Source organism: Pseudomonas sp. Hp2, from assembly GCF_006386585.1.
Lineage (GTDB): Bacteria > Pseudomonadota > Gammaproteobacteria > Xanthomonadales > Xanthomonadaceae > Pseudomonas_S > Pseudomonas_S boreopolis.
Window position 1 is genome coordinate 115,344 of the sequence record NZ_VAHJ01000008.1, and the last position, 56,744, is coordinate 172,087.

The 56,744-nt window shown below is 71.1% G+C and carries 48 protein-coding genes and 1 riboswitch (2 of these 49 cut by a window edge); of the genes, 27 read left to right on the plus strand and 21 right to left on the minus strand.

Annotation, left to right across the window (positions count from 1 at the left end; all coding sequences use genetic code 11):
• The 7 genes from polA to FD678_RS18825 all read left to right on the plus strand — a co-directional run.
• Positions 1-1,276, plus strand: the final stretch of a protein-coding gene (polA, locus tag FD678_RS18795; RefSeq protein ID WP_140727562.1) for a DNA polymerase I. 1,505 nt of this gene lie to the left of the window's left edge; only the last 1,276 of its 2,781 coding nucleotides appear in the window; its start codon lies off the left edge, out of view; the stop codon is at positions 1,274-1,276.
• 703 nt (positions 1,277-1,979) lie between these two features.
• Positions 1,980-2,669: a response regulator gene (locus FD678_RS18800; RefSeq protein ID WP_140727564.1), complete on the plus strand. Its 690-nt coding sequence runs from the start codon at positions 1,980-1,982 to the stop codon at positions 2,667-2,669.
• Positions 2,659-4,077 (plus strand): sensor histidine kinase, encoded by a 1,419-nt coding sequence (locus FD678_RS18805; protein ID WP_140727566.1) that lies wholly within the window; start codon positions 2,659-2,661, stop codon positions 4,075-4,077. Before FD678_RS18800 ends, FD678_RS18805 begins: the two co-directional genes overlap by 11 nt.
• An 81-nt stretch (positions 4,078-4,158) precedes the next feature.
• Positions 4,159-5,022, plus strand: coding sequence for an alpha/beta hydrolase (locus FD678_RS18810; protein ID WP_140727730.1), 864 nt, complete (start codon positions 4,159-4,161; stop codon positions 5,020-5,022).
• Complete coding sequence (locus tag FD678_RS18815; protein ID WP_140727568.1) at positions 5,019-5,384, plus strand: hypothetical protein; 366 nt, start codon at positions 5,019-5,021, stop codon at positions 5,382-5,384. Before FD678_RS18810 ends, FD678_RS18815 begins: the two co-directional genes overlap by 4 nt.
• Positions 5,381-5,782 carry a DMT family transporter gene (locus tag FD678_RS18820; RefSeq protein ID WP_140727570.1) on the plus strand — a complete coding sequence of 134 codons (402 nt, stop codon included), beginning with the start codon at positions 5,381-5,383 and terminating at the stop codon, positions 5,780-5,782. Before FD678_RS18815 ends, FD678_RS18820 begins: the two co-directional genes overlap by 4 nt.
• Complete coding sequence (locus tag FD678_RS18825) at positions 5,769-6,962, plus strand: DegT/DnrJ/EryC1/StrS family aminotransferase (RefSeq protein WP_140727572.1); 1,194 nt, start codon at positions 5,769-5,771, stop codon at positions 6,960-6,962. The genes FD678_RS18820 and FD678_RS18825 overlap by 14 nt, the downstream gene beginning before the upstream one ends.
• A gap of 739 nt (positions 6,963-7,701) precedes the next feature.
• Here the strand turns inward: FD678_RS18825 and FD678_RS18830 are convergent.
• The 9 genes from FD678_RS18830 to FD678_RS18870 form a co-directional block, all read right to left on the minus strand.
• Entirely contained in the window at positions 7,702-8,568 is an 867-nt protein-coding gene (locus FD678_RS18830) for an arginase family protein (RefSeq protein WP_140727574.1), read from the minus strand.
• Positions 8,565-9,629: a peptidogalycan biosysnthesis protein gene (locus FD678_RS18835; protein WP_140727576.1), complete on the minus strand. Its 1,065-nt coding sequence runs from the start codon at positions 9,627-9,629 to the stop codon at positions 8,565-8,567. The genes FD678_RS18830 and FD678_RS18835 overlap by 4 nt, the downstream gene beginning before the upstream one ends.
• 20 nt (positions 9,630-9,649) lie before the next feature.
• Complete coding sequence (locus FD678_RS18840; RefSeq protein WP_140727578.1) at positions 9,650-11,053, minus strand: aspartate aminotransferase family protein; 1,404 nt, start codon at positions 11,051-11,053, stop codon at positions 9,650-9,652.
• 33 nt (positions 11,054-11,086) lie between these two features.
• Positions 11,087-11,809: an HAD-IB family phosphatase gene (locus tag FD678_RS18845; protein ID WP_218569851.1), complete on the minus strand. Its 723-nt coding sequence runs from the start codon at positions 11,807-11,809 to the stop codon at positions 11,087-11,089.
• Positions 11,810-12,164: 355 nt separating this feature from the next.
• Positions 12,165-13,064 (minus strand): oxygen-dependent coproporphyrinogen oxidase, encoded by a 900-nt coding sequence (gene hemF, locus FD678_RS18850; protein ID WP_140727580.1) that lies wholly within the window; start codon positions 13,062-13,064, stop codon positions 12,165-12,167.
• Positions 13,065-13,236: 172 nt separating this feature from the next.
• Positions 13,237-13,791 carry a hypothetical protein gene (locus FD678_RS18855; RefSeq protein ID WP_140727582.1) on the minus strand — a complete coding sequence of 185 codons (555 nt, stop codon included), beginning with the start codon at positions 13,789-13,791 and terminating at the stop codon, positions 13,237-13,239.
• Between the two features lie 17 nt (positions 13,792-13,808).
• Positions 13,809-14,501: a hypothetical protein gene (locus tag FD678_RS18860; RefSeq protein WP_218569853.1), complete on the minus strand. Its 693-nt coding sequence runs from the start codon at positions 14,499-14,501 to the stop codon at positions 13,809-13,811.
• A 44-nt stretch (positions 14,502-14,545) separates the two neighbouring features.
• On the minus strand, positions 14,546-14,962 hold the full coding sequence (locus FD678_RS18865; RefSeq protein ID WP_218569854.1) for an NUDIX hydrolase: 417 nt from the start codon (positions 14,960-14,962) through the stop codon (positions 14,546-14,548).
• On the minus strand, positions 14,959-17,340 hold the full coding sequence (locus tag FD678_RS18870; protein WP_140727586.1) for a S9 family peptidase: 2,382 nt from the start codon (positions 17,338-17,340) through the stop codon (positions 14,959-14,961). Before FD678_RS18870 ends, FD678_RS18865 begins: the two co-directional genes overlap by 4 nt.
• Before the next feature lie 331 nt (positions 17,341-17,671).
• Here FD678_RS18870 and FD678_RS18875 point away from each other — a divergent pair, with 331 nt between their 5' ends.
• Entirely contained in the window at positions 17,672-19,045 is a 1,374-nt protein-coding gene (locus FD678_RS18875) for a class I adenylate-forming enzyme family protein (RefSeq protein WP_140727588.1), read from the plus strand.
• A 27-nt stretch (positions 19,046-19,072) separates the two neighbouring features.
• Here FD678_RS18875 and FD678_RS18880 read toward each other — a convergent pair whose 3' ends face one another.
• Positions 19,073-20,065 (minus strand): chorismate transformation enzyme, FkbO/Hyg5 family, encoded by a 993-nt coding sequence (locus tag FD678_RS18880; RefSeq protein WP_218569855.1) that lies wholly within the window; start codon positions 20,063-20,065, stop codon positions 19,073-19,075.
• A 154-nt stretch (positions 20,066-20,219) separates the two neighbouring features.
• Between FD678_RS18880 and FD678_RS18885 the strand changes: the two genes are divergently transcribed.
• The 8 genes from FD678_RS18885 to fabG all read left to right on the plus strand — a co-directional run bounded on the left by FD678_RS18885 (position 20,220) and on the right by fabG (position 27,671).
• Positions 20,220-20,489 (plus strand): phosphopantetheine-binding protein, encoded by a 270-nt coding sequence (locus FD678_RS18885; RefSeq protein WP_140727590.1) that lies wholly within the window; start codon positions 20,220-20,222, stop codon positions 20,487-20,489.
• Positions 20,464-21,201 carry a hypothetical protein gene (locus FD678_RS18890; RefSeq protein WP_218569856.1) on the plus strand — a complete coding sequence of 246 codons (738 nt, stop codon included), beginning with the start codon at positions 20,464-20,466 and terminating at the stop codon, positions 21,199-21,201. The genes FD678_RS18885 and FD678_RS18890 overlap by 26 nt, the downstream gene beginning before the upstream one ends.
• Positions 21,202-21,222: 21 nt before the next feature.
• Positions 21,223-21,501 (plus strand): hypothetical protein, encoded by a 279-nt coding sequence (locus FD678_RS18895; RefSeq protein WP_218569857.1) that lies wholly within the window; start codon positions 21,223-21,225, stop codon positions 21,499-21,501.
• Entirely contained in the window at positions 21,498-22,469 is a 972-nt protein-coding gene (locus tag FD678_RS18900; protein ID WP_140727594.1) for an LpxL/LpxP family acyltransferase, read from the plus strand. The genes FD678_RS18895 and FD678_RS18900 overlap by 4 nt, the downstream gene beginning before the upstream one ends.
• Complete coding sequence (locus FD678_RS18905) at positions 22,405-23,037, plus strand: LolA-related protein (protein ID WP_218569858.1); 633 nt, start codon at positions 22,405-22,407, stop codon at positions 23,035-23,037. The genes FD678_RS18900 and FD678_RS18905 overlap by 65 nt, the downstream gene beginning before the upstream one ends.
• 1,130 nt (positions 23,038-24,167) lie before the next feature.
• Positions 24,168-26,516, plus strand: a complete 2,349-nt coding sequence (locus FD678_RS18910; RefSeq protein WP_140727598.1) for an MMPL family transporter — start codon at positions 24,168-24,170, stop codon at positions 26,514-26,516.
• Positions 26,503-26,943, plus strand: coding sequence for a phosphotransferase (locus tag FD678_RS18915; RefSeq protein ID WP_140727600.1), 441 nt, complete (start codon positions 26,503-26,505; stop codon positions 26,941-26,943). Before FD678_RS18910 ends, FD678_RS18915 begins: the two co-directional genes overlap by 14 nt.
• Positions 26,940-27,671 (plus strand): 3-oxoacyl-ACP reductase FabG, encoded by a 732-nt coding sequence (fabG, locus tag FD678_RS18920; RefSeq protein ID WP_140727602.1) that lies wholly within the window; start codon positions 26,940-26,942, stop codon positions 27,669-27,671. The genes FD678_RS18915 and fabG overlap by 4 nt, the downstream gene beginning before the upstream one ends.
• A gap of 94 nt (positions 27,672-27,765) precedes the next feature.
• Here the strand turns inward: fabG and FD678_RS18925 are convergent, their stop codons facing one another.
• Genes FD678_RS18925 through FD678_RS18935 form a run of 3 tightly spaced genes read right to left on the minus strand, consistent with a single transcriptional unit; the run spans position 27,766 to position 30,555 of the window.
• Positions 27,766-28,587: a glycosyltransferase family 2 protein gene (locus FD678_RS18925; protein WP_140727604.1), complete on the minus strand. Its 822-nt coding sequence runs from the start codon at positions 28,585-28,587 to the stop codon at positions 27,766-27,768.
• Positions 28,580-29,371 (minus strand): beta-ketoacyl synthase chain length factor, encoded by a 792-nt coding sequence (locus FD678_RS18930; protein WP_218569859.1) that lies wholly within the window; start codon positions 29,369-29,371, stop codon positions 28,580-28,582. Before FD678_RS18930 ends, FD678_RS18925 begins: the two co-directional genes overlap by 8 nt.
• Complete coding sequence (locus FD678_RS18935; protein ID WP_140727606.1) at positions 29,368-30,555, minus strand: beta-ketoacyl-[acyl-carrier-protein] synthase family protein; 1,188 nt, start codon at positions 30,553-30,555, stop codon at positions 29,368-29,370. Before FD678_RS18935 ends, FD678_RS18930 begins: the two co-directional genes overlap by 4 nt.
• Before the next feature lie 217 nt (positions 30,556-30,772).
• Here FD678_RS18935 and FD678_RS18940 point away from each other — a divergent pair, with 217 nt between their 5' ends.
• From FD678_RS18940 to zwf, 3 genes are all read left to right on the plus strand, one after another.
• On the plus strand, positions 30,773-31,033 hold the full coding sequence (locus FD678_RS18940; RefSeq protein ID WP_140727608.1) for a YcgL domain-containing protein: 261 nt from the start codon (positions 30,773-30,775) through the stop codon (positions 31,031-31,033).
• Positions 31,026-34,349, plus strand: coding sequence for an ankyrin repeat domain-containing protein (locus tag FD678_RS18945; RefSeq protein ID WP_140727610.1), 3,324 nt, complete (start codon positions 31,026-31,028; stop codon positions 34,347-34,349). The genes FD678_RS18940 and FD678_RS18945 overlap by 8 nt, the downstream gene beginning before the upstream one ends.
• Positions 34,350-34,600: 251 nt before the next feature.
• Positions 34,601-36,259, plus strand: coding sequence for a glucose-6-phosphate dehydrogenase (zwf, locus tag FD678_RS18950; protein ID WP_140727612.1), 1,659 nt, complete (start codon positions 34,601-34,603; stop codon positions 36,257-36,259).
• Between the two features lie 142 nt (positions 36,260-36,401).
• On the opposite strand, the gene FD678_RS18955 is transcribed toward zwf, so the two are convergent.
• Positions 36,402-38,237: a monovalent cation:proton antiporter-2 (CPA2) family protein gene (locus tag FD678_RS18955; RefSeq protein ID WP_140727615.1), complete on the minus strand. Its 1,836-nt coding sequence runs from the start codon at positions 38,235-38,237 to the stop codon at positions 36,402-36,404.
• 394 nt (positions 38,238-38,631) lie between these two features.
• Here FD678_RS18955 and mgtE point away from each other — a divergent pair, with 394 nt between their 5' ends.
• A complete protein-coding gene (gene mgtE / locus FD678_RS18960) occupies positions 38,632-40,005 on the plus strand; it encodes a magnesium transporter (protein WP_140727617.1) in 1,374 nt (457 codons plus the stop codon).
• A 149-nt stretch (positions 40,006-40,154) separates the two neighbouring features.
• Here mgtE and FD678_RS18965 read toward each other — a convergent pair whose 3' ends face one another.
• The 3 genes from FD678_RS18965 to FD678_RS18975 all read right to left on the minus strand — a co-directional run bounded on the left by FD678_RS18965 (position 40,155) and on the right by FD678_RS18975 (position 44,385).
• The gene (locus FD678_RS18965) at positions 40,155-42,494 is read right to left on the minus strand and encodes a TonB-dependent hemoglobin/transferrin/lactoferrin family receptor (RefSeq protein ID WP_140727620.1); all 2,340 of its coding nucleotides are present in this window, start codon (positions 42,492-42,494) and stop codon (positions 40,155-40,157) included.
• Positions 42,495-42,671: 177 nt separating this feature from the next.
• Positions 42,672-43,556, minus strand: coding sequence for an EF-hand domain-containing protein (locus FD678_RS18970; protein WP_140727622.1), 885 nt, complete (start codon positions 43,554-43,556; stop codon positions 42,672-42,674).
• Positions 43,557-43,584: 28 nt separating this feature from the next.
• On the minus strand, positions 43,585-44,385 hold the full coding sequence (locus tag FD678_RS18975; protein WP_140727625.1) for a DUF4198 domain-containing protein: 801 nt from the start codon (positions 44,383-44,385) through the stop codon (positions 43,585-43,587).
• Between the two features lie 186 nt (positions 44,386-44,571).
• On the opposite strand from FD678_RS18975, the gene FD678_RS18980 reads away from it, so the two are divergent.
• From FD678_RS18980 to FD678_RS19010, 7 genes are all read left to right on the plus strand, one after another.
• Positions 44,572-47,280, plus strand: a complete 2,709-nt coding sequence (locus tag FD678_RS18980) for a bifunctional acetate--CoA ligase family protein/GNAT family N-acetyltransferase (protein ID WP_140727627.1) — start codon at positions 44,572-44,574, stop codon at positions 47,278-47,280.
• Positions 47,281-47,459: 179 nt separating this feature from the next.
• Complete coding sequence (locus FD678_RS18985; protein WP_140727629.1) at positions 47,460-48,095, plus strand: hypothetical protein; 636 nt, start codon at positions 47,460-47,462, stop codon at positions 48,093-48,095.
• Positions 48,096-48,338: 243 nt separating this feature from the next.
• A riboswitch (cobalamin riboswitch) is annotated at positions 48,339-48,559 on the plus strand.
• Positions 48,560-48,878: 319 nt separating this feature from the next.
• Positions 48,879-51,206: a ribonucleoside-diphosphate reductase subunit alpha gene (locus FD678_RS18990; protein WP_218569860.1), complete on the plus strand. Its 2,328-nt coding sequence runs from the start codon at positions 48,879-48,881 to the stop codon at positions 51,204-51,206.
• Between the two features lie 157 nt (positions 51,207-51,363).
• Positions 51,364-52,407 (plus strand): ribonucleotide-diphosphate reductase subunit beta, encoded by a 1,044-nt coding sequence (locus tag FD678_RS18995; RefSeq protein ID WP_140727634.1) that lies wholly within the window; start codon positions 51,364-51,366, stop codon positions 52,405-52,407.
• Positions 52,408-52,520: 113 nt separating this feature from the next.
• Complete coding sequence (locus FD678_RS19000; RefSeq protein WP_140727637.1) at positions 52,521-53,015, plus strand: flavodoxin; 495 nt, start codon at positions 52,521-52,523, stop codon at positions 53,013-53,015.
• Positions 52,987-53,313, plus strand: coding sequence for a thioredoxin family protein (locus FD678_RS19005; protein ID WP_140727639.1), 327 nt, complete (start codon positions 52,987-52,989; stop codon positions 53,311-53,313). The genes FD678_RS19000 and FD678_RS19005 overlap by 29 nt, the downstream gene beginning before the upstream one ends.
• 32 nt (positions 53,314-53,345) lie before the next feature.
• Entirely contained in the window at positions 53,346-53,750 is a 405-nt protein-coding gene (locus FD678_RS19010; RefSeq protein ID WP_140727641.1) for an acyl-CoA thioesterase, read from the plus strand.
• A gap of 27 nt (positions 53,751-53,777) precedes the next feature.
• On the opposite strand, the gene FD678_RS19015 is transcribed toward FD678_RS19010, so the two are convergent.
• The 4 genes from FD678_RS19015 to FD678_RS19030 form a co-directional block, all read right to left on the minus strand.
• Positions 53,778-54,293, minus strand: a complete 516-nt coding sequence (locus tag FD678_RS19015) for a hypothetical protein (RefSeq protein WP_140727644.1) — start codon at positions 54,291-54,293, stop codon at positions 53,778-53,780.
• A 106-nt stretch (positions 54,294-54,399) separates the two neighbouring features.
• Positions 54,400-55,338, minus strand: coding sequence for a 2-dehydropantoate 2-reductase (panE, locus tag FD678_RS19020; protein WP_140727646.1), 939 nt, complete (start codon positions 55,336-55,338; stop codon positions 54,400-54,402).
• A gap of 28 nt (positions 55,339-55,366) precedes the next feature.
• Positions 55,367-56,173 carry an ABC transporter permease gene (locus FD678_RS19025; RefSeq protein WP_140727649.1) on the minus strand — a complete coding sequence of 269 codons (807 nt, stop codon included), beginning with the start codon at positions 56,171-56,173 and terminating at the stop codon, positions 55,367-55,369.
• Between the two features lie 61 nt (positions 56,174-56,234).
• On the minus strand, positions 56,235-56,744 hold the 3' portion of the coding sequence (locus FD678_RS19030) for an ABC transporter ATP-binding protein (RefSeq protein ID WP_140727651.1). Its footprint extends 438 nt past the window's final position; 510 of the gene's 948 nt are visible here — the last part of the coding sequence; the start codon falls outside the window, past its right edge; the stop codon is at positions 56,235-56,237.

Sequence of the window (56,744 nt, forward strand, 5' to 3'; positions counted from 1 at the left end):
CCGCGTGCTGGCGCCCAAGCTGGCGGCCGAGCCGGGCCTGGAGTCGGTCTACCGCGGGATCGAGATGCCGCTGGTGGCGGTGCTGGAGCGGATCGAGGCCAACGGCGTGCAGGTCGACGCCGAGGAGCTGCGCCGGCAGAGCGCGGACCTGTCGCGGCGGATGCTGGCCGCACAGCAGAAGGCCACCGAGCTGGCCGGGCGCGCGTTCAACCTGGATTCGCCCAAGCAGTTGCAGGCGCTGCTGTTCGACGAACTGAAGCTGCCGGCGGTGGTGAAGACGCCCAAGGGCCAGCCGTCCACCAACGAGGAGGCGCTGGAGGCGATCGCCGACCAGCACGAGCTGCCGCGGGTGATCCTGGAATACCGTGGCCTGGCCAAGCTGCGCAGCACCTACACCGACAAGCTGCCGGAGATGATCCATCCGCAGACCGGGCGCGTGCACACCAGCTACCACCAGGCCGGCGCGGCCACCGGGCGGCTGTCCTCGTCCGACCCCAACCTGCAGAACATCCCGATCCGCACCGACGACGGCCGCCGCATCCGCCGCGCCTTCGTCGCCCCGCCGGGACGCAAGCTGGTCGCCTGCGACTACTCGCAGATCGAGCTGCGGATCATGGCGCACCTGTCCGGCGACCCGGGCCTGGTCGCCGCGTTCGAGTCCGGCGCCGACGTGCACCGCGCCACCGCGGCGGAGGTGTTCGGGCGCAGGATCGACGAGGTCACCGCGAACGAGCGCCGCGCCGCCAAGGCGATCAACTTCGGCCTGATGTACGGGATGAGCGCGTTCGGCCTGGCGCGCCAGCTCGGCATCGGCCGCGGCGAGGCGCAGGACTACATCGCGCTGTACTTCAGCCGTTTCTCGGGCGTGCGCGACTTCATGGAGAACACCCGCCAGCAGGCGCGCGAGAAGGGCTACGTGGAGACCGTGTTCGGGCGCCGCCTGTACCTGGACTACATCGCCAGCGGCAACCAGGCGCAACGGGCCGGCGCCGAGCGCGCCGCGATCAACGCGCCGATGCAGGGCACGGCGGCGGACATCATCAAGCGCGCGATGGTGGCGGTGGACGGCTGGCTGGCCGGGCAGCGCAACGAGTCCGGTGAAAGCCCCGCGCTGATGATCCTGCAGGTGCACGACGAACTGGTGTTCGAGGTCGAGGAGGCCTTCGTCGAGGAGTTGCGCCGCAACGTGGTCGAGCGGATGGCCGGCGCGGCGCGGTTGCGGGTGCCGCTGGTGGTCGATGCGGGCGTGGGCGACAACTGGGACGAGGCGCATTAAGGCGCGGCGAGCCCTGTCCCCGGCGGCGGGGACGGGCGCTTCGCTCGTTGTGGGCGGGATTCCGGTACAGGTCGGTCTTGCCGGGCGGTGAGTTGGCTTTTGTTTCCGTTTTCAGAAACAAAAGTTTCCGGAGAAATGGCTTTCGCCCTTATTGGCGAACCACTTTTTCCTTGCCCGTGCAAAAGCGCCGAAGCGAGATGCCAGCAAGCAGTGGGCCGGCGCCATGCAAGCGATCGGCGCAGCGGCGTCGGAATGAATCCGTCCTTAATCCGACGATTTCTTAACCGGAATCTTCACGATCCATCAATGTGCGGAGTGGTGTTATAGCCCTCGACAGGCGCAATGCCTGTCTGTAGATCTCCTCCCATCCCCTGGAGCAGATCTCGGAACGGAACTCCTCCCCAAGTTCCCGTTCCCTGGCCCCGCCGACCTCCCCCTGGTCCGCGGGGCTTTTTATTGTCCGCGCGAAATGTTTCACCAAGGTAAATACGTGCCGGCGGCGTCGCCTGTCGAATGCCACGCATGCGGCGCCGGGATAAACCGGTGCCGAATGGGGGATCGCCGCGCGGCATGTGCAGGCATCCGCTTTCGCCCAGACTGTGCCGCACCCGTTACATCGCCCGATTCCCATGCGCCCATCGGTCCCGCCCCGTTCTCCCGCACGGCCGTATTGCGGCCGCTCGCCGCATCCGGAGCCCTTGCCATGCGCGTACTGATCGCCGAGGACGAGCCGTCGATCGCCGACGCGGTGGTGACCGCGCTGCGCCAGCAGGGGCATGCGGTGGACCATGTCGACGACGGCGGCCACGCCGATGCCGCGTTGCGCAGCACGGACTACCAGTTGCTGGTGCTGGACCTGGGCCTGCTCGGCGAGATGGACGGCGTGCGCGTGCTGGAACGGCTGCGCCGGCGCGGGAACCACACCCCGGTGCTGGTGATCACCGCGCGCGAAGGACTGGACGAGCGCGTGCAGGTGCTCGATCTCGGTGCCGACGACTACCTGGTCAAGCCGTTCGCATTGAAGGAATTCGAGGCGCGGGTGCGCTCGGTGCTGCGCCGTGCGATCAGCCAGGGCGCGCCTGAGCTGCGGCTGGGCCGGCTGCGCCTGGACCTGACCGGCCACCGCGCCTGGGTGGGCGAGGACGCGCTGGAGCTGACCGCGCGCGAGTTCGGGCTGCTCGATGCGCTGGCGGTGCGCGCCGGGCGGGTCACCAGCCGGGCGCAGCTGGTGGAGACGCTGTGCGGATGGGACGAGGAGATCAGCGACAACGGCCTGGACATCGCCATGCACCGCCTGCGCCGCAAGCTGCACGGCAGCGGCGTGGGCATCCGGACCATCCGCGGGCTCGGCTATCTGCTGCAGGAGTGCCAGGATGGCGGCGATGAGCCTTGAGCGCGCGGTGGCGCGGCCGAGCCTGCGCCGGCGCCTGCTGCTGTTCCTGGCGGTGCCGATGCTGATCCTGCTGGCATTGGACGCGGCGGTGACCTACCGGATGGCGCTCGGCTACGCCAATCGCGCGCACGACAAGAACCTGACCGACGACCTCAGCGCGCTGGCCGCGATGCTGCGCAACAGCCCGGGCGAGCGGGTGCTGTCGGCGCAGGCGCAGTTCCTGCTCCGCTACGATCCCGACGGCCCCAACTACTTTTCCGTGTCCAGCCGCCGGCATGGCCTGATCTACGGCGATACCGGGTTGCACCGGGTCCACCAGCCGGCGCCCGGGACCGGGCCGCTGCTGTACGACATCGACGACGGCGTGCGGCGGTTGCGCGCCGCCTCGATCGGCGTGCCCTCGCCCTACGAGGCCGGCGACGTGCTGACCGTGACCGTGGCCGAGACCCTGATCGACCGCCAGCGCAGCGCCCGCGACATCCTGCAGCTGACCCTGCCGGTGCAGGCGGTGCTGATCGCGGCGGTGATGTGGCTGGTGTGGTTCGGGGTCAGGCACGGCCTGGGCGTGCTCGATCCGCTGACCCGGCGCCTGGCCGAGCGCGAGCAGGCGCTGGCGCCGGTCACCGGCCCGGACGTACCGCTGGAGATCCTGCCGCTGACCCAGACCCTGGATGCGCTGTTCGCGCGCGTGCGCGGCACGCTGGCGCTGCACGAGCGCTTCATCACCGACGCCGCGCACCAGCTGCGCACGCCGCTGGCCGGCCTGCAGTTGCATGCCGAGCGCGCGATGGGCGCCGACCCGGAGCAGCTGCGGGATTCGCTGGCGCATATCCGCCGGCTGACCGGGCGCACGGCGCGCGCCGCCAGCCAGTTGCTGGCGCTGAGCCGGGTGCAGTCGCCGCACCGCGACGCCGACGCCCAGTCGCCGGTCGCGCTGCACCGGCTGGTGCCGCAGGCGGTGGCGGCGCGGGTGCCGGAAGCGCTGGCGGCGGACGTCGACCTGGGCTACCAGGCCGAAGGCGGGGAGCCGCAGGCGCTGGTGGTGCCCGGCGATGCCTCGGACCTGCAGGAACTGCTCGACAACCTGATCGACAACGCGCTGCGCTATGCCGGGCCCGGCCACAGCGTCACCGTCGGGCTGGCCGCGGCCGGCGCGCAGGCGGTGCTCAGCGTCGAGGACGACGGCCCGGGCGTGCCCGATGCGCTGCTGGCGCGTCTGGGCGAGCGCTTCTTCCGCGCACCGGGCGCGGGCGGCGACGGTTCCGGCCTGGGGCTGGCGATCGTGCAGGGCATCGCCAGCCGGCACCACGCCACGGTCGAGTTCCTGCGGGGAACGCAAGGCGGCTTGCGGGTGGAGATCCGTTTCCCGTTGCCGCGCGATCCGTCCGCAAACCGATACGTCGCCTGAACGCACGCGCCCGGACGCGTCGCCGAAAGCTTCGGGAAAACCTCGACGGGGATGCTGGCCGCCTTCCAGGAGGTGCCCGACGTGATCCGTTCCAGCGAATTCTTCTTCCCAGGCGGCCGCCACGGCGTGCTGCTCGTCCACGGCCTGACCGGCACCCCGGCGGAGATGCGCCGGGTCGGCATGGGCCTGAACCGCGCCGGCTTCACCGTGCACGGCGTGCAACTGGCCGGCCACTGCGGCGACATGGAGGACCTGCTCGCCACCGGCTGGCGCGACTGGTATGCCAGCGTCGACAACGCCGCCGGGGCGCTGGCCGGCACGGTCGACCGGATGTTCGTCGCCGGGCTGTCGATGGGCGCGTTGCTGGCGCTGCTGCTGGCGAGCGAGCGGCCGCAGTGGGTGGCGGGCGTCGGGGTCTATGGCGCCACCTTCCGCTACGACGGCTGGAACATCCCGTGGACGCGCCACCTCTCGTTCCTGCTGCCGTGGTTCAAGCGCTTCGGCATCGGCCGCCACCGCATGTTCATGGAGGAGCCGCCGTACGGGCTGCGCGACGAGCGCCTGCGCGCGCAGATCGGCGCGGCGATGCAGGGCGAGGACAGCAGCGTCGCCGGCCTGCCCGGCAATCCCTGGCACGCGCTGGCCGAGCTGTACGCGCTGTCGACGCGGGTGCGGCGCGCGCTGCCCCGGGTGACCGCGCCGTGCCTGGTGGCGCATGCGGCCGAGGACGACGTGGCCAGCCTGCGCAACGCCGAGTGGGTGCTGGACGGCGTGTCCGGGCCGACCGAGTTCCTGCTGATGGAGGACAGCTACCACATGCTGACCCTGGACCGGCAGCGGCGCCTGTTGACCGACCGCACCGCCCACTTCTTCCGGCGCATCGCCGGGGAAGGCCATGGAACCCAGGCGCAGGACCTGCCGCTGCCGGTCGCGGTGCCGACGTGAGCCTGCTCGCGGCGACGCTGTGGCTGCTGACCGTGGTGGTCGATACCGCCGGGCAACTGGCGTTCAAGACCGCGGCGGTGGAAGGCATCGCGGCCGGCGGCGACGTGGTGGCGCGCTGGCGCCATCGCCTGGCGCGGCCCTGGCTGTGGGTCGGCGTGGCCAGCTACGTGGTCGAGTTCCTGGCCTGGATCGCGTTCCTGTCGCTGGTGCCGTTGTCGGAAGGGGTGCTGCTCGGCTCGGTCAACATCCTGGCGCTGATGCTGGCCGGGCGGGTGTTCTTCGGCGAGCGGCTGACGCCGTTGCGGCTGGCCGGGATGAGCCTGATCGGCCTGGGCGTGATGGTCGTGGGAGTGGGCGGATGAGAAAGCTGTACCTGATCGGGTTCCCGCTGCTGATGGCGTTCGACACGCTGGCGCAGCTGTGCTTCAAGCTGGCCGGCGCGCATGCGCTGCCGCTGGAGTTCGGCGTCACGTGGCTGGAGCGGTTGTTCGGGCAGCCCTACATCTACGGCTCGCTGCTGGGCTACGTCGGCGCGTTCTTCACCTGGATGACGCTGCTGGAACGCGCGCCGATCGGCCCGGCCTTCGCCGCCTCGCACCTGGAGGTGGTGACGGTACTGGTGCTGTCGGCCTGGCTGCTGGGCGAACCGGTGACCGGCGTGCACCTGCTCGGTGCCGGCCTGATCCTGGCCGGCGTGGCCTGCCTGGCGCGCGCCGAATCGCAGCGCATCGACGCGGCGATGGCCGATGCCGCGATCTGAGCTGCCGCCGACCGCCGGCCTGCCGCTGCATCTCGGCGACCTGTGGCCGCGCCGCGGCGATGTGTTGGAGGCACGGCTGCAGGCGCTGTTCGGATTACCGGAGCCGCTGCTGACCTGCTCGGGCACGGTCGCCCTGCTGCTGTCGTTGCGGGTGCTGCGGCGCCTCGCGCCCGGGCGCGACGAGGTGGTGGTGCCGGCCTACACCTGCCCGCTGGTGGCATTGGCGGTGCATGCGGCGGGCCTGAAGTTGCGCCTGTGCGACCTGCGCGCGGGCCACTTCGAATTCGATCCGGACGCCCTGCGCGTCGCCTGCGGGGCACGCACGCTGGCGGTGGTGCCGACCCATCTCGGTGGCCGCATCGCCGACGTGGCGGCGGCGTGCGCGGTGGCGCATGGCTGCGGCGCGTGGGTGATCGAGGATGCGGCGCAGGCGCTGGGCGCCCGGGTCGGCGACCGCAGCGTGGGGCTGCATGGCGACATCGGCTTCTTCAGCCTGGCGGCGGGCAAGGGCCTGTCGCTGTACGAAGGCGGCGTGCTGGTCAGTACCGACCCGAACCTGCGCGCGCTGCTGGCGCGCGAGCTGGCGCGGGTGCCGGCGCGACCGCTCTGGGAGCTGCGGCGCAGCGCCGAGCTGCTCGGGTTGGCGTTGCTGTACCGACCGCTCGCGCTGGCGCTGGCCTACGGCATGCCGCTGCGGCGCGCGCTGCGCGAAGGCGACCCGGTGCGCGCGGTCGGCGACCTGTTCGGTCCGGACATCCCCGTGCACCGGGTCGGCCGCTGGCGGCGCGCGGTCGGTGCCAATGCGGTGCCGCGGTTGCCGGGATTCCTGGACGCTGCGCGCGAGCGGGCGCTGGCCTGGCGCGAGGAACTGGCGGCGTTGCCGGGCGTGACGGTCTACGGCGATCGTGACGGGGAACGCGGTACGTGGCCGGTGCTGTGGTTGCGGCTGCCGGACCGGACGCGGCGGGACGCGGCGCTGCGCAGGTTGTGGACGGCGGGGCTGGGAGTGAGCCGGATGTTCGTCCATGCGTTGCCGGACTACGCATACCTGGGCGATCGCGTGGTGCCGGCGGAGGTGCCGCAGGCGCGGGCGTTGGCGGATTGCACGCTTACGGTGGGCAATGGGGTTTGGTTGGATGCGCGTGCGCGGGGAAAGGTGGTTGAGGGGTTGGCGGGCTGACCCACGCCGTCTCACTGTTCCCCGGAATTCCCCACTACCGTCATTCCCGCGAAAGCGGGAGGCGCTTTTCAGCAGCCGAACGGCTGATCATCTATGGATGTTGCTTTGGGGGCCTTTGGCGAGAAAGGCAAAAGCTTTCGCCTTTGGCGAGTCACTTTTCTTTGCTTGTGCACGCGCGCCGCAGGAGCGGCACCGCACGGCGAAGCCGGCCCGAAGGGCGCGGCACAAGGAGGTGCCGCGTAAAGAAAGGTAACCCAAAGAAGCGCTTCACAGCAGCCGAACGGCTGATCAAGCACACCCCGCCTGCGCGCCCGCAGCTTTGCTGCGGGTCCACGGAGCCGGCGGGATTTTCGGACGCGGCATCCTGCCGCGGCCGAAAACGACGCACTCGTCCGCTACGCGGACGAGTCCGGGGCATTCGCCGCGCGGCGAATGCCCGCCCGCCGGGGCGAAGCAGTGCTTCGCCTTTTCCGGCGAGCCCCTGTGCGCCGCCCTTCGGGTTTTCCCACCGTCTCCGCCGCTACGGAGGGGCCCCGGTAAGTCAAAGGCGAGGAGCTGAAGCAAAGTCACGAGCAACAGCAACAGCAACAGCAATAGCAACAGCTGCAATTGCAGCCGTAGCCGTAGCCGCAATCATCACGCTCGCACGCATCTCCCCATCGTCGTCCCCGCGAAGGCGGGGACCCAGTGTCTTTGAGGCTTTCCAGGGGAAACCATCAATGTGCGGCGCGAATAGCGCCTACCGATCTCCGATCGCGCGCAGCAGTTCCAGGTTGAGTGCGTGTTGTCCGGCTTGCCAGGCGGGGAGGGTCTCCGGGTCGGGGGGCGTTTGCCCGTCCAGCGAGGAGAGCAGGCGCTTGAACAGGCTGCGGTAGCGGTGGTGCGATATCTCGCCGGTGATGTCGCTGCCGACGATCGGTCCGGCCAGGGCGGCGATCAGCGCTTGTGCGTCGGCGAGCCGGAAGCGGCCCTGGTCCCAGTTGGTGCGGGCCACGTCCTCGGCGAATACGTCCTTGTCGATCGACAGGTAGATGGGCAAGCGGGCGTCGCGGCGGGCGGCGAAGGCCGTCAGCAGGCTGGGGACGTCGTCGAAGTTGTGGACCGCACCGGCGCAGCCGAGCGGGCGCGCCCAGCGCGTGTCGACGCCCAGGCACCAGTAGTGCAGCCGTCCCGCGCGCAGCGGGGCGAGGTGCTGTTCCCAGCAATGCGCGGTGCCGGCGTCCGGCGAGCAGATGCCGACCACGTGGACCTGCGCGACCCGCGCCAGCGCGGCGGCGTGGCGTACCCACGAGCCGCAATGGATGCCGAACGGGTAGCGCATGTTGTCCGGATGGTTGTCGAGCACGATCACCTGCAGCGGACGGTCGCTGCGCTCGGCGGCGAGCCGCACCAGGGGCCAGCTCAGGTGGTGGAAGTCGCCGCTGCCCAGGAACACGGTGCCGTGCCCGCGTTCCAGCGCCGGCCGGACCTGCCCGACGAAGCGGTGCAGGGTCGCATGGCCGCAGCCGAAGCGGACCGCTTCCTGCCAGTGCCGCAGCGGCAGCACCCGCGCCTCGGGAACTGCACCGGTGGACGCGTCCAGGTCGAGGATCAGCGGCGCGTTCATCCCATCGCCTCGGCCTGCGGCATGTCGCCGGCCTCGTGCTCGAAGCGATGGGCATTGCGGCGCAACAGCAGGCGCAGCAGCGGATTGCGCGCGTAGACCGCGTGCCGGGTCGGGCTGAGGCGCGCGCCGAGGTAGCGCTTGATCTCCGGGTCGGTCCAGCCGGCCACGTAATGGCTGAGCCCCTGGCCGCGCGCGTATTCCAGGTTGTGCATCCAGCTCACGGCATAGAGGTTGTGCTCGCGCGCCTGCGGGTAGGCGAAGCCGACGTACTTGTCCACCAGCATCCCGGCGTGCTCGTAGCACAGGTTCCAGCCGACCAGTGCCTCGCCGTGGTAGTAGGCGAACACGCGGCCGCCGCTGCCGCCGTCGCGCAGCAGTTCGGCCAGGAACTCCGGGCCGAGCAGGTCGAAGTGGATCTGGCTCTGCGCGTAGACGTTGAGGTACAGCGCGTAGTAGCGCTGGCACAGCGCCGGATCGTCGAAGCAGGCCGCGCCGGTGGGCTGGCACTCCACGCGCAGCCGGGCGCGCGCGCGCAGCTTGCGGCGGATGTCGCGGCGGCGCCCGGACGACAGTTGCGCCAGGTATTCGTCCTCGCCGGCGAAGTCGATCGGCACCCAGGCCAGCGACATGCCCTGCATCAGCACGAAGCCGCGCTCGGCCAGCGCCTGCGCGAACGCCTCGGCGCGCTGGTTGCCGTGCACGTCCAGCAATGGCGATTCCCACGGCAGGTCCTTGACGATCAGCAGCGGCGCGCGCCGTGCCTGCGCCAGCGTCTCGTCGGCCAGCGCCTCGACGTGGCCTGCCAGCGGCAGCGGCGCGTACTCGGTGACGGTGCAGCCGATGAAGCAGGCGTTCCACTCCAGCCAGCGCCGCCACCAGCGGTAGCCGGGCAACGCGGCCACGCGCGCGCGCAGCGCGTCGTCGGCCGTGGTCAGCAGGTCCAGCCGGGCGCAGAACAGCGGCAGGCCGCTGTCCAGGCGCTCGGCCCTGAAGCCCTGCGGCGGATGCGCGAGGAAGCTGCTCAGCAGCGCCTCCGGCTCGAGCTGGGTGCAGTAGCGCATGGCGCGGCCCGGAACCCGCGTCAGCCGGCCTTGGCCTTGGTCAGCAGCTGGTCCAGCAGCGCGATCGCCAGGTCGATCTCCTCATGGGTGATGTCCAGCGACGGAGCCAGCGTGATCACGTTCTTGTACCAGCCGCCGACGTCGAGCACGAGGCCGATCTTCTTGCCGCCGTGGGTGAGGTCACCGGCCAGGCCGATGTCGACCATGCGGTCGAGCAGCGCCTTGTTGGGCGTGTAGCCGTCGGCCTCGCAGATCTCCGCGCGCAGTGCCAGGCCGAGGCCATCGACGTCGCCGATCTCCGGATGGCGCTTCTGCAAGTCCTTCAGACCCTCCAGGAAGTGAGCGCTCTTCAGCGGCACGGTGCGCTCGTAATCCATCTCGTAGCCCATCCGGATCACTTCCAGGCCGAGCGAGGTGCCGAGCGGATTGGAGTTGAAGGTGGAGTGGGTCGAGCCCGGCGGGAACACGGTCGGGTTGATCAGTTCCTCGCGCGCCCACAGGCCGGACAGCGGGTTGAGGCCGTTGGTGAGCGCCTTGCCGAACACCAGCACGTCCGGGGTCACGCCGAAGTGCTCGATCGACCACAGCTTGCCGGTACGCCAGAAGCCCATCTGGATCTCGTCGACCACCATCAGGATGTTGTACTTGTCGAGCACCTTCTTCAGGTCGCGGAAGAAGTTCGGCGGCGGCACCACGTAGCCGCCGGTGCCCTGGATCGGCTCGACGTAGAACGCGGCGTACTCGGCCTGGCCGACCTTGGGATCCCATACGCCGTTGTATTCGGTCTCGAACAGGCGCGCGAACTGGTTCACGCAATGATCGGAATATTCTTCAGGCGTCATGCCCTTCGGGCGCCGGAACGGGTACGGGAACGGGATGAACATCGCGCGCTCGCCGAAATGGCCGAAACGGCGGCGGTAGCGGTAGCTGGAGGTGATCGACGAGGCGCCGAGTGTGCGCCCGTGGTAGCCGCCCTCGAAGGCGAACATCAGGCTCTTGCCGTTGCGCGCGTTGCGCACCAGCTTCAGCGAATCCTCGATCGCCTGCGCGCCGCCGACGTTGAAGTGCACGCGCCCTTCCACGCCGAACTTGCGCTCCACGTCCTGCGCGATCGTCTTGGCGAGCTGGATGCGGGTCGGGTGCAGGTACTGGCTGGCGACCTGCGGCAGCGTGTCGATCTGGCGCTTCAGCGCGTCGTTGAGGCGCGGGTTGGAGTAGCCGAAGTTGCACGCCGAGTACCACATCTGCAGGTCGAGGAACGGCACCCCGGCGCTGTCGAACATGTAGCTGCCTTCGCAGCGGCGGAAGACCTTGGGCGGGTCGACGTAGTGCACGGTGTCGCCGAAGGAGCTGTAGCGCGCCTCGTCGGCCAGTAGCTGGGCATCGTCGTCGAGCGTCAGGGCAGGAGTGTGCAGCAGGTTCATGGGTCGCGTATCCGGAAGGTGGATGAGGCCGGCTCAGGCCGGCAGCGGAGCAAGGGCAAGCGCAGGCAGCGGTGCGGGATCGGTGAGGCGGCCGTCGAGCAGGCGCGGCAGCAGCGCGAGCGCGTCCTGGAAGTCGTCGATCGGGCTGTGCGCGATGCCGCGCAGGCGGCAGTGATCGATCAGCTTGCGCTTGGCGAACACGTAGTCGGCGCGCCCGGCGGCGCAGAAGTCGGAAGTGCCGTCGCCGATCAGCAGTACGCGGCTGTGCGCGTGCGGGCGATGCTGGCGGACCTGCGCGCACTTGCAGGTGCCGGCGGTGCAGCCGGGCGCCTGGTAGGGTGAGTCCAGGCGCCAGCGGCGCGGTCGTTCGGCACGGCTCAGCCGATTGGCGACGGTGGGCAGGTGCCGGAGGCCATGACGGGCGAGCAGGACCTGGATCGGCTGGTCCAGGCCGTCGCTGACGACCTGCAGCGGCAGGCCGCGCGCGGCGACGGCGGCGGCGAAGCGCGGGAAATACGGGTCGATCGCGAGGCCGTCCAGGTGCCGTTCGAACTGCTCGGGGCCCATGTCGAGCAGGGCGACCTGGCCTTGCATGCAGGCGGCCGATCCGATGCGGCCGGCCTGCCAGTCCGCCTCCAGCGCTTCCCAGCCGGGCAGGCCGAAGCGGTCGAGCAGAGTGTCGATCACGTCCTGGAGGCCGATGGTCCCGTCGAAGTCGCACAGGACGCTCCAGGACAAGGGGGGTTGGGGTGACATGGGACTCACGGAGTCGTGCAAGGTGGACGCCACCGTAGGCGGGCGACCTTTCGGGCTCCTTTCCGGGATTTCCCGGTCCCGGATGTCTTCAGGCAGCGTTGGCCGGCGTGACCGGATCGAGCCGGCGAGGCCCGGCGGATGCAGGCCGGTACCGGGGTTGCCTTGTGCTTTCCGTGAAAGGGACTGCGGCCGCGACGGGCCTTGTCTGCCTTCTGTCGGGACGCCGGCACCTGTTGTGGGAGGGACTTCAGTCCCGGCGGGCGTTATCGACCCTCTGTCGGGACTGAAGTCCCTCCCACAAAGAAACGGATCCCTTTATGGAATCAACCGACGAAACCGCCGGCGATCGAAGCCCTCAACCCAGCCAGTCGCGCGGCACCAGGTAGTCGGCTAAGCGCGCTTCGGCGCTGCCCGGCTCGGGTTGGAAGCCGTACTCCCAGCGCACGCGCGGCGGCAGGCTCATCAGGATGCTCTCGGCGCGCCCGCCGCTCTGCAGGCCGAACAGCGTGCCGCGGTCGTAGACCAGGTTGAACTCGACGTAGCGCCCGCGCCGGTACAGCTGGAACTCGCGCTCGCGCTCGCCGTACGGCATGTCCTTGCGGCGCTCGACGATCGGCAGGTAGGCGTCGAGGAAGCCGTCGCCGACCGCGCGCAGGTAGGCGAAGTCGCGCTCGAAGTCGCCATGCAGGTCGTCGAAGAACAGGCCGCCGACGCCGCGCGTCTCGTTGCGGTGGCGCAGGAAGAAGTACTCGTCGCACCAGCGCTTGTGCGCGGCGTAGCGCTCCTCGCCGAACGGCGCGCACAACGCCTGCGCGGTGCGGTGCCAGTGCAGCACGTCCTCGTCGAACGGGTAGAACGGGGTCAGGTCGAAGCCGCCGCCGAACCAGGCCGCCACCGGTTCGCCGTCGCGCTCGGCACGGAAGTAGCGCACGTTGGCGTGGGTGGTCGGCAGGTAGGGATTGCGCGGGTGGAACACTAGCGAGACGCCGCAGGCGCGCCAGCTGGCGCCGGCCAGCTCGGGGCGGTGCGCGCTCGCCGAGGGCGGCAGGCGCGTGCCGGCGACGTCGGAGAAGCCGATCCCGGCCTGCTCGAACACCGCCCCCTCGCGCAGCACGCGGGTACGGCCGCCGCCGCCTTCCGCGCGTTGCCACAGGTCCTCGGCGAAGCGGGCCCGGCCGTCGGCGGCCTCGACGGCGGCGCAGATGCGGTCCTGCAGGTTGGTGAGGTAGTCGCGTACGCGCTCGAATTCGTTCATGCCGGTGATTCTAAGCGGCGGGTGTTACTTGCAGGAGCGGCCTTCGTGGGAGCGGCTTCAGCCGCGATGGGGTTTTCATGCAGATCCCCCTGCAACAGCCTGCACATCCCTGTGCAGGGGGTCAAAAGGAAAGCCTCTTCGCGGCTGAAGCCGCTCCCACAAAAAGCCGCTCCTACAGGGGGCCGCGCCGGAACTCGGCGCGGATCTCCGGCCGGCACAGCTTCCAGGCGATCCAGCCGTGCAGCGCGGCGACCAGCAGCGCGCTGGCCAGGCACGACCAGAACAGGATCTGCCGCAGCGCATGGGTCATGGCCTGCAGTTCGCGCAGGTCCACGTCCGGGCCGGCCATGCCTTGCAGCAGGCCGTCGAACAGCGCATCGACCAGCGGCAGGCCGGCGAAGTTGGCCAGGGCCGCCAGCACCAGGCCGGCGATGAAGCCCTGCCGCGCCCATTCGCGCCGGCGCAGCAGGCCCCAGGAGACCCAGGCCAGCACCGCCGAGAGCAGTGCGCCGGCCAGCGACAAGCCGGCCAGGTGGGCGTCCAGCCACAGCAGCGGCGCCGGCACCGGTGTCCCGGGCGGCAGCAGGCCGGCCGCCAGGCTTGCCGAGGGCAGCGTCCAGGCCAGCAGCAGTTGCAGCAGGTTGCCGAGCACGCCGAATCCGCCCAGGGCCAGCGAGATCGCGGCCATCACCGTGACGAAGCTGCTGCGGGTGGGGGTCGTGGGCATAGACGGGGCGGGCGGTCTCAGGCGGGCAACCGGGCCAGGTGGGCATCGAGCATGGCCTGGCCCTCGGCATCGAGGCGGGCATGGATCGCCCGGTACCAAGGTGCGATCGCCGCGGGCGGCAGTTGCGCGTGCAGCAACGGCAGGCTGCGTTCCAGGAAGGTGTCGAAGAACGGCAGCCCGCGCACGTACAGGAAGTGCGAGTCGGTGATCGAAAGCGACGCATAGGCTTCGCGCAGCCATTCCAGGTGCGGCAGCGTGCGCTGCCCGTAGCCCGCCTGCTCCAGCGCCGAAATGAAATTGCCGCGCGCCAGCGCGGCGGACATCTCCCGGGTCTGCGCGTTGACCTGGTCGAACTTGGCCAGCCATGCCTCGCCGCGGCCGGGCTCGCCGCACATCACCGACACCGTGGCCAGTTGCAGCGCGTTGTGGGCGCTCGGCTCGCGCTCGAACAGTTGCAGCCAGTAATCGAACGCCTCCGGATGGCGTCCCAGCGCGCTCAACGACAGGGCGCACAGCCGGTGGGCATCGGCGCCCGCCTGCAGTTGCCGCGAGGCCAGGGCGAACGCCTGTTCGTGCCGCTCGCCCTGGAAGGCGTCCAGGGCTTCGGCCAGCGCGGGATCGATGGCTCCCTCCGCCTGGTCGGGAGCGGCCGGCGGCGCGGGCGGCGCATCGGGGCGGGCACGCCGGAACAGGCGGCTGAGGAAACCCATCGCGACGTCCTTGTGGAGTGGAGGAGGCGGGGAAGGTACCCGCTTCAGGGCACGGCGGCCAGCAGCGGCAGGATGTGCACCGCGCTCAGCGGGGCGACCGGCACCGGCCAGGGCGGCGCGGCCGGCAGCCAGGCCAGTTCGGCGATCTCGGCCTGCGCGCGCGGCGCGCGGTCGATGCGCACGAAGTACACCTCGGCGCGCACGCGCCGGCCGGCCTCGTTGACCGCGTCGTGCTCGAACTCGCCCAGGCGGCGCGCGCTGCCGGGCACGATGCCCACGTCCAGTTCCTCGCGCAATTCGCGCACCAGGGTCGCCAGCGCCTCCTCGCCCGGCTCGCGCTTGCCGCCGGGCTGGATGAAGGTGGACGAGCCGTGCTTGCGCACCAGCAGCGCGCGCCCGGCATCGTCGCCGATCAGCGCGGCGACGATGCGGATCGGGCCGATGCCGGCGGCGACGGTCACGGCGCCGGCTTCACCTGTTCCTCGAACAGCTTGAGGATGCGCTTGTACTCGTCCAGCCAGGAGTCGGCGCGGGTGAAGCCGTGGCGTTCCAGCGGGTACGGAGCGATCTCCCAGTTGTCCTTGCGCAGTTCGATCAGCTTCTGGGTCATGTCGACCGAGTCCTTGAAGAACACGTTGTCGTCGATCATGCCGTGCGCGATCAGCAGGTGCCCCTGCAGGCCCTCGGCGTAGTTGATCGGCGAGGACGCCTTGTACGCCTCCGGGTCGATGTCCGGGGTGTTGAGGATGTTGGAGGTGTACTCGTGGTTGTACTGCATCCAGTCGCCGACCGGGCGCAGCGCGGCGCCGGCCTTGAACGTGCCCGGCGCGCGGAACATCGCCATGAAGGTCATGAAGCCGCCGTAGCTGCCGCCGTAGATGCCGGCGCGGTCGCGGTCGCCCTGCTTGGTATCCACCAGCCAGTCCAGGCCGTCCAGGTAGTCCTCCAGCTCCGGGTGGCCCATGTTGCGGTAGATCGCGGTGCGCCAGGCGCGGCCGTAGCCTTCCGAGGCGCGGTAGTCCAGGTCGAGCACGATGTAGCCCTTCTGCACCAGCAGGTTGTGGAACATCTGCTCGCGGAAGTAGTTGGTGTAGCGCGCCGAGACGTTCTGCAGGTAGCCGGCGCCGTGCACGAACATCACGATCGGGTAGCGCTTGCCGGGCTCGGGCCGGGCCGGGCCGTAGTACTTGCCCCAGATGGTGCCGGCACCGTGTTTGGACGGGACCTGCACGTACTGCGGCTGGATCCACTGCCGCGCCTTGAAGGCCGGCGTGCGGGTGTCGGTCAGCACGGTGGCCTGGCCGCCGCTCGCCGGCAGCACCGCCAGTTGCGGCGGCAGGTAGGCGCCGGAGTAGCGCACCAGCAGGTGGCTGCCGTCGGGGGAAACGCTGAAATCCTCCACTCCGTCCAACGAGGTCAGCTCGCTGACCTGGTTGCTGGCCAGGTCGAGCTTGCAGACTTCGTAGTCGCCCGGCCATTTCTGGTTGCACAGGAAGTAGAAGCCGCGGCCGTCGGGCGCCACCTGCGGGGCGGAGACTTCCCACTTGCCGGAGGTGCGCTGGCGCGGCTTGCCGTTGCCTTCGATCGTGTACAGGTGCGACCAGCCGGATTCCTCCGACAGCAGCCACAGCGTGCGGTTGTCCGGCAGCCAGCCGAAATCGTTGAATTCCCAGTTGATCCAGGCATCGTCGTGCAGGCGGTGGCGCGAGGCGAGCGTGGCCTTGTCGAGGTCGACCGTGGCGATCCAGCGGTCCTTGTTGTCCACCGCGCGCAGCAGCACGGCGACGTTGCGGCCGTCGGCGCTCCAATGGATCGCCGGATCGCCGCCGAAGCCTTCGACGCCCACGCGCACCGCGCGATCGCCCTTGAGCGGCTCCTTGCCGGCGGCCTTGCGCAGCTTGGCCAGCGGGTCGGTGGCGATGCCCGGCAGGCCGTCGTAGCCCAGCTTGCTGGCCTTGCCGGTGGCCGCGTCGACCAGCCACAGCGCCTGCGGCACCGGCGGGTTGCGCCCGACCCGGGTGCGCACTTCCTGGAACTCCTCGTAGCCGGACTCGGTGACGTACTTGGGCATCTTGCCGGCCTGGCCCTCGTCGGCGCCCTTGGCCTGGGTGACGACCAGCAGGTGGCGGCCGTCGGGCGAGAGCGCGCTGTCGACGATCTCCACGTCCTCGCCGAGGTAGACCGGGCCCGGCGCGCGGGTCGGGTCGGCCTTGCGCCAGGCGTCCTCCTGCTGCTTGAGCGCCTCGCGCTGGGCGCGGTCGTTGCGCAGCGTCGCCAGCGTCGCCAGCTGCTGCTCGCGCAGCACGTCGGGCTTGGGATCGGCACCGGGGTCGCGCGCGGCCTTGAGCACCGCGACCTGCGCGGTGCCGCCGCCCGGCGTCCAGCGGTACCAATCGTTGCCGGCGCGCCAGGTGACGCTGCCGTCGCTGGCGAAGCGCGGGCGCGACTCCGCCTCGTTGCTGCGGGTCAGCTGGGTCAGCGCGCCGCTGCGCAGGTCGCGCAGGAAGACGTCGCCGTTGCGCATGAACAGCATGCGCTGGCGCTGGGCGTCGTAGACCGGGTCGTCGGCGTCGAGCGTGGCGCGCGCCTCGTCGCCGACGCGCGCGGCCGCGCCGCGGCCGTCGATGGACTGGCGGAAGGTGTCGCGCACCGGGCTGCCGTCGCGCTTGAGCAGGTATTCGACCTGGCGGCCGTCCCAAGACCACCACGCCTTCTCGACCGGCGGCCCGATCCAGTCCGGGTCGGCCATCGTCTGTTCGATGGTCAGCGGCGCCGAAGGCGCCTGGGCGGAGGCGGTGGCGACGAACAGCAGCAGGGACAGGGGCAGGAATCTGGGCATGGCAGGCAGCGGCAAGGAAAACCGGACAAGCCTAGCAGTCCCCCTGCGTCCGCCGGCTGGGCCACAGGTCATGGCCGGCTTGCCAGCGCGGCCGGGCTTCGGCCATTGTGGCGGCCGTTATCCCGTCCCGGCCCAGGTTCGGACGCCGCAGCCACAGCCCCTCTCCCGCCGGGAAAGGGGTTGGAATGAGGGTAGGGGTGGAACCCTCGGTGCTCGGTGCACGAGGCTCCGCCGGTACCCTCAATCGCCCCTCCGGGGCACCTTCTCCCGGGGGAGGAGGGAACGGCGGCGGCATGCCGAGCAGGTCATTTCGTCCTGGATTTCCGTTCCCATGTCCGCAGTTCTCGAAAGCGCCAGCCCTTCCGCACCGACGCTGACCCTGGGCAGCGGCGATCCCGGCCGGATCCTGGTCTACGACGGCGCCACCGCGATCGACCTGGCGCAGTTCCATGCGCATGTGCGCGGCGTGGCGGCCTGGCTGCCGGCCGGCAGCCACGCGGTCAACCTGTGCGAGGACCGCTACCGCTTCCTGGTCGCGCTGTGCGCGGTGGCGCTGCGCGGGCAGACCACGCTGCTGCCGCCGTCGCGCGCCTCGGCGGTGGTGGAGGACGTGATGCAGCGCCACGCCGGCGCCTATGCGCTCGGCGACGAGGTGCTGGAGGGCGGGCCGGCGCGCTACCACCGCCTGCCGGACGCGTTGCCGCAGGCCTCGGGCGAGCCCCCCCGGGTGCCGGCCGGTGCGGTGGCGGTGATCGGCTTCACCTCCGGCAGCACCGGCCAGCCCAAGCCGTATCCCAAGACCTGGGCGCAGTTCCGCGACGGCTGCGGCCAGAACCTGCAGGCGCTGCGCCATCTGTGGGCCGGCACGCCGCCGGCGGTGCTGGCGACCGTGCCGCCGCAGCACATGTACGGGATGGAGATGTCGGTGATCCTGCCGCTGCTGGGCGGCCTCGCCGTCGCCAACGGGCGCCCGCTGTTCCCGCAGGACGTGGCGAACGCCCTTGCGGCGCTGCCGCGCCCGCGGCTGCTGGTCACCACGCCGGTGCACCTGCGCACGCTGGTGGCCGCGCAGGTCGCGATGCCGCCGGTGGACGGGATGGTCTCGGCCACCGCGCCGCTGCCGCAGGACCTGGCGCGGCAGGCCGAAGAACGGTTCGGCGGGCCGATGTGCGAGGTGTTCGGTTCGACCGAGACCTGCATCTTCGCGCGCCGCCGGACCGCGCTGGAGACCGCATGGACCCCGCTGCCGGGCGTGCGCCTGACGCCGCAGCCGGACGGCACGCTGGTGCATGCGCCGCAGCTGCCGCAACCGGTGGCGCTGGCGGACTTGATGGAGATCCACGCCGACGGGCGTTTCGAGGTCAAGGGCCGGCAGGCCGACCTGCTCGACATCGCCGGCAAGCGTGCCTCGCTGGGCGATCTCACCCGCCGCCTGCTGGCGGTGCCCGGGGTGCAGGACGGGGTGATGGTGCAGCTGGAAACGCCGGACGAGATCGGCGTGCGCCGCATCGCCGCGGTCGTGGTGGCGCCGGCGCTGGACGAGGCCGGCCTGCTGGCCGCGCTGCGGCAGGCGATGGACCCGGTGTTCCTGCCGCGCCGGCTGCGCTTCGTCGAGCGCCTGCCGCGCAACGAGACCGGCAAGGTGCCGCGGGACCGGGTGCTTGCGCTGTTGGAGCCGGGGCCCGGAAAAGCGTCCTCTCCCTGAACGTTCTGTCCGGGTCCCGATCCCGGTTCACCCATGCACGCCGTCGATCTCGACCATCAGGTCGCGGCGGCAGACCACGGCGTTCAGCAGGATCCGCGGCACCGCATTGCCGAGGCGTTCCTCGAGCGCGCGCTCGATCGCCGGCAGGTCCTCCGCGCGGGTCACGTAGACCTTGAGGCGGGCGCCGGGGCCGATCGCTTCCGGCAGCGCCGGCGAGCGCGTCCGCGCGGTGCCGATCAGCGCGTCGAAGTTGGCGAAGATCTCGCCGAATTGCGCCAGCAACTGGCCGCCATGGCGCGTCTCGTGCCCGACCACGCTGGCGGTGCCGGACAGCAGCAGCGGCATCGCCGCGCCGGCCGGCGGCAGCATCGCGCGGGCGAAGCTCGGCGATTGCGGTCCGTACTGGCGCGGGTAGTGGTAGGCGCTGACCTGGCGCGGGTTCTCCAGCGGCGTGCCCGGCTCGCGCGCGGACAGCCAGTACACCTGCAGCGTGCGCACCCCGTCGGTGCGGCCGATCGCGGTCGCCGCCGGCAGCCGGCCGGTATCGATCGCGCCGATGCCGCGGGCGCGGCCGACGCAGAAATGCCGGTAGCGCTCGTCGTCCCCCTCGCCTTCGACGATGGCGTCCAGGTAGTTCCAGATCCGCAGCAGGTGCGGCTTGGGATGGCCGTTCAGGTGCTCGCCCAGGCGCCGGTAGGCGTACTCGGCGGCGCCGGCGATGCCGCCGTGGGCGGCCTCGTCGACCTGCAGCGCGCCGAACGCCAGCGCTTCGCCCTCGGCCCAGGCCAGGTCGCCGTCGCGGCCCCGGCGGACCGGGCCCGGGCTGCGCCAGACCTCCAGCCGTTCACGGCCGTGAAGCCGCAGGCCGACCTGCAGGTAGCGGGGATCGTCGCTGGGGGGCGCCGCGGCACCGGCGCGGAAGCCGAACACCGCCAGGACGCGCGGATCGGCAAGCAGGGCGGGCAGTTCGGCGGGATCGGCGTAGTCCACGGACAGCGCGTGAGCGTTGGAACCGTTCACGAACGCCACCCGGAAAAACGGCGGCTGGACATCATGTGTTCACTGCGGAGTGATTGCGAAGCGGGCATGATAGCCCGGCACGGTCGGGGGGCCGGCTTGCCTGAGGGCGCGCAATCCCGGATCGTTGCGCCCTTTGCCCCTACGGAAGTACCTAATGTCGCAACAGAACGACGCCGAACGCGCGCTCGCCGAGCTCCTCGTGGAAAGCCTGAACCTGGAAGGCGTGGAGCCTGCCTCGATCGATCCCGAAGCACCGCTGTTCAACACCGGCCTCGGCCTGGACTCGATCGATGCGCTGGAACTGGCCCTGGCGATCGGCAAGCAGTACGGCGTCCAGCTGCGTTCGGACAGCGAGGGCAACCGGCGCGTGTTCGCCTCGTTGAGGACGCTGTCGGCGTATGTCGAGTCGCATCGCACCCGCTGAAGCGCCGCATCCGGAGGACACCGGCCTGGCGCTGGGCCTGCGGATGCTGCTGCTGCTGGCCTATCCGGTGCTGTCGCACCTGGCCAGCCTGCGCGACGACGGCCGCTGGTCGGCGCTGGCGCTGGCCAGCCTGGTCCTGCTGATGCTGCTGGGGCCGCTGCTGCACCGCCGGCTGTGGGCGCTGGGCGCGCTGGCGGCGGCGCTGGCCGGCCTGTACGCCCTGGCCGGCTCGCGCTTCGCCTGGATGACGCTGCTGGCGCCGCCGGTGCTGTTCACCCTGGTGGTGGCCTGGGGCTTCGCGCGCACGCTGCGGCGCGGGCAGGTGCCGTTGATCACGCGGATCGTGCGGGCGCTGCACGAGCAGGCGCGCATGCCGATGCCGGAGGCGACCGAGCGCTACACGCGCCGGCTGACCGCGGCCTGGGCGCTGCTGCTGGCGACGCTGGCGGCGATCAACCTGGCGCTGGCGCTGATCGCCGCGCCCGACGGCGTGCTGTGGTCCCTGGGCGTGCGGTCGCGCTGGGCCATCACCCATGCGCAGTGGTCGTGGTTCGCCAACCTGGCGTGCTGGGGCCTGATCGGCGGCTTCGCCGCGGTGGAATACGCGGTGCGCCAGCGCCGCGTCGAGGAACATCCGTACCGCACGCCGGTCCAGTTCGTGCGCCAGCTGATGCAGCTGGGCCCGGCGTTCTGGCGCGAGCTGTTGCGCTGAGCGGCCGCGATGCGATTCCGCGTGCCTTCCGACCATCCCTGCCTGCCCGGGCATTTCCCGGGCAATCCGGTCGTGCCCGGCGTGGTGATCCTCGACGAAGTGGTGGCGCTGGTCGCCGACCGGCTCGGCCATGCGCCGGCGGCGCTGCAACTGGCGCAGGTGAAGTTCGTGCAGCCGCTGCTGCCGGAGCAGGAAGCCACGATCGAGCTGCAGGGCGAGGCGCCGCAGTGGCGATTCGCGGTGCGCCACGGCGAGCGCGTGCTCGCCAGCGGCAGCGTGCGCGTGCAGGCACAGGCATGAGCGGCGACTGGAAGCAGCGCCCGGAAGGCGGCGGCCGTTTCGCGATCGGCCTGATCGTCGCGATCGCGCGGCGCTGCGGACGGCGCGCCACGCGCCTGCTGCTGTATCCGATCACCGCCTACTTCCTGCTGGTGCGGGGGCCGGAGCGTGCCGCCTCGCGCGCCTACCTGGCGCGCGCGCTGGGACGGCCGGCGACGCTGGCCGACGTGGCGCGCCACATCCACACCTTCGCCTCGACGATCCTGGACCGCGTGTTCCTGCTCGGCGGGCGGACCGACCTGTTCGACATCGACGTGCGCGGCGCCGAGACGCTGCTGGACGCGCTTGCGCGCGGCCGCGGCGTGCTGCTGGTCGGCTCGCACCTGGGCAGCTTCGACGCGTTGCGCGTGCTCAAGCGCCTGCGCGGCGACATCGCCTTGCGCGTCGTGCTCGATCGCAAGCACAACCCCGCGATCAGCCAGGCCCTGGACGCGCTCGATCCCGCGCTGGCCGCCGGCATCATCGACGCCGGGCAGGACGGCGCCAGCGTGGCGCTGGCGATCAAGCAGGCGGTCGACGAGGGCGCGCTGGTGGCGATGCTGGCCGATCGCGCCCAGCCCGGCGAGCCGGCGCTGTGGCTGCCGTTCCTCGGCAAGGCCGCGCCGCTGCCGACCACGCCCTGGCTGATCGCCGCCACGCTCGGCGTGCCGGTGATGCTGGCGTTCGGCGTGTACCGCGGCGGCAATCGCTACGAGCTCTCGTTCGAGCCGTTCTGCGACGCCCTGTCGCTGCCGCGCGAGCGCCGCGCCGAGCGCCTGGCCGAAGTGATGCGCCGCTATGCGGCCGTGCTGCAGGCGCGCGCGCTCGATGCGCCGTTCAACTGGTTCAACTTCTACGACTATTGGCAAGACGATGGTTCGACCGATGCGCCGCCTGTTCACGCCGATGCTGATCTGCGCCGCCGCACCGCTGCCCGCCGCAGCGGCTGACGGCGCCGACGCGAGCGCGATCGTGCATGCGCTCGCGCGGCCCGCGCCGAGCGCGACCGCGTTCGTCGAACTGCGCGGCTCGGCGTTGCTCAAGCAGCCGCTGCGGGTGAGCGGCGAGTACCGCCGGCCCGATGCCGACACGCTGGTGCGCGAGGTGCGCGCGCCCTACCACGAGACCACCACGATCCGGGGCGGCCAGGCCACGATCGAGCGCGACGGCAAGCCGGCGCAGCGCTTCGACCTGGCGCGGGTGCCGGAGCTGGCGGGATTGCAGGCCAGCTTCAGCGCGTTGCTGGCCGGCGACGCGGATGCGTTGCAGCGCCAGTACCGGGTGCAGGCGACGGGTGGCGCGCACGGGTGGACGCTGACGCTGCAACCGCAGGACGCCGCGCTCGCCAGGCGCGTGCGCCAGGTGGCGCTGCACGGGGCCGGCGACGAATTGCGTTGCATCGAGACCACGCCGGCGCGCGGCGAGGTGCAACGCACCTTGCTGGGCGGCGCTGCGCTGGCGGCGCCGCCGTCGCTGGATGCGGGGGCATTGCGGGCGTTGTGCGGGAGTGGTGGCTGAGTGGCGGCGGGACTGGAAGCCTTGCTGGCGCGCGGGCGGGGACGCAGTGCCTTTTCCCTTCTCCCTTTGGGACAGGGTGTGGAGCAAGGTGCCTCGAAGGGGCGGATGGGGATACGGACGAAGCCTCATGGCCACCGTCATCCCCGCGCAGGCGGGGACCCAGTGTCTTTCCCGCTTTGGGTCCGACCTGCGCGATCCCTCTACCGTCATTCCCGCGAAAGCGGGAATCCAGCGACTTTTCCGTCCTCTACCCGACCCACGTTGTCTTTCTACCGTCGTCCCCGCGCAGGCGGGGACCCAGTGCCTTTCTCATTCCGTATCCGACCAACGCCATCTCTCTATCGTCATTCCCGCGAAAGCGGGAATCCAGCGACTTTTCCGTCCTCTACCCGACCCACGTTATCTTTCTACCGTCGTCCCCGCGCAGGCGGGGACCCAGTGTCTTTCCCATTCCGTATCCGACCAACGCCATCTCTCTATCGTCATTCCCGCGAAAGCGGGAATCCAGCGACTTTTCCGTCCTCTACCCGACCCACGTTGTCTTTCTACCGTCGTCCCCGCGCAGGCGGGGACCCAGTGTCTTTCCCATTCCGTATCCGACCAACGCCATCCCTCTATCGTCATTCCCGCGAAAGCGGGAATCCATGGACGTTGCTGTTGGGGCCTTTGGCGAGAAAGGCAAAAGCTTTCGCCTTTGGCGAGCCACTTTTCTTTGCTTGTGCACGCGCGCTGCAGGAGCAGCGCCGCACGGCGAAGCCGCCCCAAGGGCGCGGCACAGGGATGTGCCGCGTAAAGAAAAGTAACCAAAAGAAAGCACACCCCGCCTGCGCGCCCGCAGCTTTGCTGCGGGTCCGCGAAGCCGGCGGGATTTTTCGACGCGACTTGCCCGCTACGCGGCCGAGTCCGGGGCATTCGCCGCGCGGCGAATGCCCGCCCGCCGGGGCGAAGCGGTGCTTCGCCTTTTTCCGGCGAGCCCATGCACGTCGCCCTTCGAGTTTTTTCCATCGCCTCCGCCGCTTCGGAGGGGCCCGCGCCTCAGTGGCATTCGTAGGCCACGGAGGTTGGCGCGCCGCCGCGCGAGGAGGCGTTGCCCGATCGGGGGCAAAATCACGAGCAACAGCGGTGGCACCATGCGATCCGGCCTGACTTCGTTGCAGCGCACCTCGCTGGCGTTGCTGTGGCTTGTGCTGCTTGGCGTGCTCGGGTGGTGGCTCGGTACGCGGCTGTCGCTGTCGGGCGATCTGCGCAAGTTCATGCCCGAGGCGCGTACGCCGGCGCAGAAGCTGTTGATCGACGAGCTCGGCGAAGGCCCGGGTTCGCGCCTGTTGCTGTTGGCGCTGTCCGGCGCTTCGCCCGACGTACTGGCCGGTCAGTCGCGTGCGCTGCGCACCGCGCTGCAGGCGCAGCCGCTGTTCGTCGGGGTGTCCAACGGCGAAACGCCCGGGCTGGATGCGATCCCCGAGGCGCTGCTGGCCTATCGCTACCTGCTGGCGCCGGCGCCGCAGCCGGGCGATTTCTCCGCCGCCGTATTGCGCGAGGCCTTGCAAGCACGCGTGCAGGACCTGGCATCGCCGGCGGGCGACTTGGTCGAGCCGTTGCTCGGGCGCGACCCGACCCTGCAGACGCTCAAGGTCGCGCAGGCGCTGCAGCCGGCACGGCAGCCGCAGCAGGTCGATGGGGTGTGGTTCGACCGCGCCAGCCGCCAGGCCTTGCTGCTGGTGCAGACGCGTGCGCCCGGGTTCGATCCGAGCGGGCAGGCCGAGGCGGTGCAGGCGATCCGGCAGGCGTTCGCCGGGATCTCGGCCGGGACCGGCAGCCGCCTGGAGATGACCGGCCCGGGCGCGTTCGCGGTGAAGATCAGCGAGCGCACCAGCAGCGAGGCCGGCACGATCGGCACGCTCGACACGGTCGGCATGATCCTGCTGCTGCTGCTCGCCTATCGCAGCTGGAAGGCGCCGTTGCTCGGCTTCCTGCCGCTGGCCAGCGCGGGACTGGCCGGGCTGGCCGCGGTGGCGGCGCTGTTCGACGGCGTGCACGGCATCACCATCGCGTTCGGCTTCACGTTGATCGGCGTGGTGCAGGACTATCCGGTGCATTTCCTCAGCCACCAGCGCCCCGGGCAATCGGCGTGGAGCAACGTGCGCCAGTTGTGGCCGACGCTGGGCACCGGCGTGGCGTCCACGTGCATCGCCTACCTGACCTTCCTGTTCTCCGGCGTGGACGGCCTGCGCCAGCTGGCGGTGTTCACGATCGCCGCGCTGGCCGCCGCCGCGCTGGCGACGCGGTTCCTGCTGCCGGCGCTGGTCGACCCGGCGCGCCGCGACCTCGCCGATTCGGCGCGGTTGTCGCGGTTGTGGACGCGGATCGAACGGCTGCCGCGCCCGCGCTGGTCGTTGCTGGCGCTGGCGCTCGTCGCGGTGGCGCTGGCATGGCGCGCGCCGCAGCCGTTCTGGGAGAACGACCTGTCCAGGCTGACCCCGGTCGATCGCGCCGACCTGCTGCGCGACGAACGACTGCGCGGCGAACTGGGCGCGCCCGACGTGCGCTACGTGCTGGCCCTGCGCGGTGCGGACGCCGAACGCGCATTGGTCGCCTCCGAGCGCCTGCGGCCGTGGCTGGACCGGGAAGTGGCCGCCGGCCGGCTCGGCGGCTACGACATGGCCGCGCGCTACCTGCCGAGCGCGGCCACGCAACGGGCGCGCCAGGCGGCGTTGCCGGCGCCGGACATGCTGCGCGCGGCGCTCGCGCAGGCGGTGGCCGACTCGCCCTTCCGCGCCGATGCGTTCGAGGATTTCCTGGCCGACGTCGAGCGCGCCCGTACCGCGCCGCCGCTGCGCGCGCAGGACTTCGCGCGGACGCCGTTGGCGAGCGTGATCGACGGCCTGCTGCTGCGCTCGGGCGACCACGCCACCGCGCTGGTGTCGCTGGGCACGCTGTCCGATCCGGCGGCGCTGGCGGCGCTGGCCGCGCGGCATGGCGCCGAACTCATCGACCTGAAGCAGGCCTCCGAATCGCTGGTGGCCGCCTACCGCGTGCGGTTGCTGCTCGCGCTCGGCGTCGCCGCGCTGTTGCTGGTGGCGACGGTGTGGATCGCGCTGCGCTCGCCGCGCCGGGTGGCGCGGGTGCTGCTGCCGATGGCGCTGACCACGCTGCTCACGCTGGCGGTGTTGCGCACCGCCGGGGTGGAGCTGAACCTGTTCCACCTGATCGGGCTGATCCTCGGCGCCGGGCTCGGGCTGGACTACGGCCTGTTCTTCGAGCACGCCGGCGACGGCCGCGCCGACCAGCTGCGCACGCTGCACGGGCTGGTCGTGTGCAGCGTGATGACGCTGGTGGTGTTCGCGCTGCTGGGATGGTCGTCGATCCCCGTGCTGCGCGCGATCGGCACCACCGTCGCGCTGGGCGTGGTCGGCAATTTCGTGCTGGCGCTGCTGGTGTCGCGGCATCCGGCCAAGGAGATCGAAGATGCTCGGGCGTGATCGCATCCTGGCGCTGGTGCCGCATGCCGGCGCGATGTGCCTGTGGGACGAGGTGCGCGCGTGGGACGCGCGGCGCATCGTGCTGGCCGCGCGCAACCACCGCGACCGCGCGCACCCGCTGCGGCGCGCCGGGCGGCTCTCGGCGGTGCACCTGTGCGAGTACGGCGCGCAGGCGATGGCGGTGCACGGCGGCCTGCTGGGGCAGGAACACGGCCGCGCGCCGCGCCCGGGCATGCTGGTGTCGCTGCGCGGCGTGGAACTGCATGCCTCCCGCATCGACGACCTCGAAGGCGAGTTGCTCGGCGAGGCCGAGCAGCTCGTCGCCAGCGAGGACGGCCAGCAATACCTGTTCCGCATCCACCACGAAGGACGGCTGCTCGCCGAGGGGCGCGCGGCGGTGATCCTGCAACCGGAGAACCCACGATGAACCAGACGACCCGGCGCGCGCTCGTCACGGGCGGCAGCGGCGACATCGGCGGCGCGATCTGCCGGCGGCTCGCCGCCGACGGCCTGGAGGTGATCGTGCATGCCAACGGCAATCTCGCCCGCGCGCAGGCCCTGGCCGGGGAGATCGCGGCCGCTGGCGGTCGCGCGCACGCGGTGGCGTTCGACGTGGCCGACGCGGCCGCCAGCGCCGCGGCGATCGAGGCGCTGCTGCAGGGCGGGCCGGTCCAGGTGGTCGTCAACAACGCCGGCATCCACGACGACGCGCCGATGGCGGGCATGGGCGAGGCGCAGTGGAAGCGGGTGATCGACGTGTCGCTGCACGGCTTCTTCCATGTCACCCAGCCGCTGTTGCTGCCGATGGCGCGCACGCGCTGGGGGCGCATCGTCAGCGTTTCCAGCGTGGCGGCGGTGCTGGGCAATCGCGGGCAGACCAACTACGCGGCGGCCAAGGCCGCGTTGCACGGCGCGTCGAAATCGCTGGCGCGCGAGATGGCCAGCCGCGGCGTCACGGTCAACGTGGTCGCGCCCGGGGTGATCGAGGGCGCGATGGCGGCACAGGCGTTCGCGCCGGAGGCGATCAAGCAGATGGTGCCGGCGGGCCGGGCCGGCCGGCCGGAGGAAGTGGCGGCGCTGGTGGGCTTCCTGTGCTCCGACCTGGCCGGATACGTCAACGGCCAGGTGATCGGCGTCAACGGCGGGATGGGATGAGGCGCCTTGGCGGGGGCCTGCCTGCGGAGGCTCCCACCGCTGCGGGAGGGACTTCGGTCCCGCGGCCTTGCCGGCATCGCAATCGCGGCGAACCTCAGCCGCGATGCTCCTTGGCCTGGATCCCGATGTCCTGCCGCTCTTCGCCGAGATCGTCGATGCGGGCCGGCGTGTCGCGGGTGAGCCGGTAGCGGGCGCCGACGTGGCCATAGGCGATCACCTGCCCGACCACGTGCGAGGTGATGCGGTACAGGTCGCGCAGGGGACGGAAGTGGCTGCGGCGGAACTGCGCCTGGGCCGCGGCCTGCCCATAGCGGGTCTCGATCGGCACCGACACCACGCCCAGGCCGAGCTCGCGCGCGGCCGAGATCAGCAGCTGCGCTTCGAACACGAAGTCCTCGCCCGGGATGTCGCCGAGCCGGCACACGTCGGCCGGGTAGTAGCGCTGGCCGCTCTGGCTGTCGGCGATGCGGAACCCGCAGGCCCAGCCGATGCCCCAGTCGCCGAAGGCGTTGGCCATGCGGCGGTGGCGCGGTTGCTGGGCGCGTTGGCGCAGGCGCGCGCCGATCACGATGCAGCGCGGATGCCGGATCGCCGCCTGCAGCAGCCGCGGCAGGTCGGCCGGATCGTGCTGGCCGTCGCCGTCCATGGTCAGCACGCCCGCGCAGCCGCGCCGCATCGCCTCGGCGAATCCGCTGCGCAGCGCCGCGCCCTTGCCGCGCCGCCGCGGATGCCGCAGCAACGTGACCGGCAGGCCTTCCAGCTGCGCCACGGTGGCGTCCTCGGAGCCGTCGTCGACCACGATCACCTGGGGCATCTGCGCGAGCGCCCCTTGCACGACCTCGCGGATGCGCAGCGCCTCGTTGAAGGCGGGGATCACCACCGCCACGGTGTCGCGGGCGGGCGTGGGCTCAGTCATATGCCAGGTCCAGGGCCAGTACCCGGCCGGGGCCGGCATGCAGGCGTGCCTGCGGCCGCCGCAGCGCCAGCGCGTCGAACAGCGGCAGCATCGTCGCCATGATGTTGCCCGCCGCGAACGCGGCGAGCGGGCCGGGCGCGGCGTCGGCTTCGCCGTCCTGCCACTGCACGTGCAGGCGCGGGCCTTCGCCGTCGCGGGCCAGTACCAGCGCGCCGCCGAGCAGGCCGTCGCTGAGCGCCATCTCGCCGAGCGGGCCGCTGCCGCCGCCGTCGTAGCCGGCCAGCAGCACCGCGTCGGCGCCCGCGTGCAGCTGCACCAGCGCTTCGAGCAGGCCCTGCGCGAAGCTGGCGCGGTAGGCGCTGATCGCCGTGGCCGGCAGGGTCGCGCCGGTGCCGATGGTCCAGTAGCCGGCCGCGGCGTTGTGCACCGAGTTGTGGAAGCGCGTCGGCGACAGCGCCAGCGGTTCGGCCGCCAGCGTCGCCGCCATGTAGTCGGTGATCGCCAGGTCGCCGTGGCTGGAAGCGAACACCGACGGCAGCGAGGCCGGATCGCGCCCGGCCGCCTGGCAGGCCGCCAGGGCCACCTCCAGCGCCACCGCCACGGTCTCCGGCGCGCGCCGGCGCTCGTTCGGCGGCAGCAACTGCGGCGAGGGTCGGGCGGGGGCGTCCGCCGGCGCGGGTTCGCCGCGGGCGAAGGCGCACGCGGCGGCCCAGTCCGGCAAGCCGCGCGTCCAGAAACCGACGCCGGCGACGGTGGCCTGCAGCAGCGAGGCGGGCCGGCTCATGCGCGGCCGAACAACAACGTGCAGTTGTTGCCCCCGAAGCCGAACGAATTGTTCATCGCATGGTCGATCCGGCGCGCGGCCGGGGCGAAGCGGATCTGAGGGCCGCAGGCCGGGTCCGGCTGCTCGCTGTTGAGCGTGCCCGGCAGTTCGCCGTCGCGCAGCGCCAGCAGCGCGAATACCGATTCGACGATGCCGGCGGCACCGAGCGTATGCCCGGTCCAGGCCTTGGTCGAACTGGCGTGCAGCGTATCCGGGAACAGCGCGGCGACCGCGGCCGCCTCCACGCTGTCGTTGGCCGGCGTGGCGGTGCCGTGCAGGTTCAGGTAGCCGACCTGCGCCGCCTCGACGCCGCCGCGCGCCAGCGCCTCGGCCATCGCCAGGCGCGCGCCCAGGCCTTCCGGATGCGGGGCGGACATGTGGTGCGCGTCGCTGGACTCGCCGTAGCCGCACAGGTGGGCCAGCGCCTCGCCATCGCGTTCCAGCAGCGCGAAGCCGCCAGCCTCGCCGAGCGACAGCCCGACCCGGCGCGCGTCGAACGGCCGGCATGGATCCGGCGCGACCAGCTGCAGCGAGTTGAACCCGAACAGCACGCTGCCGCACAGCGTATCCACGCCGCCGACCAGCGCCGCGTCGGCCAGCCCGGCCTGGATCAGCCGCGCCGCCTGCGCGAATACCTTGGCGCTGGACGAGCAGGCGGTCGCCACCGTCGCCGCCGGCCCGCGCACGCCCGTGGCGGCCTGCACGAACATGCCCAGCGAGTGCGGCGTGTGCAGCGCCGGCCGGGCCAGGTCGGCCGGGAAATGCGGCGTGCCCTCGCGGTCCGGCTCCAGGCGCGCATAGGCCTCTTCGGTCGCCCCGATGCTGGAGGTCGAGGTGCCCAGCACCAGCGCCACGCGATCGGCGCCGTGGCGGGCGAGCGCCGCCTGCAGCCGCACCCGCAGGTCGTCCTGCTGCAGCGCCAGCCAGGCCAGGCGGTTGTTGCGGCAGTCCCATTCGGCCAGCGCATCGGGCAGGCGCAGTTCTTCCAGGCCGTCGACCCGGCCGATCCAGCAAGGCAGCGGTTGCGTGCCGAAATCGTTGGGTCGCAATCCGCTGCGCCGTTCCCGCAGGCCTCGTGCCTGCGCCTGGAGTCCCGCCCCCAGCGCCGTGGTGGCGGTGAAGGCGGTGATGGGGAGGGGGACCATGCGGGTCGGCGACAGCGCTGGGTTCACTCGTGGCTCGCGTCGGAAAAGCTGGCGGGGAGTATATCGGCGGTGCATCAAGCCCCCGTCGTCGATGACATTCACGTGACGTCGCGCCAGATGAATGGCGCCCATGCTGGCGAAGCTTTCGCCAGTGCCGTATTTCCGACACAATCTCAAGCCACTTCGATCTCCCTACGCCGGGCGCGGCCCCGCGCGCATGCAAGCCTACGTCTACAAAAGCCAACGCAAACAGGACACCTACGTCTACCTCGCCCGGCGCGACGACTTCGCCACGATGCCCGCGCCGATGCACGCGCAGCTGGCGCCGTTCGCGTTCGTGCTGGAGGTGGCGCTGACCCCCGAGCGGCGGTTGGCGCAGGCCGACGCGGAGCAGGTGCGCCGCCAACTGGCCGAGCGCGGTTTCTTCGTGCAGTTCCCGCCGTCGCCGCTGGCCGGCATCGGGCGTGGCGATGAGTGACGGCGCTTCCCGGCGTTCGCGCGCCGCCGCGATGGCCCTGGCCGCCGGCGCGGCGCTGTCGTTGCTGGCCGGACTCGGCGGCGTGGCCGCGGCGCTCGCCGCATGGCTGGCGCAGCCGGCGTTCGCGCTGGCGGTGTCCTGGCGCCGCGGTACCCGCGCGCTGCCGTCCGATCCTCGCGCGCTCGCGCAGGACGTCCTGCCGTTGCTGGGCCTGTGGGGCGCGGCGCTGGCGGCGCTGGCGCTGCTGGTGACCTGGCCCCTGGCGGCGCTGCGCGAAAGCGGCAGCCTGGCCGCCGCGCTGGCGCTGAGCGTGGCGGTCAGCGCCGCGCTGCTCGCGCTGTGGCGCACCTGGCCGCTGTGGAGCGGCGCCGAACGCGAGGCCGGCCCCTTGCGCACGCGCTGGCAGGCGCTGGCCGGGCAGGAACTGCAATCCTGGCCGGGGCTGGGCGTGGCCGCCCTGGTGCTGGCCGCCTGCGCCGGCGGCGTCGCGCTGGCCTGGCCCGCGCTGCTCCCGCCAACCGCGCGCTGGACCCTGGCGATCGCCGCCGCGGTGCTGTTGCCGTTCGCGCACGGCCTGCTGCAGCGGGTCGTGGCCGCGCCTGCGCCCGAGGCGCCGCGCCGTCCGCAGGCGCACGAACTCCTGGAAGAGGCGGCCAGCGCCCCGCAGCCGCTGGAGCCGATGGCGCGCGAGCGCCTGTTGCCGGAACTGTACGAAGCCGCCCGCAACGGCCGCGTCGATCGCGCGCTGCAACTGCTCGAAGCCGGTGCCGACCCGCATGCGCTGCCGCCGCCCGACGCGCGCGACCAGCGCAGCCTGGCGGTGCTCGCCGCGGTGCTCCCGGACCTGCGCCTGCTGCGCGAGTTGATCGTGCGCCGGGTCGACGTCAACCATGCCCATCGCGGCATGACCCCGCTGCTGGCCGCCACCCGCGACAGCTGGCACGGCCGCCCCGAGGCGGTGATGACCCTGCTCGCCAACGGGGCCGATCCGCGCGCCACCGATGCCGAGGGCAACACCCCGCTGCATCACGCCGCGCGCAGCTCCGACCCCGGCGTGGCCGCGCTGCTGCGCGATGCCGCCGCGGAGCTGGATGCGCTGAACCACGAGGGCCATTCGCCGCTCGCCACCGCCTGCCAGGTCGGCAACTGGCGGCTGGCGAAGTTCCTGCTCGAACGCGGCGCCCGGCCCGAGCCGGAAGGCGGCGTCCCGGTGCTGCTGGCCGCGGCCGGCACCGAGGAGGACGATCCGGCCGGCGTGCAGCTGCTGCTCAAGCACAAGGCCCGCATCGACGCGCGCGACCGCCAGCGCCGCAGCGCCCTGCACGAGGCCGCGCTGGCCGGGCACGGCGAGATCGTCGAAGCGCTGCTCGCCGCCGGCGCGAACATCGAGGCGCGCGACACGCTGGCGCGCACCCCGTTCCTGGATGCCGCGCGCAACGCCCGCGGCGCGGTGATCGAGGCGTTGCTGGCGCGCAAGGCCGATTTCACCGCCGTCGATGCCGAAGGCCGCAACGCCGTGCTGCTGGCTTGCGGCGCCGAACAGGTCCCTCCGGCGCTGGTGCAGCGCCTGCTGGAGCTGGGCATTCCCGCCGACCAGCCCGACCATGCCGGGCGCCGCGCGGTCGACCTGGCCGCCGAGGCCGGCCGCTGGGCGATCGTGTCGCTGCTCGATCCCGGCTATCCGCTGCCGAGCGCGGTCGCCGACGCCGGCGGCGATGCCGAGCCCGCGCCGGGCACCGCGCCGCGCGCGCTGCCGGACCGCCCGCCGCTGGTCCTGCTGCGCGAAGGCCTGCAGCTCGGCCAGCGCGATGGCCTGTCCGCGCTGGCCCGGCTGTGCGATCCCCAGGAGATGGGCGGGTTGCTGCACGACCCGCACCTGGCGCTCAATCCCGAGGCGGTCGACTGGCTGCTCGGCCACGGCGCCCAGCCGGAAGTGCGCGACGCCTGCGGCGACGTGCCGATGTTCGCGCTGCTCTCGCGCGGCGTGGACGCGGTGCCGGTGCTGCAGGTGCTGCTGCGCCACGGCGTGTCGCCGGCCGGCGCCGGCGGACTGGGCCGGTTCCTGGCCGCCTGCGTGCAGCACGACGCCGCCTCGCGCGGGCTGGAACAGTTCGCGCTGGAACTGCTGGAGCGCGGCGCCGATCCGTTCGCGCCGTCGCCGGCCGGCGACCCGCCCCTTTCGCTGGCGGTGCGGCTGGGCTGGCTGCGCCTGCAGCAGGCCCTGCTGGAGCGGGGCGTCGACCGCGAGGCGCGCGACAGCCACGGCATGACCGCGCTGCACCTGGCCACCGCGCTCGGCCGCGAAGCCTCGTTGAAGCTGCTGGTCGTGCAGGGCGCCTCGCCGGAAGCGCGCGCCGCCGACGGCCAGACCCCGCTGGGCGTGGCCCTGTCGAGCGGCCGCCGCGACCTGGCCGATTGGCTGGACTGGCGGGTCTGGGCGCTGCCGCGTCGCACCCTGCGCCCGGCCGACGTGCCCGCCGCGGCCACCAGTGGCGATGCCGACGCGGTGCGCCGCCTGATCGACCTCGGCCTGCCGGTCGATGCCATCGATGCGCAGGGATGCACCGCCTTGCTGCGCGCCGCCGGCGGCGGCCACATCGCCGTGGTCGACCTGCTGCTGGCGCGCGGCGCCGATCCGCAACACGCCGCCAACAGCGGCGCGACGCCGTTGTCGGCGGCGGTCAGCATGCGCAATGCCGGCATCGTCGCCGCATTGCTCGCCGCCGGCGCGCAGATCGAGCACCGCCTGCCGGGCGGGGTGACCGTGCTGATGCTGGCCAGCGCGCTGGGCCTGCCGGACATCGTCGCGCGCCTGCTCGCCGCGGGCGCCGACGTGCATGCCAGCGACGCGCAGGAGCTGTCGCCGCTGCATTGCGCCGCCCTGTACGGCTTCACCGCGCGCGACAAGGCCCGCCTGCTGGCGCTGCTGGACACGCTGCTGCTGGCCGGCGCCGACCCCGAGGCCGTGGCCGCCGGCAAGGTCAGCCCGCTGCTGCTGCTGCTCGGCGCGCGCGCCGAGCCGGGCACGCCGTGCGAGGAACAGGTCGTGCTGGCCGGCGTGGAGCGCCTGCTCGACGAGGACGTCTCGCTGGACGTGGCCGACCCGCGCGGCTTCGGCCCGCTGCACTTGGCCGCTTTGCACGGCCTGCCGCTGCTGGTGCAGCGGCTGCTGCGCGCCGGCGCCGACCCCGACCGCCGCGACGCGCTCAACCGCACCCCGCGCGAGATCGCGATCATGCGCGGCTTCATCGACGTCGCCGGGCAGTTCGAACCCACCGTGCCGGGCGTATCGTCGATGGCGCGGTTCCTGCGGTAGGCGTTTCCAGCTTCGCAAGCCACGCTTCGCGGGCTTGCCGTGGACGATCCTGCCCCTGATCGCGGGGCCCGATCCTCGCGCTGTCGCCGTAATCGCGGCGGAAAGGGCTGCGCACCAGAAACGCCCGGATGGACGGAGCGACGGGCGCATGCCCTCGGCGGCGCGTCGTCGTTCCGTGAGCGGCCACGGAGGTCGACCATGCCAGACTGCGCCTTCGCGCGCCGCGCGGCGCGCCTTCGAGGAGGACGTCCATGAGCGATCCCGCATCCGTCCCGCCCTGCATCGTCGTGGTGTTCGGTGCGCGCGGCGACCTGACCCGCCGCCTGGTCATGCCGGCGCTGTACAACCTGCGGCGCTCCGGCGGGCTCAGCGACCACTTCGCGATCGTCGGCGTCGACCACGGCGATGTCAGCGAGCGGGCCTGGCGGGCCGACATCGGCCGCACCATGCGCGGGTTGATCGGTGCGCGCGATGCCGAGTTCCAGTCGGACGGGTTCGACGAGCAGGCCTGGGATTGGCTGCGCGAGCGCATGCACTACCTGCGCGGCGATTTCACCGATCCGGGGGCCTATGCCAGGCTCGGCGCGCTGTTGGACAAGTTGCAGCCGCGCTACGGCGCGCAGGGCAACGTGCTGTTCTACCTCGCCACTGCCGCGCGGTTCTTCGAGACCGCGCTGCTCAACCTGGGGCAGGCCGGGTTGACCAAGCAGCGCGCAGAAGGCGGCTGGAGGCGGGTGATCGTCGAGAAGCCGTTCGGCCACGACGTGGCCAGCGCGCGCCATCTCAACGAGGTGGTCGCGCGCGTGCTGGAGGAGGACCAGGTGTTCCGCATCGACCATTTCCTCGGCAAGGAGACGGTGCAGAACATCCTCGCGTTCCGCTTCGCCAACGGGTTGTTCGAGCCGGTATGGAACCGCGACCGGATCGATCACATCCAGATCACCGTCGCCGAGACGATCGGGGTGGAAGGGCGCGGGCGCTTCTACGATCCGACCGGTTGCCTGCGCGACATGGTGCCCAATCACCTGTTCCAGTTGCTGGCGATGATCGCGATGGAACCGCCGTCGGCGTTCACCACCGAGGCGATGCACCGGCGCCGTGCCGAGGTGATCGAGGCGGTGCGGCCGCTGACGCCGGCCGACGTGGTGCGCGGGCAGTACGCCGCCGGGGCGGTCAACCGCACCGCGGTATGCGGTTATCGCGAGGAGGACACGGTGCCGGACGATTCCAACACCGAGACCTACGTGGCGATGAAGCTGCAGGTGGACACCTGGCGGTGGGCCGGCGTGCCGTTCTACCTGCGCACCGGCAAGCGCATGCGCGAGCGCACCACGGAGATCGCGATCCGCTTCAAGCCGGCGCCGCTGGCGCCGTTCCGCAGCACCGAGATCGGCGGCTACGGGCCGGACTGGCTGGTGCTGCACATCCAGCCGGACGAGGGCATCTCGCTGCAGTTCGACGTCAAGCGCCCCGGCCCGCAGGTGGCGCTGGCGCCGGTGCGCATGGATTTCCGCTATCGCGACTGGTTCCCTAAGGAATACACCGTCGGCTACGAGCAATTGCTGCGCGACTGCATGAACGGCGAGTCCGGCCTGTTCCAGGATGCGGCGATGGTGGAGGGCGCGTGGCGCATCGTGCAGCCGATCCTCGATGCCTGGAAGGAGCCGCCGAACGATTTTCCCAACTATGCCGCGGGCAGCGCCGGTCCTGCGGCGGCGGACGCGCTGCTGGCCCTGAACGGCGGCCATGCCTGGCGGCCGCTGACGCCAGGACGGCGGCCGCCGCCGGCGAGCCGGTCGGCAGCCAAGCCCGCACCGGCGAAGAAGGCGCGGGCTCCGGCCAAGGCCGGGACCAAGAAGGCCGCGGGAGCCGCGCGCAGGCGGACGGCCAAGGCGGCGAAGAAGCGATAGCTGGAGAGAGGCAGAGGCTCTCGTTTCCGAAGCAGAGGCAAGTCCGTCGAGTGCGCAGGCAGGCGCGCCGTCCAGCACGCCATGCGCGCCCGGAACCGCGGCGGGCATCCGGCGACGCGCGGCCCGGCATGGAAACCCGGCGTCAGCCGGGCGCGTTCTGTCCTGTGCCGGCCTGTCCCCTGGCTGTTCCGGCGGCGGCGGGTGTTTCCGCATCCACGTCGGCCTCGAACAGCTTCATCAGGTCGGTGCGCGCATCGCGCGAGGCCTGGATCACCGCGGCTTCGTCGTCGTAGACCAGGTATTGCCGGCGCAGCAGCTCCTCGTCGTGATGGCGGAAGCGCTCGACGCGATCGCGCGCGAGGCCGGCATCGATGCCCAGCGCCACCAGCAGTTGCTCGCTCAGTTCCAGGCTCGACCCGAACAGTTCGCGGAACGGTTCCGCGCCCAGGTCCATCAGCTTCCAGGCGTGCTGGCGGTTGCGCGCGCGCGCCAGCACCTTGGCCTGCGGATACAGGCGGCGGATCAGCCGCGCCGCCTTGATGTTGGTGTCCGGATCGTCCATCGCCACCACGAACACCTTGATGCGCTCGGCGCCGGCCGCGCGCAGCAGGTCCGGGCGGGTCGGGTCGCCGTAGTACAGCTGGCTGCCGAAGCGGCGCAGGTCCTCCACCGTCTCCGGGTTGTTCTCCAGCGCGACGAAGGGGATGTGCTGCGCGGTCAGCAGGCGCGCGACGATCTGGCCGAAGCGGCCCATGCCGGCGATCAGCACCTGCGGCGCCTGGATCTCGATCGTGTCGAAAGGCTTGTCGTCCTTCGGCGCCGCCGCGCGCTCCGCGCCGACCAGGATGCGCTGCATCGCCAGCAACACCACGGGCGTGAGCGCCATCGACACGCCGACGATGGCGATCAGCCGGTCATGGTCGGCCGCGCCGAGCAGGTTCACGCGCTGGGCCTCGTTGAACACCACGAAGGCGAACTCGCCGCCCAGCCACAGCACGCTGCCCAGCATCAGGCAGCTGCGCACCGGCAGTTTCGCCCATCGGCCGACCCCGACCAGCAGCGCGAACTTGACCAGCAGCAGCAACGCCACGCCGCCGGCGATCAGGCCGGGCTCGCGGGTCACGCGCTCCAGGTCGATGCCCATGCCGATGGCGATGAAGAACAGGCCCATCAACAGGCCTTCGAACGGCTCGATCTGCGATTCCAGCTCGTGGCGGAACTCCGAGTCGGCCAGCAGCACGCCGGCCAGGAACGCGCCCAGGCTCGGGCTCAGCCCGGCCTCCTGCATGAACCAGGCCGTGCCCAGCACCACCAGCAGCGCGCTGGCGGTGAACACCTCGGGCATGCGGGTGCGCGCGACGATCCGGAACAGGTGGCGCAGCACGAAGCGCCCGCACAGCACCACCAGCGCCAGCGCGCCCAGCGCCTTGGCCACGTCCTGCCACTCCAGCGCATCGTTCTTCGCCCCGCCCAGCAGCGGGATCGCCGCCAGCAGCGGGATCGCGATCAGGTCCTGGAACAGCAGGATCGCGAACGCCAGCCGGCCGTAGTCGGTATTGAGCGCCTTGCGCTCGGACAGTACCTGCAGGCCGACCGCGGTCGAGGACAGGGCCAGGGCCAGGCCGACGATCAGCGCGCTCTTCCAGCCGAAGTGGTCGGCCATCAACATCGCGCCCAGCACCACCGCCGTCAGCGCCACCTGCACGGTGCCGGCGCCGAACACCGAGCGCCGCATCAGCTTCAAGCGCGCCGGCGACAGTTCCAGGCCGATCACGAACAGCAGCATCACCACGCCGATCTCGGCCGCGCTCAGGATGCGGTTGGTGTCCTGCACGAAACCGAGCCCGTCCGGGCCGAGCACCAGGCCGGCGATCAGGTAGGCCAGGACCGCGCCCAGGCCGAATTTCTTGAACACCGGCACGGCGACGATCGCCGCCAGCATCAGGACCAAGGCCAGTTCCAGGCCGCCGCTATGCATCTGCGTTCTCCATCGGGTGGCCCATTATGGGCGGCATCGTCCCTCGTGGCTCGCGCATGGCGCTCCGCACGCGCGCGACCCCGGCCTGCACGGCCGGCGCTCGCCGCGTGCGCCCTCGCAGGAGCCCGCGCGTGCGGCCATCCCATTGACCCTGCGGGCCCATCGGCGCAGACTTCGCGCCGCCGCCGGCGGCCGAACCCGCCAGCGCGTCTTGCGGGTCCCCCGCCAAGGCGCCGCGCCTCCGAGGTGCGGGCATCCCTCTTTGGAGTCCCAACACCATGTCCAGCGACAGTCACCCTAGACCGGGGTCGATGACAGGGCTGGCGACCGCCTGAGCGATCGGGACCGGTTCGCCGCCGCTGCATCGGCCGTGGCCGAAACGAGGCGAACCCCCATGAACAACGAGAACCTGCTGCGGCTGCCCCCCGAGGCGGCCGATGCGCTGATCGCGCCGCTGGCCGAGCTCAACACCGCCGACGCGGTGGAATACCTCAACGGCATCGACCGCGAGGACGTGGCCGCCATCCTGGCGGTGCTGCCGCTGCCGCGCGCGGTCAAGATCCTGGAACAACCCGAACTGCGCGATGCCAGCGCGCTGGTGGCCATGCAGGACGCCGGCCGCGCCGCCGAGCTGCTCGGGCTGATGGCCGACGACCGGGCCACCGACATCTTCCAGGACCTGGACGAGGACGACCGCGACCAGCTGCTGTGGCGGCTCGGCCCGGAGACCCGCCGCGCCATCCAGAAGCTGCTGCACTACCCGCCCAACACCGCCGGCGCGCTGATGACCACCGAGTTCGTCGGCGTGCCCGCCGACTGGACCGTCGGCCGCACCCTGCAGTACGTGCGCGAGGTGGAGCGCAGCCGCGAGACGGTCTACGCGATCTACCTGCTCGACCCGCGCGAGCGCACGCTGGTGCAGGTGGTGACCATGCGCCGGCTGATCACCGGCGAGCCGAACGCGCCGATCCTGGACGTCGCCCAGGTCAATCCGCCCATCACCGTCGATGCGCAGCTGGACCAGGAGGAGGTCGCGCGGCTGATCCGGCGCCACGACCTGCTGGCGATCCCGGTGGTCGACGCGCAGCGCCACGTGCTCGGCATCGTCACCGTCGACGACATCCTGGATGCGCTGATCGCCGAATCGACCGAGGACGTGCACAAGTTCGGCGGCGTGGAGGCGCTGGACAAGCCGTACATGCAGATCGGCTTCGGCGAGATGATCCGCAAGCGCGCCGGCTGGCTGAGCGTGCTGTTCCTCGGTGAGATGCTGACCGCCAGCGCGATGCAGCACTTCGAGGACGAGCTGGCCAAGGCGGTGGTGCTGACCTTGTTCATCCCGCTGATCATGAGTTCCGGCGGCAACTCCGGGTCGCAGGCCACGTCGCTGTTGATCCGCTCGCTGGCCTTGCGCGAGCTGCGCCTGCGCGATTGGTGGAAGGTGGCGCTGCGGGAGATCCCGACCGGCGCGGTGCTCGGCGGCATCCTCGGGGTGCTGGCGATCGTGCGCATCGCGGTCTGGCAGAACGCCGGTTTCTACGACTACGGCCCGCACTGGGCGATGGTCGCGCTGACCATCGGTGCGGCGCTGGTCGGCATCGTCATGTTCGGTTCGCTGTCCGGCTCGATGCTGCCGTTCGTGCTGCAGCGGCTCGGCTTCGATCCGGCCAGCGCCTCGGCCCCGTTCGTGGCGACGTTGGTGGACGTGACCGGATTGGTGATCTACTTCAGCATCGCGGCGTTGATCCTCAGCGGCACCTTGCTGTAGCGAGGGGAGCCCTTCATCCGTGCCCCGGGATTTCCCGCCGGGGCAGGCTGCCCCGGCGGAAGCGGCCGTCTCCCGCAACGCCGCTCCGGGCATCTTCCCCGGCACGCGGGGAAGGGCCGGTCACCGGCGCGACGCAAGGCGGCGCATGCTCAGAACGTCCAGTACAGCGTCACCCGGTAATTGCGGCCCGGTTCGCTGTAGCGGCCGATGCCGTAGTCGGTGGCGTAGCCGTACAGGTAGAAGTCGCCGCGGACCACGTTGCGGATGCGGGCCCATTGGTAGTAGCGCTCGTCGAACAGGTTGTAAATGCCGGCGTTGATGCGCAGGCGGTCGTTGACGCGATAGCTGCCGAACAGGTCGAACACCGTGTAGGCATCGCTCAGGAACGGCTCGGCCTCGGTGCCGAACACCGTGGTCACGGCATCGACGTCCTTGCGCTTCTTGGCCAGCGAGTGGGTCATGTTGCCGGTGATGCGCAGGCGCTCGTCCAGGCCCTGCCAGCTCAGGCCGAGCACGCCGCGATCCGGGTTGATGCTGTCCAGCGGGCGGCCGTCCTTCTGCTCGCCCTCGTTGTGCGACCACGCCGCGCGCAGCAGCCAGGCCTCGCCGAGCTTCCACAAGCCTTCCAGTTCGGCACCCTTGACCGTGACCTCGCCGACGTTGACCACCGAGGTATAGCTGTAGCCGTTGCGGGTGGAGCACGCGCCGCGCGTGCAGCTCAGGTACCGGGTGCCTGCGTTCGCGGTCAGGGTGACGGTATCGATGAAATCGTCGTAGCGGTCGCGGAAGACCGAAAGGCCGATGCGGGCGCGTTCGCTCTCCCAGCGCCAGCCCAGCTCCAGGTTGAGGCTCTTCTCGGCGTCCAGGTCCGGGTTGGCGGCGACGGTGGGCACGGTCACGCTCGCGCCGGTATCCGCCTCGGTGAGGGTGGTGGTGCTGGTCGGCGCGTACATCTCGCCGGTGGTCGGGGCGCGGAAGCCGCGGCCGGCCTGGAACCACACGGTCTGGCGCGGGGCGAAGGCGTAGCTGATGCCGGCCTGCCAGGTCGGCGAGGAAAAGCTCACCGCGCGCACCGTGCCGGTGGGATCGACGAAGGTGTCGTCCAGCTTCGGCGAGTAGCGGTAATGGTCGTAGCGCGCGCCCAGGGTCAGCTGCAGGCGGTCCTCGTACAGGCCGATGCGGTCGCGCAGGTAGACGTTCCAGGAGGTCGCGTCGGTCCTGGGCACCTGCGCCGGGTCGACGGTGGCGCTGTCGAGCACGCCGGCGTTGTTCCAGCGGTAGTCGATCGCGGTGTAGTCGATCCTGCGCCGCTGCCAGGCCGCGCCGTACAGCAGCGACTGGCGCCAGCCCTCGCCCTGCAGCGCCTTGTCCAGGTCCAGCGCGATGCGGTCGAGCTTCTGCTCGTCGCGGCGGTCCTCGGCGCGCTGGCACGGCAGCGCCGGCGTGCAGGCGGTGGTGACCGCGCTGGCGGTGGGGTTGGCGGAGGTGCCGCTGCCCGCGCTGATGCGGGTGATGCCCCGGCTGGCGGTCTTCTGGTGGTCGGCGTGCGCTTCCAGCGTGTCGAACAGCGCGTTGCCGGCCCGCCACGTGTAGCGTAGGCCATAGCGGTCGCGGTCGTTGCTGTCGTCGCCGACGCGGGTCAGGTAGCCGGGCGAGGCCACCCGGCTGAGGTTGTCGACCGTGTTGTCGGCGCGGTTGCGCTCGTAGACCACGCCGATGCGATGCGCCTCGTCCGCGACGAAATCGACCTTGGCCAGCACGTTGTCGCTGTCGTGGTCGATCGGGTCCGGCGTGCGCCGGCCGCTGCCGGTCGCCACCTCGGTATCCGAGTACCAGCCTTCGGCCTCGTGGCCCTTGCGCTTGGTATAGGTCAGCATCGACTCGATCCGGCCGGTGCGGTTGGCGAAGGTGACGTTGCCCAGCGCCTGCTCGTTGTAGCCGGTGTAACCGGTCTTCAGGCCGAAGTAGCGATCGTCGCCCTGCGGCGCGAGGTAGTCGTACGGGTCCTTGGTGGTGAACACCACCGCGCCGCCGAGGGCGCCGCTGCCGGCGCCGATCGAGTCGGCGCCCTTGACGATCTCCACGCGCTTGAGCGAATCGATGTCCACGCCGCCGCGGCCGGCCCGGAAGAACTCGTAGCTGCGCGCGGTCTCCAGGCCCTCGGCCATCGGCAGGCCGTCGAGGGTCATCGCCACCCGGTCGCCTTCGATGCCGCGGATGTTGAAGCCGTTGTCGCCGAACCGGCCCAGGTCGGCGATGCTCACGCCGGGCACGTAACGGACCACGTCCTCCATGCTCTCGGCCTGCTCCTGCTCGAGTTGCGTGGCGCCGATCACGGTGACGTTCTGGTTGGCGGAGGCCTGCTTCTCGCGCTTGGCCCGCACCTCGACCGGGTCGAAGTCGCGGGCGTCGGCGGGCGTTCCGGCATGCGCAGGCAAGGCCAGGCCGGCGGCGATCGCCAGCGCCAGCGCGTGGTGGGTGGATCTCATGGCATTTCTCTCCACAGTCAGGAAAAGGACGGGGCGCCGTTCTGGCGCGGACCTGGCTGCGGGCGCATGTGCGCGGTGCGTCGCTAGGAGAAGGAAGATCGAGCCGCGGCCGGGGCCGCGGCATGGACGGGAATGGCGGCGCCGGGCGGCCGGGTGGCGCCCGGCGGCAGGCGCGGATCAGTCGCTGCGGCGGCGTTCGGTGGCCGGCACGTGCAGGTCGGATGCATCCACCACGCCATCGCGGTTGCGGTCGGCGGTCTCGAACAGGCGCTTGCCGGAGACCTGGTACTCGGCGAAGGTCATCCGGCCGTCCTTGTCGGCATCGAGCACGCCGAAGCGCACGCGCACCTGGCGATCCTCGCGCCGGGTCAGCGTGGCGATGCGTTCGTCCAGCCGCGCCTCGTACTCGGCCAGGTATTCGTCGAGCGCCAGCGCGCCGTCGCGGTCGGCGTCGGCGCGGTCGAACTGCGCGTCGCGCACGCGGTCGAACTCGGCGCGCTCGACCTTGCCGTCGCCGTTCTCGTCGTACAGGGCCAGGAAGCCCTCGGCGGTGTGGCTGGTCGGCATGCGCAGCAACCGGCCGGCCTGGCCGGAACGCGTCCTCGATGCGTCCGCCGGGGCCGCCTTGCCTTCGCCCGCCAGCGCCCGCTGGCCGCCTTCCCAGGTCTTCCCGCCGGCCTGGTCGAATTCCCGGCGCGAGACCTTGCCGTCCTGGTCGGCGTCGAGCGCGGCGAAGCGCGTGCGGGCCTGCTCGACCTGCGCGGCGCGCTCGCGGCGGAGTTGCTCGTGCAGGCGCGCATCGAACTCCTGCACATACTCGGCCTCGTCCACGACGCCGTCGCGGTTGCGGTCGGTGGCGTCGAAGCGCGCGCGCCGGAACGCCTCGAACTCGGCCCAGCCGACTTTGCCGTCGCCATCGGCGTCGTGTTCGGCGATGAAGGCCGCGACATTGTCGCCGTGGCCGCCGACCAGGGGACGGGGAGCCGCGGAAGGGGTCTGCGCCCGGGCGGCGAGCGGGAGCAACGCGGCCAGGCACGCGCCGGCGAGTACGCCAGTTTTCATGGGATGTCTCCGGGGTTGGAAAGAAGTCTTACGGCTCGAGCACGCGGAAGGCGAGCGTGTAGCTGTGGCTGTACTCGGCCACCGGCGCGCCGGCCGGTGCCGGGGCGCGATGCCGGCTCAGGGCCACGAAGGTGCCGGCGCGCTTCAGGTCGAGCTGGGCGCGGCCCTCGGCATCGGTCTGCAGCGTGTCCACCTGCGGCTTGCGGTCGGAGGTCCATACCGCCTCGGTGACCTCGACCTTCTGGTTCGCCAGCGGCTTGCCGTCGTACTGCACGATGAACTCGAAGCGCTCGCCCACGTACAGGTCGTTCGGGTGCGCGACCGGCACGAACTCCAGGCCGCGGCCGCGCGCGGCCAGCGCGGTGCGGTCCGGCGCGCCGACGCTGACGTAGGCCTCGGCGAGCGTGAGCGACTGGAAATCGGAAACCACCTTGGCCCCGGCCGGGATCTTCGCCGACGCATCGCGCGAGCTTTCGCGCTTGCCGTCGACCTCCCAGGTGCGGAACCGGGCGCCCAGCCGTGGGCCGGTGCTCAGGCGGTAGGTGCCGGTGCCGGGCGGCAGGGTGTATTCGGCGACGGTGCGGGTCTTCATCGCGTGCACCGCGTCCGGTGCGGCGCTGCCGCCGTCCGGCCGGACGATGACGAAGCGGCTGTCGTCGAAGGCCGCCTCGGGCACGAAGAAGGTCTCGGCGAAGGATGCGTCCAGCGCCACGGTCTGGCCCGCGCGCGGCGCGAAGTCGCTGGGGACGAGGTAGGGCGTGTGGGCCGAAGCGGCGAAGATGGAGGTGGCGCCGAGCACGGCGGCGGCCAGCAGGGTCAGCGGTTTCATGGGGTTCCCCGGTCCGTAGTCGAAGATCGCTGGCCGGACGGGCGTCGCGTGCTGGCTGACGGCGCGATTCTACCGCAAATGAGAATCGTTATGAACAAGTGAAGCGCTGCCGCGATTGCGTTGCGTCATGTCGCGTCCCGGGACTGCCGTGTACCGTGGGATCCCTCGCCGACAACCGCCCGTTGCATGAGTACCTACCACCTGCAGTCCGTGTTCCGACCCAAGTCCGTGGCGATCGTCGGCGGCAGCCCGCGCGAGCGCTCGGCCGGGCGCGCGGTGGTGCGCAACCTGCGGGCGGCCGGGTTCCCGGGCCAGATCGGCTGGGTCAGCCCGCGCTATCCGGAAATCGACGGGATGCGCACGGTGCGCCGCCTGGCCGACCTGCCCTGGGTGCCGGAGCTGGTCGTCATCACCACGCCGGCGCGGATGGTGCCGCGGGTGGTCTCGCTGGCCGCGCGCCAGGGCGTGGCCGCGGCGATCATTCTCACCGCCGGCCTCGGCGAGGGGCCCGGCTCGCCGGCCGCGCGCGCCGAGGCTGCCGCGCGCGCCAAGGGCCTGCGCATCCTCGGCCCGCATTGCCTGGGCGTGATCGCGCCGCATGCGCGGCTCAACGCCTCGATCGCCGCGCATTGCCCGCAGGCCGGCGACCTCGCGCTGGTCTCCGAGTCCAGCGCGATCGCCGCCGCGCTGGTGGAGTGGGGCGTGGCGCGCTCGGTCGGCTTCTCCGCGGTGGTCTCGCTCGGCGACGCGGTGGACGTGGACTTCGGCGACCTGCTCGACTACTTCGCCACCGACTACCGCACCCGCGCGATCCTGCTCTACGTCGAGCGGATCCGCGACGCGCGCAAGTTCATGTCGGCCGCACGCGCGGCGGCGCGCGCCAAGCCGGTGGTGGTGGTGAAGTCCGGGCGCCAGGCGCGCCCGGATCCGAATGCCGACACCCACTCGCAAGTGCTGGCGCGCCCGGATGCGGTCTACGGCGCGGCCTTCGCGCGCGCCGGCCTGCTGCGCGTGGGCGCGCTCGACGAGCTGTTCGCCGCGGCCGAGACGCTGGGCCGGATCGGCACCTTCCCCGGGCGCCGGCTGGCGGTGCTCAGCAACGGCGGCGGCGTCGGCCGGCTGGCGGTGGACCAGTTGACCCTGCGCGGCGGCACGCTCGCCGCGCTGTCGCCGCAGACGATCGAACGCCTGGACCGCGCGCTGCTGCAGGGCTGGTCGCGCGAGAACCCGGTCGACATCGTGGTCGATGCCGACGGCGAGCGCTATGCGACCGCGATCGAGGCGTTGCTGGAAGACCCGGGCAACGACGCGTTGCTGGTGGTGAACGTGCCGACCGCCTTCACCTCCTCGGCCGACGCCGCCAAGGCGCTGACCCGCTCGCTCGGCCCGCGCGGCCAGCACGCGCGCGACAAGCCGGTGTTCGCGGTGTGGCTGGGCCAGGACGATGCGGCCATCGCCGCGCTCAACGCCGCGCGCGTGCCGACCTACGCGACCGAGTCCGACGCGGTGCGCGGCTTCACCCACATGGTCCGCTACCGCGAGGCGCAGGCCGCGCTGATGGAGACCCCGCCGAGCCTGCCGGAGGATTTCGTCGTCGATGCCGCGACGGCGCGCGCGCTGGTCGAGCAGGCGCTCGCCGCGGGCCAAGCCTGGCTGGACCCGGTGGCGACCCAGCGCCTGCTGGAGGCCTACGGCATCGCGTGCGTGCCGCTGCAGGTCGCCACCACGGCCAACGAAGCCGCGCTGCTGGCCGACCCGATCCTGGCCGCGGGCGGCTCGGTCACGGTGAAGATCGTCTCGCCCGACATCGGCCACAAGTCCGACGTGGACGGCGTGCGCCTGAACCTGCCGAGCGTGGCGGCGGTCCGGCTGGCGGCCGAAGGCATCCTGGAGCGCGCGCGCAGGGTGCGGCCGCAGGCGCGCATCGACGGCGTGATCGTGCAGCCGACCATCCTGCGGCCGAAGGCCCGCGAGCTGATCGCCGGCATCGCCGACGACCCCGTGTTCGGGCCGGTGATCGTGTTCGGCCGCGGCGGCACCGCGGTCGAGGTGATCAACGACCGCGAACTGGCGCTGCCGCCGCTGGACCTGCGCCTGGCGCACGAACTGATCGGCCGCACCCGCGTCTCGCGCATCCTCAAGGGCTACCGCGACGTGCCGGCCGCCGACGAGCGCGCGGTGGCGCTGGTGCTGGTCAAGCTGGCGCAGCTGGCCGCCGACATCCCCGAGATCCGCGCGCTGGACATCAACCCGCTGCTGGCCGACCGCGACGGCGTGCTGGCGCTGGACGCGCGCGTGGCGGTGGCGCGTTCGCGCATCCTGCACAAGGGACGCGGGCATCCGCGCTTCGCGATCTTCCCGTACCCGAAGGAGTGGGAGCGCACCCTGGTGCTCGGCGACGGATCCACCGCATGGCTGCGCCCGGTGCGGCCGGAGGACGATGCGCTGTTCCGCGCGTTCTTCGCCCGCGTCACCGACGAGGACCTGCGGCTGCGCTTCTTCCAGTCGGTGAAGCACTTCAGCCACGAGTTCATCGCGCGCCTGACCCAGCTCGACTACGCCCGCTCGATCGCGTTGGTGGCGATCGACCCGAAGGGCGGCGACATGCTCGGCGCGGTGCGGCTGCACGCCGACGCCGACTACGAGAAGGGCGAGTACGGGATCCTGATCCGCTCGGACCTCAAGGGCCACGGCATCGGCTGGCAACTGATGCGAATCATGATCGAGTACGCGCACTGGCTCGGCCTGAAGGCGGTGGAGGGGCAGGTGCTGCGCGAGAACCGCACGATGCTGGCGATGTGCGAGAGCCTGGGATTCCAGGTCAGGCCCGATCCGGAGGATGCGTCGCTGATGAACGTGCTGCTGCAGGTGGGGACGGGATCCCTGCGTCCTTGAACGGCGCCGCGGCGTGGCCGTCGTTCCCGCGGGCAGGGCTCCGATCCCCGCGGGGCTTTGCCGGCGACGCGACAGCGTGCCCGCATGCCGCGCGCGGGGCCTGGCCGGCGTGGCGTGGAGCGCCATTCACCTTGCCGGGTGCAGCATGGGCGACGCCAAACCGCCCGGAGCCCGCCCGCATGTCCAAGCGCCCGATCCTGTCCGTCGTCTGCCTACCGGTCGTGCTGGCGCTGGCGGCCTGCGGGCGCCAGCCACCACCGGCAGCGGATGCCACCGCCGATCCGGCACCGTCGCCGCCGGCGGGCCCCGCGCCGGTGTTCGCGGATGCGTCGATCGGCCTGCGGCTGATGCCGGTGCCCGGCACCACGCTCGAGCGGGACTTCGACCGCGAGTACCTCGATACCGACGGCTGGAAGGCGTTCGCGCCCGGCGACAGCGAGGGCAAGCCCCTGGCTGCGCTGGTGCTGGACGGTTCCAACGATCTCGCCGCCGCCGAACTGCGCATCGGCAGCAGCGACAGCCTGCGCGAGGCCGCGCGCTGCCTGGAGCCGCCGCCGGAGGCGCAGGGCGACCCGGACCAGGTCGAGATCGGCGGGGTGGCCTTCGTCCACTTCCGCGCCGGCGACGCGGCGATGAGCCACTTCCTGCAGGTCGAGGGCTACCGCAGCGTGCGCAACGGCCGCTGCGTGGCGATCGACCTGATGGTGAGCGGCACCCGCCCGGAGGTCTACGACCCGCCGCGCAAGCCGCCGTTCGACACGGGCACCGCGGTGGCGCGGCTGCACCAGGCGCTGGACGCGGTGCACTGGCAATAGCGCCGGCCAAAGGCACGGGGCGCGGAACACCGTTTTCCATTCCGGTCCAAGGGGGGCGCCCCACGACCCAAACGGACCGGAACCCCGCCCCGGGAACCGCCCCTCCGGTGCTTGACTGCGCAGTGTTTTTGGACGTGCCCGGCCGCGCGCTGGAAACGGTTCACGGGGATTTCCGCCGCGCGCTTGTCCCACAAGGCTTTTCCGAATTTGCCTATATTTCGTGTTGACCCCCGGTGGGGACCCCACTATCTTGGGGCGGTCGGTGTCTCCGCTCACGAGGGCGGAGGCGAAGAGGGAAGCCGGTGACGCCCCCGATGGGCCACTCCGGCACTGCCCCGCAGCGGTAATTGGGAACGACGCCGTCAACGCACTGGGATCCTCCCGGGAAGCGACGGCCGAGGTGGCCGACCCTCGCGTCGGCCGTACCCATCAGTCCGAAGACCTGCCGACAGCCGCGCGCATGCACATCGCGCGGTGCCGGCCGTGACGTCCCCGGAGGGGGATGGCCGGTGAAGCGGGAGCTGCCCGCGGGCCTGGGCCCGCGCGCGCCGCGGCCCCCGCGACACCGCCGTCCGCTCCGCCGACACGGCCCGCCTCGCCTGCGAAGGGCGGGTCCGTGCACCACATGGAGGACGTATGACAAGCAACGACATCCTCGCCGCCGCCGCGGCCACCTCTTCGCAGTCCACCCCCGCCGCACCCACCCGCGTCGCTCCCCCCGCCGCGGCCGAGACCACCCCCGATTCCGCGGACCTGGTTCCGCCGCCCCCACAAGCAGCCGCAATGCCCGTTCAGACCCTCGACGAATCCGCTGTCTCCACCTGGATCACCAAGGAAGCCGGCAACCGCCGCATCCCGTTCGATCGCGCGCGCCTGGAGCGCAGCATCGATTCGGTCCATGCCGAGTTCCCGCACCTGGACGTGAGCGACTACAAGCGCGCCGTGTTCGGCTTCGTCGAGCGCAAGGAGAGCGTCAACGCCGACGACCTGGTCGACCTGCTGATCCGCGAGGCCGAGGCGCGCGTGGACCTGACCGCGCCGGACTGGGAGTTCTTCGCCGCGCGCCTGTACCTGCGCCGCCTGTACAAGCGCGCCAGCCGCAACCGCTTCTACGACGCGAGCCAGAAGTACGGCTCGTTCGTCGGCCTGCAGGAGAGCCTGGCCGACCGCAACGTCTACTCCAACGACATCCTGCGCTCCTATTCCAAGGACGAACTGCAGGAAGCCGGGCGCATGATCGACCCGGAGCGCGACAAGCTGTTCGCCTACAACGGCCTGTACCTGCTGGCCACGCGCTACCTGGCCACCGACAGCTCGCGCGGCGTGTTCGAGCTGCCGCAGGAGCGCTGGCTGACCATCGCGCTGTACCTGATGCAGGACGAGAAGCCGCGCGAGCGCCGCATGCAGCTGGTCGGCGAGGCCTACTGGGCGCTGTCCAACCTGTACATGACCGTGGCGACCCCGACCCTGGCCAATGCCGGCAAGGTCGGCGGCCAGCTGTCGAGCTGCTTCATCGACACGGTCGACGACAGCCTGCAGGGCATCTACGACTCCAACACCGACGTGGCGCGCGTGTCCAAGCACGGCGGCGGCGTCGGCGCGTACCTGGGCTACGTGCGTTCCTCCGGCTCGGCGATCCGCGGCGTGGCCAACTCGTCCGGCGGCGTGGTGCCGTGGATCAAGCAGCTCAACAACACCGCCGTGTCGGTGGACCAGCTCGGCCAGCGCAAGGGCGCCATCGCCGTGTACCTGGACATCTGGCACCGCGACATCGAGGCGTTCCTGGACCTGCGCCTGAACAACGGCGACCAGCGCCTGCGCGCGCACGACGTGTTCACCTCGGTGTGCATCCCCGACCTGTTCATGGAGACGGTGGAGCGCCGCGGCGACTGGTACCTGTTCGATCCGCACGAGGTGAAGCGGATCAAGGGCTGGTACCTGCAGGACTTCTACGACGAGAAGAAGGGCGACGGCAGCTTCCGCAAGAAGTACGAGGAAGTCGTCGCCGACGAGCGCATCAGCCGCAAGACGGTCAAGGCGATCGACATCTTCAAGCGGATCATGGTCAGCCAGCTGGAGACCGGCAATCCGTTCATGTTCTACCGCGACGAGGTCAACCGGAAGAACCCGAACAAGCACGTTGGCATGGTGTACTCGTCCAACCTGTGCACCGAGATCCTGCAGAACATGAGCCCCACGCGCATGATGCAAGAGATCATCAGCGGCAACCAGATCGTCACGACCAAGCAGGCCGGCGACTTCGTCGTCTGCAACCTGTCCTCGGTCAACCTGGGCCGGGCGGTGGTGCCGCAGGCGGGCCAGGGCGACCTGATCACCGACGTGCTCGAGCGCCTGATCCCGATCCAGGTGCGCATGCTCGACAACGTGATCGACCTGAACCTGCTGCCGGTGCCGCAGGCGACGATCACCAACCAGAAGTACCGCGCGATCGGCCTGGGCACCTTCGGCTGGCACCACCTGCTGGCGCAGAAGGGCATCCACTGGAACTCGCCGGAAGCCGAGCAGTTCAGCGACGAGCTGTACGAGCGCATCAACTACCTGACCATCCAGGCGAGCATGGCGCTGGCCAAGGAGAAGGGCACCTACGCGGTGTTCCGCGGCAGCGACTGGCATACCGGCGCCTATTTCCGCGACCGCGGCTACAACAGCCCGCAGTGGCTGGACCTGGCCGCGCAGGTGGCGGTCAACGGCGTGCGCAACGCCTACATGGTCGCCGTCGCGCCGAACATGAGCACCGCGCAGATCGCCGGCTCGACCGCCTCGATCGACCCGATCTACTCGGCGTTCTACTACGAGGAGAAGAAGGACTTCCGCCGCCCGGTCGCCGCGCCCGGCCTGTCGCTGGAGACCTGGCCGTACTACGAGAAGGGCGCCTACAAGGTCGACCAGTTCGCCTCGGTGCGCCAGAACGCGCGCCGCCAGCGCCACGTCGACCAGTCGATCAGCTTCAACTTCTACGTGCCGTCGACCATCCGCGCCAGCACCCTGCTGGAGCTGCACATGACCGCCTGGCGCGAAGGCCTGAAGACCACCTACTACGTGCGTTCCAACGACATCGACATCAGCGAGTGCGAATGGTGTTCGAGCTGACAGCGCATCCGCGCTGTCGCTCCCCACGGTTCGCTTTGCGAACCGCGGGCCCCGTCCCATCAGCACCCACAACCCCGCGCCTGCGGCGCGCGCCCCCCTGACTCAGGGGGGCTTTCCTCCAGTTGCCGCGCGCAACCTGAAACACGAGAAAGCATCCATGTCCGCCACCCCGCTCGATCGCATCAAGATCCTCGAGCCGCGCAACCCGAACCGTTCGACCGGCATCATCAACGGCAAGACCAGCGGCATCCTGAACTGGAACGACATCCCGTACCCGTCCTTCTACCGGGCGTACAAGGAGCTGTCGACCAACTTCTGGATCCCCGACGAGGTCGACATGAAGATCGACGCGCGCCAGTACGGCGAGCTGTCGGGACGCGAGAAGAACGCCTACGACTCGATCATCGGCCTGCTGGCGACGCTGGACTCGCCGCAGACGCGCTTCATCTACAACGTCGCCGAGTACATCACCGACCCGGCCGCGCACGCCAACGCCGCGATCATCGGCCAGCAGGAAGTGATCCACAACGAGAGCTACAGCTACGTGCTGGCCTCGATCACCAACCTGGACAACCAGAACCGGGTGTTCGAGATCGCCCGCACCCACCCGACGATCCTCAGGCGCAACGCGCCGATCATGGCGTCCTACGACGACTTCATGCGCGAGAAGACCGCCGAGACCCTGCTGCGCTCGCTGATCCAGTCCTCGATCCTGGAGGGCATCAACTTCTATTCCGGCTTCGCCTACTTCTACAACCTGGTGCGCCAGAACCGGATGACCGGCACCGGCAAGATCATCAGCTTCATCAACCGCGACGAACTGGCCCACACCAAGTTCATCAGCGAGGTGATCCGCGCCATCGTCGGCGAGAACCCGGAGCTGCAGACCAACGAGCTGACCGACTACGTGCACAAGGCGTTCGCGCACGCGATCGAGCTGGAGACGCAGTGGACCGGCGAGGTGCTCGACGGCATCGACGGCATCGACGTGGACGAGATGATCCGCTACGTGAAGTACCGCGCCAACAAGATGGCCGGCATGCTCGGCATCGAGAAGCTGTACGCGGAGACCACCGACAACGTGATGCCGTGGATCAAGGCCTACGCCGACAACTTCACCGAGACCAAGACCGACTTCTTCGAGATGCGCAACGCCAGCTACAAGAAGACCAACTCGGACAACGGATTCGATGATCTTTGAGGAGCCGTGATTCGTGATTTGCGATTCGTGATTGGCAAGGGCAGGAGCAAAAGCACCGGCCATCCGGATCGGCTTTTACGAATCACGAATCACGAATCACAAATCACGCCCCTATGAACATCCTGCTGGCCCTCGCCTCGCTCAGCGGCAACACGCGCGAAGTGGCGCGCCGGGTGCGCGCGCGCTGCGAGGAGGCGGGGCACGCGCTGGACTGGATCGAGACCGACCTGCAGTCGCTGGCCGACGCATCCTTGCCGGCCCAGGCCTACGACCTGTTCCTACTCGGCTCCTGGACCGACAACGCCGGCCGCACTCCTTCGGAGATGAAGCGCTTCATCGCCGAACTGGTCGAGGCGGCCGGCAAGCCGCCGCGGGTGGCGGTGTTCGGTACCGGCGAGACCCAGTGGGGCGAGGAATACTTCTGCGGCGCCGTGCATCGCATGGCCGCCTTCTTCGCCAGCCCGTTCCCGCGGCTGGCGATCGAGCAGATGCCGCACGGCGAACGCGACGCCGAGGCCATCGACCGCTGGATCGCGCAGGTGCTCGCCACCTGCCCCGACAACAACGACACACACGAACATGCAGACCATTACCGCCACGTCGCCTGACGACTACGCCGCCGCGCTCGCGGCCCATCCGCGCCTGCTGGTGGACTTCAACAAGGACAATTGCCCGGGCTGCCGCATGCTCGACATGTCTCTGGACAAGTTCGCCGCCAGCGAGGCCGCTAACGGCCTGACCCTGCTGAAGGTGAAGCTGGAGGACATCGGCGAGGACTTCTTCCGCGGCCTGGGCCTGCGCCAGACCCCGACGCTGGCGCTGTTCAAGGACGGGGCCGAGGTCGCGCGGCTGCCCGGTTTCCAGTCGCCGGCCCAGGTCGAGGCGGCCGTGCGCGGCAGCCTGTAAGCTCGTAGCGTCTCCGATCCAGGGCCCATCGCATGGACACCCCCGAACAGGCGCCGCCCACCGAGGTGCGGATGGCGGAAATCGTCTTCCCGAACAACACCAACCACATGGGCACGCTGTTCGGCGGCCAGGCGCTGGCGTGGATGGACAAGGCCGCGTTCCTGGCGGCGGCACGCTATTCGCGCCACACCGTGGTGACCGCGCGCTCGGAGCAGGTGGACTTCGAGCTGCCGATCCGCCAGGGCCAGATGGTGGAGACGATCGGCCGCGTGGTCGGGGTCGGGCGCAGCTCGATCCGGGTGGAAGTGGAGCTGATCGCCGAGGACCTGCTCAGCGGCGAGCGCAAGCTGTGCACGCGCGGCCATTTCGTGATGATCGCGCTCGGCCCGGACGGCAAGCCGACGCCGGTGAGGCCGCTGCCCGCCGCAGGGGCCTGAGCCGCCCCGCGCCGCGGGGCGACGGCGCTACTCGGCCACGTCGCGGTCCTCGCGCTTGGCTTCCTCCATCGCTTCCGGCTCCAGCTCCTCGGCGCTGCGGTTGAGCCGGACGAACACGCCCCAGGCCAGCAGCAGCATCGCCGCGCACAGGCCGGTCGTGGCCGCGTACGGCAGCTTGGCGGGATCGTCGTGCATCAGCTCGAAGATCGACACCAGCGTCTCGATCGCCAGCGCGATCACGATCACCACGAAGAAGCGCGACAGGTAGCGCCGCACGCGGGTGGGGCCGCTGACCTTGACGTCGCGCAGCACTTCTTCCTCGAAGATGGTCTGGCCCAGTTCCAGCGTCACCAGCGCCACGGTGAGCAGGCCGATCGCCTCCAGCACCACGTTGAAGCGAATGCGGACCGCCATGTCGCCGCCGGGCGAGAGCCCGTGCCACAGCTCCATCGCGGCCATCGTCACCAGGCCCGCGGCGCAGAGCACGAAGAAGCCCAGGATCACCACGTGACCGCCGCGGAACAGGACGCTCAGGAACTTCATGGCCGGGCCCAACCGGAAGGAAGCCAGAGCATCCGGCCGGGCCCGTCAGTACCGCGCGAAGGCCGGGCCGCGCCCGGGCCCGCGGGACGTCGGCCGGGCGCGCGGTTCAGCCGCCGCGCGCGAGCTGGTACGCCTGCAAGTGCACGTTCGCGGCCATCAGCCACGGCGCGTTGCGGCCGGTCTCGCGCACCCGCGCCAGCATGTCGCCGACGATGTGCTCGGCCTCGACCGGCTGGCCGGCCTCCAGGTCGCGCAGCATCGAGGCCTTCAGGTCCGAGCCGGGCTGCAGCAACGTCAGCAGGGCCTTCTCGCGCGCGGCCAGCGGCACTGGCTCGCCGGCCGCGTCGGCGGCGATCAGGCACTCGTTGTACAGGCCGTTGATGAAGGCGCGGCCGTCCTCGGTGGCGACGATGCGGCCGATCGGCGAACGCGCCAGGCAGGTGGCCGCGGCCAGCGCGCACAGGAACGTGTACTTGATCCACTGCTCCTGGGCGATCCGCGGCGAGGCCGTGTGGTCGATGCCGGCCTGCGCGCAGGCCGCGGCGAAAGCGCGCACGCGGGCGCTGTCGGCCCCGCCGTCGCGCTCGCCGAAGGTGATCGAGGCCGGCTTGCCCAGGTGCAGGATCTCGCCGCCTTCGCCCTTGGTCGCGCTGATGAAGCACAAGCCGCCGAGCACGCGCTCGCGGCCGAAGCGGGCGTCCAGCGCGTCGTAGTGGCGCAGGCCGTTGAGGATCGGCAGCACGGTGGTGTCCGCGCCGACCGCGGGCGCGATCGCCTCGATCGAGGCCTCCAGGTCGTAGGCCTTGCAGCTGAGGATCACCAGGTCGAACGGGCGTTCGGCGACCAGCGCCGGCAGCGCCCCGGCCACGGCGTGCCGCACGGCCAGGTCGGCATCGCCGAGCGGGCTGCGGATCTTCAGCCCGTCCGCCTGCAGTTGCGCGGCGCGGCCGGGCCGTACCAGGAACGTCACGTCCGCGCCGGCCTGGGCCAGGCGCCCGCCGAAGTAGCCGCCGGTGCCGCCGGCGCCAAGGATCAGGATACGCATGTCGCTCTCTTCGTCGTTGCGATGCCGGTCAGCTGCGCAGGCCCACGCCGCGCCGCAGCAGCCACAACGCCAGCGCGCTGAGCACCGCGACGAACCCGAGCATCAGCGCATACGCCACCCACAGCGGCACGTCGGAGCTGCCGAGCAGGCCGTAGCGGAAGGCGTTGACCATGTAGAAGATCGGGTTGGCGTGGGTGGCCGCCTCGGCCCAGGGCGGCAGCAGCTTCACCGAATAGAACACGCCGCCCAGGTAGGTCAGCGGGGTCAGGATGAAGGTCGGCACGATCGCCACGTCGTCGAACTTCTTCGCGTACACCGCGTTGATGAAGCCGGCCAGCGAGAAGATCGTCGCGCCCAGCAGCACCGTGGTCAGCGTCACCAGCGGGTGCGGCATGCGCACCGGCGTGAAGAACATCGCGATGACCAGCACGATCACGCCGACCATCAGCCCGCGCATCACCGCGCCGGCGACGTAGCCCCACAGGATCACCCAGTTCGGCATCGGGCTGACCAGCAACTCCTCGACGTGGCGGCCGAACTTGGCGCCGAAGAAGGAGGAGGAGATGTTGCCGTAGCTGTTCTGGATCACGCTCATCATCACCAGCCCGGGGACGATGAACTGCATGTAGGAGAAGCCGCCCATCTCGCCGACGCGCGAGCCGATCAGCCCGCCGAAGATCAGGAAGTACAGCGTCATGGTGATCGCCGGCGGCACCAGGGTCTGGCCCCAGATGCGCAGGATGCGCTGCACCTCGCGGCGCACGATGGTGCCCAGCGCGGTCAGGTTGCGGGAACCGTGATTCGTGATTCGTGATTCGTGATTCGTAGTGTTCATCGTCGTCGGTGGAGATCGGTCAGGTGGCGGGAGGCTGCTTTTGCGAATCGCCCGTCACGAATCACGAATCACGGCCTTCGCCCGTCAGCCGCACGAACAGTTCCTCCAGCCGGTTGCTCTTGGTGCGCATCGACCGCACGCGAATGCCGGACGCGTTGAGCGCGGCGAACACGCGGTTGAGGTCCATCGCGCGGGGCATGTCCAGGTCCAGCGTGTGCGCGTCGAGCGCGACCAGCGAGGTGCCGTCGATGGCCGGCAGCTGCGCCGGTAGCTCGCCGTCGATGTCGAACAGGAAGCCCTCCACGTCGAGCTTGGCCAGCAGCGCGCGCATCGGGCCCTGCTCGACGATGCGGCCGTGGTTGATGATCGCCAGGTTGCGGCACAGGCTCTCGGCTTCCTCGAGATAGTGCGTGGTCAGGATGATGGTGGTGCCGGCGGCGTTGATCTCGCGCAGCACCCGCCACATGTCGCGGCGGATCTCGATGTCCACGCCGGCGGTGGGTTCGTCCAGGATCAGCAGCTTCGGCCGGGTCATCATCGCGCGGGCGATCATCAGCCGGCGCTTCATGCC

What these genes read in the sequence shown, in the direction of transcription:
- FD678_RS18800 (WP_140727564.1), top strand. Translation starts at nt 1,980, where the DNA reads ATGCGCGTACTGATCGCCGAGGACGAGCCGTCGATCGCCGACGCGGTG.
- FD678_RS18805 (WP_140727566.1), top strand. Translation starts at nt 2,659, where the DNA reads ATGAGCCTTGAGCGCGCGGTGGCGCGGCCGAGCCTGCGCCGGCGCCTG.
- FD678_RS18820 (WP_140727570.1), top strand. Translation starts at nt 5,381, where the DNA reads ATGAGAAAGCTGTACCTGATCGGGTTCCCGCTGCTGATGGCGTTCGAC.
- FD678_RS18825 (WP_140727572.1), top strand. Translation starts at nt 5,769, where the DNA reads ATGCCGCGATCTGAGCTGCCGCCGACCGCCGGCCTGCCGCTGCATCTC.
- FD678_RS18830 (WP_140727574.1), bottom strand. Translation starts at nt 8,568, where the DNA reads ATGAACGCGCCGCTGATCCTCGACCTGGACGCGTCCACCGGTGCAGTT.
- FD678_RS18835 (WP_140727576.1), bottom strand. Translation starts at nt 9,629, where the DNA reads ATGCGCTACTGCACCCAGCTCGAGCCGGAGGCGCTGCTGAGCAGCTTC.
- FD678_RS18840 (WP_140727578.1), bottom strand. Translation starts at nt 11,053, where the DNA reads ATGAACCTGCTGCACACTCCTGCCCTGACGCTCGACGACGATGCCCAG.
- FD678_RS18845 (WP_218569851.1), bottom strand. Translation starts at nt 11,809, where the DNA reads ATGTCACCCCAACCCCCCTTGTCCTGGAGCGTCCTGTGCGACTTCGAC.
- hemF (WP_140727580.1), bottom strand. Translation starts at nt 13,064, where the DNA reads ATGAACGAATTCGAGCGCGTACGCGACTACCTCACCAACCTGCAGGAC.
- FD678_RS18855 (WP_140727582.1), bottom strand. Translation starts at nt 13,791, where the DNA reads ATGCCCACGACCCCCACCCGCAGCAGCTTCGTCACGGTGATGGCCGCG.
- FD678_RS18860 (WP_218569853.1), bottom strand. Translation starts at nt 14,501, where the DNA reads ATGGGTTTCCTCAGCCGCCTGTTCCGGCGTGCCCGCCCCGATGCGCCG.
- FD678_RS18870 (WP_140727586.1), bottom strand. Translation starts at nt 17,340, where the DNA reads ATGCCCAGATTCCTGCCCCTGTCCCTGCTGCTGTTCGTCGCCACCGCC.
- FD678_RS18875 (WP_140727588.1), top strand. Translation starts at nt 17,672, where the DNA reads ATGTCCGCAGTTCTCGAAAGCGCCAGCCCTTCCGCACCGACGCTGACC.
- FD678_RS18885 (WP_140727590.1), top strand. Translation starts at nt 20,220, where the DNA reads ATGTCGCAACAGAACGACGCCGAACGCGCGCTCGCCGAGCTCCTCGTG.
- FD678_RS18890 (WP_218569856.1), top strand. Translation starts at nt 20,464, where the DNA reads ATGTCGAGTCGCATCGCACCCGCTGAAGCGCCGCATCCGGAGGACACC.
- FD678_RS18900 (WP_140727594.1), top strand. Translation starts at nt 21,498, where the DNA reads ATGAGCGGCGACTGGAAGCAGCGCCCGGAAGGCGGCGGCCGTTTCGCG.
- FD678_RS18905 (WP_218569858.1), top strand. Translation starts at nt 22,405, where the DNA reads ATGCGCCGCCTGTTCACGCCGATGCTGATCTGCGCCGCCGCACCGCTG.
- FD678_RS18910 (WP_140727598.1), top strand. Translation starts at nt 24,168, where the DNA reads ATGCGATCCGGCCTGACTTCGTTGCAGCGCACCTCGCTGGCGTTGCTG.
- FD678_RS18915 (WP_140727600.1), top strand. Translation starts at nt 26,503, where the DNA reads ATGCTCGGGCGTGATCGCATCCTGGCGCTGGTGCCGCATGCCGGCGCG.
- fabG (WP_140727602.1), top strand. Translation starts at nt 26,940, where the DNA reads ATGAACCAGACGACCCGGCGCGCGCTCGTCACGGGCGGCAGCGGCGAC.
- FD678_RS18925 (WP_140727604.1), bottom strand. Translation starts at nt 28,587, where the DNA reads ATGACTGAGCCCACGCCCGCCCGCGACACCGTGGCGGTGGTGATCCCC.
- FD678_RS18930 (WP_218569859.1), bottom strand. Translation starts at nt 29,371, where the DNA reads ATGAGCCGGCCCGCCTCGCTGCTGCAGGCCACCGTCGCCGGCGTCGGT.
- FD678_RS18935 (WP_140727606.1), bottom strand. Translation starts at nt 30,555, where the DNA reads ATGGTCCCCCTCCCCATCACCGCCTTCACCGCCACCACGGCGCTGGGG.
- FD678_RS18940 (WP_140727608.1), top strand. Translation starts at nt 30,773, where the DNA reads ATGCAAGCCTACGTCTACAAAAGCCAACGCAAACAGGACACCTACGTC.
- FD678_RS18945 (WP_140727610.1), top strand. Translation starts at nt 31,026, where the DNA reads ATGAGTGACGGCGCTTCCCGGCGTTCGCGCGCCGCCGCGATGGCCCTG.
- zwf (WP_140727612.1), top strand. Translation starts at nt 34,601, where the DNA reads ATGAGCGATCCCGCATCCGTCCCGCCCTGCATCGTCGTGGTGTTCGGT.
- FD678_RS18955 (WP_140727615.1), bottom strand. Translation starts at nt 38,237, where the DNA reads ATGCATAGCGGCGGCCTGGAACTGGCCTTGGTCCTGATGCTGGCGGCG.
- mgtE (WP_140727617.1), top strand. Translation starts at nt 38,632, where the DNA reads ATGAACAACGAGAACCTGCTGCGGCTGCCCCCCGAGGCGGCCGATGCG.
- FD678_RS18965 (WP_140727620.1), bottom strand. Translation starts at nt 42,494, where the DNA reads ATGAGATCCACCCACCACGCGCTGGCGCTGGCGATCGCCGCCGGCCTG.
- FD678_RS18970 (WP_140727622.1), bottom strand. Translation starts at nt 43,556, where the DNA reads ATGAAAACTGGCGTACTCGCCGGCGCGTGCCTGGCCGCGTTGCTCCCG.
- FD678_RS18975 (WP_140727625.1), bottom strand. Translation starts at nt 44,385, where the DNA reads ATGAAACCGCTGACCCTGCTGGCCGCCGCCGTGCTCGGCGCCACCTCC.
- FD678_RS18980 (WP_140727627.1), top strand. Translation starts at nt 44,572, where the DNA reads ATGAGTACCTACCACCTGCAGTCCGTGTTCCGACCCAAGTCCGTGGCG.
- FD678_RS18985 (WP_140727629.1), top strand. Translation starts at nt 47,460, where the DNA reads ATGTCCAAGCGCCCGATCCTGTCCGTCGTCTGCCTACCGGTCGTGCTG.
- FD678_RS18990 (WP_218569860.1), top strand. Translation starts at nt 48,879, where the DNA reads ATGCCCGTTCAGACCCTCGACGAATCCGCTGTCTCCACCTGGATCACC.
- FD678_RS18995 (WP_140727634.1), top strand. Translation starts at nt 51,364, where the DNA reads ATGTCCGCCACCCCGCTCGATCGCATCAAGATCCTCGAGCCGCGCAAC.
- FD678_RS19000 (WP_140727637.1), top strand. Translation starts at nt 52,521, where the DNA reads ATGAACATCCTGCTGGCCCTCGCCTCGCTCAGCGGCAACACGCGCGAA.
- FD678_RS19005 (WP_140727639.1), top strand. Translation starts at nt 52,987, where the DNA reads ATGCAGACCATTACCGCCACGTCGCCTGACGACTACGCCGCCGCGCTC.
- FD678_RS19010 (WP_140727641.1), top strand. Translation starts at nt 53,346, where the DNA reads ATGGACACCCCCGAACAGGCGCCGCCCACCGAGGTGCGGATGGCGGAA.
- FD678_RS19015 (WP_140727644.1), bottom strand. Translation starts at nt 54,293, where the DNA reads ATGAAGTTCCTGAGCGTCCTGTTCCGCGGCGGTCACGTGGTGATCCTG.
- panE (WP_140727646.1), bottom strand. Translation starts at nt 55,338, where the DNA reads ATGCGTATCCTGATCCTTGGCGCCGGCGGCACCGGCGGCTACTTCGGC.
- FD678_RS19025 (WP_140727649.1), bottom strand. Translation starts at nt 56,173, where the DNA reads ATGAACACTACGAATCACGAATCACGAATCACGAATCACGGTTCCCGC.